This is a genomic window from Actinomadura kijaniata NBRC 14229 (assembly GCF_001552175.1).
GTDB classification, from domain to species: domain Bacteria; phylum Actinomycetota; class Actinomycetes; order Streptosporangiales; family Streptosporangiaceae; genus Spirillospora; species Spirillospora kijaniata.
In genome coordinates this window covers 1-55499 of the sequence record NZ_BCQR01000046.1, presented here as the reverse complement: position 1 = coordinate 55499, position 55499 = coordinate 1, and the positions used below count along the sequence as shown (strand labels likewise).

Sequence of the window (55499 nt, the reverse complement as noted above, 5' to 3'; positions counted from 1 at the left end):
GAGGTCAACAGGTCGCGCATGGCGCGTTCGGCGTCCTCGCGCGACAGGCCGAGGTCGCGCCGCCACAGCTTCCACAGGTAGATGTCGGTGGCGGCGTAGTGCAGGTTCAACGCGTGCTCGCGGGCGGGGCCCGGGGCGGGCAGGCGGTCGGCGAAGACCTGCTCCAGCCACGCCCGGTGCTGGCCGCGCGCGTGAGCGGCCGCCCGGGCGAACGCCGGGACACGGTCGATCTGCGCGGTCCAGAGCACGTTGGCGTCGCCCTGCCGCTCGTAGTCCGCGAAGAGCACGGCCACGATCGCCGCCACGTCACCGGTCGGCGCCTGGCGGGCGACCGCCGTTCGCGACGCCATCCGGTCGGCGACGGCGTCGGCCAGCCCGTCCTTGCCCCCGAAGTGGTTGACGATCGTCTGCACCGACACGTCCGCCTCGTCGGCGACGTGTTGCAGCGTGACGTCGTCGTACCACCGCCGCATCCACAGCGCGGCCGCCGCTTCCAGCACGCGCGTACGCGTGACCTCCACGGCCGCGGCACGGGCGCCCATGCGGTACGGACGCCTGCTCCCACTTTCCATGGAGTATGTCTATATTCAATTGAGTTATGAGTCAAGCGAAACCTGCTCACGGGCCGACGCCCCCTGCCCCACGCATGCGAAACGCGGCTCGGATCCGCCGGAGCGGGAGCCGCGTTCGATGAGCATCGACAGCGCCGGTGCCGCCCGCCAAGGGGGCGGCGGCGCTCATCGATCCTGGATCAGCCCGAGAACGTTGCCGTCGGGATCGGTGACGGTGGCCACGCGACGACCGCCGCCGACGTCGCGCACGGGTTCCTTGACGGTGGCGCCCGCGGCGGTCACCTCGGCGAGCTTCGCCTCGATGTCCGGCACGTGCCAGTAGGCCACCGGCGAGGTCATGCCCTGTGGTCCGCCGCCCGGCACCAGCCCGATGCGCTGGCCCCCGACCACGAATCCGACGTAGTAGGGCGAATCATTCTCCGGCGGGACGCCGAGCAGCGCCGCGTACACCGCCTTGGCCGCCGCCAGGTCCGACACCGGATGCAGCACCGTCCTGATCCCCTGGGCGGGAGAGCCGGTCATGATCACTCCTTGGGTCGTGGGCCTTCACCGGCCCGATCCGCACGGCTTCACAGCCTCCCTCCGGCACGGCCGGTCCACATCCGTGGTGACCACGGACCACACCACGGACCGGGAGCGCGAAGAGGGATACGGCAGAATGCGACCGTGGCGACGACAACGGACGTCTCGGCCCGCGAGGCCGAGGTACTGGAGCTGGTCGGGGAGCATCTCAGCAACGCCGAGATCGCGGCCCGGCTGTTCATCTCGGTGCGGACCGTGGAGAGCCACGTCTCTTCGCTGCTGCGCAAGCTGGAAATGCCGGACCGGCGGGCGCTCGCCCAGCGCGCGTCCGGTCTCGCCCGGGCCGACCGGCCCCACTCGGCACCGGCCCTGCCGGCCCCGCTGACCTCGTTCGTCGGCCGGGTGCGGGAGCGGGCCGACCTGACCGAGATGATCAAGTCGCACCGGCAGGTGACCGCGGTCGGCCCCGGCGGGGTGGGCAAGACCCGGCTCGCGCTGGCGGTGGCCGCGGACGCGGCCGGCGACTTCGCCGACGGGGTGTGGTTCGTCGACCTGACCCCGGTCACCGCCCCGGACATGATCGCCACCGCGGTCGCCGACGCGCTCGGCCTCGGCGAGCTGCCCGGCCGCGGCATGGACGAGTCGGTGGTCGCGGCGCTGACCGACCGCCACACGCTGCTGGTGCTGGACAACTGCGAGCAGGTGCGGGACGGGGTGGCGCTGTTCCTCGAACGGCTGCTCGCGAGCTGCCCCCGGCTGACGGTGCTGGCGACCAGCCGGGCGCGGCTGGTGGTGCCGTTCGAGCGGGTGTACGCGGTCCCGCCGCTCTCGCTGGCCAGCGGCGGCGAGTCGGACGCGGTCATGCTGTTCATGGAACGGGCCGCGGCGGTGGGCTGGCCGCTGGATCCCCCGCTGTTCGACCATGTCGCGTCGATCTGTGAACGGCTGGACGGGATGGCGCTGGCGATCGAGCTGGCCGCCGCCCGGTACCCCACGTTCGGGCTGGACGGCCTCACCGCCGCCCTGTCCCATCCGCTCCGGATGCTCACCGGCGGTTCCCGCGCCGACGACCGGCACCGCTCGGTGCGGGCGGTGCTGGACTGGAGCCACGACCTGCTGGAGCCGGCCGACCAGGCGCTGCTGCGCCAGGTGTCGGTGTTCATGGCGCCGTTCACGGCCCGGGCGGCGGCGGAGGTCGCCGGGGTCGAGGAGATCCTCGTCGCCGACGGGCTGGCCCGGCTCGCCGAGCAGAGCCTGCTGGTGGTGACGGTGTCCCCGGGCGGGACCCGGTACCGGGCGCTGGAGACCATCCGCCAGTACGGGGCCGAGCGGCTCGCCGAGGCCGGTGAGCTGGCCGAGGTCCGCTCCCGGCACCGCCGCTGGTGCCTGGAGCGGGCCGCCGACCTGGCGGTGGTGGGCGCGGACTGGCGGCCCGCGTTCGACGCGGTCGCCGACGATCTCCGCGCCGCCCTGGCGTGGGCGGCGCAGGAGCCGGAGCAGCGCGCGGACGCGTACCGCCTCGCCCGGCACCTGGCGGAGCTGACCTTCACCCGCAACCTGGTCGGCGAGTCCCAGCAGCGGTACGAGCAGGCGGCCGCGTTCGCCGAGGACCCGGGCTCGGCCGCGTCGGCGCTCCGGGACGCCGCGGCCGTCGCCGGCTGCCGGATGCGCGGCGACGACATGCACCACCTTCACCGCGCGGCCGCGGAAGCCGCCCGCCGGGCCGGGGACGCCGCCGGCGCCGCCTGCGACCTGGCGACCATCGCCACCAACGCGTGCCGGTTCGCGAGCAAGTTCGTGCGGAAGCTGTCACCGGAGGAGACGGCCGCGCTCATCGCCCAGGCGCGGGAGCTGGCCGGCGAGGACCCGGCGGCCCAGGCCACGGTGGCGCTGGCCGAGGCCGCGCAGGCGCTCGACGACGCGGTCGGCTCCGTCCGGGGCCGCCCCGGCGACTCCGCGCCGGAGATGATCGCGCGCGCCCTGCGGGCCGTCGAGCTGACCCACCGCACGGGTGACCCGCTCGCCGAGTCCGCCGCGTTCGACGTGCTGGCCGGCACCCAGAGCTGGGCCGGTGACACGTTCGCCGCCGCCGCCACGGCCCGGTTCCGGGTCACGCTGCTGTCGTCCGCGCCGAACACGCCCGCCGCCACCCACGAGCTGGTCGAGGCGCTCGGCGAGGCCGTCGAGTCCAGCCTCGGCACCGGCGACCTGCCGGGGGCCCGCCGGTGGGCACGGCAACTCGCGGACCACCCGCTGCTGGCCGAGGTCGGCCACCGCGCCATGAGCTGGCCGCTGGTCACCGACGCGCTGGCGGGCGACGCCGACCGGATGCTCACCGGCGGCGTCCGGTTCCTCGACGCGTGGCGGCGGGCCGGCAGCCCCACCAGTTCGGCCCTCGGCCCGGCGGTGGCCGCGATGGTGATGATCCACGGCCTCCGCGACGACCACGACGCCCAGGGCGAGTGGGAGGCGGTCCTGGCCCGGTTCGGCACCCCGCCGGAGCACACCTACGGCTACGGGGCGGTCTTCGACGCGATGCTCCTGCTCCACCGGGGACAGGCGCCCGAGGCGCTGGAGCGGATGGCCCCCGAACCCGGCGACGTCTGGAAGTGGGTCACCTGGATCTGGCTCCACTGGTACGTGGCGCTGCGCGCGGAGGCCGCCGTGCTCGCCGGGCGCCCCGACGCCCGCGACCGCCTGGCCGACGCCCGGGCCGCCACGGCCGGGAACCCGGTCGCCGCCGCCATCGTGGAGCGCGCCGAGGCGCTGCTCGACGACGACCGGGAGCGGCTGCTCGCCACGGCGTACGCCTTCGACGCCACCGGTTGCCGGTACCAGTCGGCGCGGACCCTGGTGCTCGCGGGCGGCGAGCACGCCGCCCGCGGCGCCGCCGCGCTCGCCGATCTCGGCCTCGCCCCCATGGCTCCGCTCCGGCGCCCGAGCTGACCCCCGGTCGCGGTCGACGCGGCGTTCGGCCGCGCCACCGCACGTCGGCCCCGCGACCGGCGCCGACACGACCCCGCATCGACGCCGGTCGCGGGGCCGCCCCCACGCGCCGGGGACTACTCGGCGTAAGGCTGGTCCGTTCCCTGGTCGCTGTAGCCGAGGCTCCAGACGTAGCCGTCCGGGTCCGCGAAGGTGCCGCCGTAACCGCCCCACGGCAGGGCGCCGGCGGGCCTGAGGATCGTGGCACCGGCCTTCTCGGCCTCCGCCATGACCTCGTCGACCCGCGCCTCACTCCGGACGACGTAGGTGAGGACGAGCCCGCTGAAGCCGCTGCCCTCCGGGCTCGTGCCCACCTGCTCGGCCAGGCCCTCGCGGCCGTAGAAGCCGACGGGCGAGCCCCCGTCCGGCTCGAAGAACACCGAGATGCCCCAGTCGTTCTTGATCTTCCAGCCGAGCCCCTCGGTGTAGAACTGCTTGGATCGGTCCAGGTCCCGGACTCCGAGGAGGATCGAGCTCACGTGCGCCTTCATGCCTTGTCTCCCTGTGTTTGAGATGCCGCCCGAACAGGCGGCCCGGGCCTCCAGGTCGGGCCCGGATGTCACATCGGCGTGGTTTCGCCGGTCAGTCAGTACGACAGGCCGAAACGAAGGAATGTGACTGATGGCTGAGCAGGACTGGCTGAGCGAGCGGTTCACCGAGCACCAGGGCCGCTTGCAGGCGGTGGCCTACCGGATGCTCGGCTCCCCCGGCGAGGCCGAGGACGCGGTGCAGGAGGCATGGCTGCGGGTCAGCCGCGCCGACACCGACCAGGTGGAGAACCCGGCGGGCTGGCTGACCACGGTCGTCGCCCGGGTCTGCCTGAACATGCTCCAGGCCCGCCGGGCCCGGCGCGAGGAGTCGGCCGGGGCACTGCCGCCCGAGCCGGACGTGAACGTCCACCCCATCGGCCGGGACGGCCCCGAGGACGAGGCCCTGCTGTCCGATTCGGTCGGCGTCGCGCTGATGGTGGTGCTGGACACGCTGACTCCCGCCGAGCGGCTCGCGTTCGTCCTGCACGACGTCTTCGCCGTGCCGTTCGGCGAGATCGGCGCCGTCATCGACCGCTCCCCGGCGGCGGCCCGGCAACTGGCCAGCCGGGCCCGGCGCCGGGTGCAGGGAGCGTCCGACGCGTCCGACGCCGCGCGATCGGCGAAGCGGGAGATCGTCGCCGCCTTCCTCGCCGCCTCCCGGAACGGGGATTTCGCCGCCCTGCTGGAACTGCTCGATCCGGACGCCGTGGTCGGCGAGGTCCGCGGCGGCCAGGCGGTGGCGGCGTTCTTCGCCGGACGAGCCCAGGCCGCCCGGCTCGCCCTGGTCGACGGCGTTCCGGGAGCCGTCTGGACGCACCGCGGCCAGCCGAAGGCGGTCTTCACGTTCACCATCGACGACCGGAAGATCACCCGCATCACCATCGACACCGACCCGGACCGGCTCGGCGACCTCGACGTCGTCTTCCTCCCCGCCAACGGCGAGGAGCGGCGTTGACCGGCCCGGACCTCAAGCTCTCGGCCTGCGCTCTGGCCGTCCACGACGTTGACGAGGCGCTCGGCTTCTACCGTGACGTGCTCGGCTTCGAGGTGCGCGGTGACACCGGATCCGCAGGGGTACGGCGGGTGAGCGTCGGCCCGCCGTCGCAGCCGGACGTGCGGATCCTGCTCCAACCGCCCGGCTCCGGCCCGGGCGTCTCGCCGACCGACCGGCAGACGATCCAGGACCTTCTCTCCAAGGGCCTGCTGGGCCACCTGGTCTTCGTGACCGACAACTGCGACGCCGCCTTCGAGCACATCGAGGCCACAGGCGCGGAAGTGATGCAAGAACCGGTCGACCGGCCCGACGGCACCCGCGACTGCGCCTTCCTCGACCCCTCCGGCAATACGCTGCGATTCACCCAGCCACGGCAGGCAACGCCCTGAAGGCCACACCCTCCCCGCCAGGCCGCCGCACCATTTCGCGGTGGCGCGGAACCAGGGCTGGCGTGTCCCGTGGTCGGACCTGGGCGGCGAGGGACCGTGCGACTCGACGTGGTGCGCGGCTGGAAGGGAGGGGAGACGGTCTCTACGGTGGAGCGGGTGGAGGTCGTGCGTTGTCCGCCGGGGTTGCTGTCAGGCGTACAAGGGGTGCGGTGCTTGGGATACCGCGCGCACTTCGAGCAGCCGCAGGTGCGTCATCTGGCGCCGAGCGGTGGTGTGAAGGTGATCCTTCGGTTCGGTGACCCGGTGCGGTCCGCGGTCGGGACGTCGGGATCGGTGCCCGCGACGGCGTCGGCGCTGGTCGTAGGGCTCAAGGACACACCGGGGCGGACGGCGCACGCCGGTGATGTGCACAGCCTCCAGATCCAGATGCCACCGCTGGACGCGTACAGGGTGCTCGGTGTGCCGATGCGGGAGCTCAGCGGCGCCGCGGTCGATCTCGCCGACGTGTTCGGCCCGTCCGCGGACCTGCTGGTCGAGCGTCTTGCGCTGACCGACGGCTGGGACGCGCGGTTCCGGCTGCTGGGCCGGGTGCTCGCCCAGCGCGTGGCCGACAGTGATCCGCCGGACCCGGCCGTCGCCTGGGCGTGGCAGCGGATACGCCGCTCCGGTGGGGCGGTGGCGATCGGTGAGCTGGCCGCCGAGCTCGGAATGAGCCGCCGGCACCTGAACCGCCGGTTCCATCACCAGCTGGGCCTGCCGCCCAAACGCCTGGCGCGCGTCCTGCGTTTCCGGCGTGCCGCGCGCCTACACGCCACGAGACCGCAGTGGTCATTGGCGCGTATCGCCGCCGAGTGCGGCTACTACGACCACGCCCATCTCAACGCCGACTTCCGCTCGCTGGCCGGCTGCTCCCCCACCGAATGGGCCGCCAGGCCGGACGTTCTCGCCCTGCCGGCCTGACCGGGTGTCCCATTCTTCCAAGTCTCCCGGGAGGACGCGGCCATAGCGTCGCGGCATGCCTTTCACCCTTCGTGCGGCCATGGCCCTCTCCGTTCTGGCCGCCATGCTCCTGACCGCCGCGATGCTGGTCGAGCAGTTCGCCGGGGCGTCGTTGCGGACCGCGTTCTGGCCCGCGTTCTGGGCGGCGGCGCTGCTGTTGTTCGCCGCCATGGCGGACCGGCGGTGGGGACGAACGATGCTGGCGGTGCAGGCCGGGCTCACCGTTGTGCTGTCGCCGGTCCTGGTGTCGGCCGAACCGTCGGAGCTGGATCCCATGCGGCGGCCGGATGCGGCGGTAGGGCTGGCCCTGGCGTGTGCGGCCGTCCAGTTCGTTGCCGTGGTCCTGGCATACCTGCCGCCCTCCACCGCCTATATCCGAACCACCGGCAGGCGCGAGCTGTCCCCCACCATGCGCAAGGGTGTGCTGGTGGTGCACGTGACCAGCTCGGTCGCGTGGCTGGGGATCATCACCGTGCAGGGCTCGCTCGGCATCACCGCGGTGACCACCGACGATGCCGGTCTGGCACGGGCGATGTTCACCGCCATGCTGGTCATCGACGCCACCTTCCTGGGCCCGGCCGCGTTCTGCGCCCTTTTCACCGGGATCATGCTGGCCGCCGGTACCCGCTGGGGCCTGCTGCGCCGGTGGTGGGTGGCGACCAAGTTCGCCACCATGCTCGTGCTGATGGTGCTGCCGATCCTCGCCTGGCAGGACGTCCCGGTCGACGGCCTCGCGCTCGTCGAGGCCGGACGCCCCCTCGCCGAAGTCCGCGCCACGCTCGGCGCCACCCCGTACCTGGCCATGGTTTCCCCGGCACTGGCGCTGTTCGCGGTCATCCTCTCGATCACCAAGCCCTGGGGGCTGACCCCCCTCGGCCGCCGCCACCGGCGACCCCACCATCGGACCACCGCCGTACCCGAACCTCGCCGTTCATCGGCGTGACAGCGACCCCAAACCGCAGGCACCCCAGACCAAGCGCACGAGCTGCCCGGCCTTCGTCCCTACGCGCGCCTTGGGACGGCGCAGTAGGCCGCCAGCACCGCCGCGCCCCACACCGCCTGCGCCGCGAGCAGCGGACCGGTCACCCCGCCGGCGAACGCCACGAGCGCGGGCAGGCACCCGAGCGCGGCGACGTCGGCGCCGGCCAGTGCCCACAGCACCGGACCGAGCGGCACCGAGCCGAAGGGCGTGTCCATGACGGGCATCGCGTGCTCGATGGGACGGCGCCGCGCCATCCGCAGCGCGCCCGCCGCCAGCGCCGGCGCGCACAGCCCCCCGAGCAGCCAGAAGGGTCCGCCGGGGGCCACGATGTCCAGTCCTGCCAGCGCGAGGGTCGACCAGGAGCCGCCGAGCAGGACGGGCAGCACCGCCCTCGCCGCGAGGAGCGCGCGCGGACCGGCGCCGAGCAGGCGCGCCAGCGCCGCGTCCCCGGCGTCCCGGCGCGCCCCCGCGGTGCCCATCGCGGCGACCGTCAACGCGCCCGCCGCAAGCACGATCAGCGCTCCCGCTCCCCCGCCACCCGCCCGCGCGACCAGAGCCGGCAGAACGGTCGTCGCCGCCACCAGCGCGAGGAGTCCCGGCCGCCGCGCCAGCCGCCGCCAGTCCAGCCAGGCGACCGCCGCCGCCCCGCGCAGCCGCGACGGCCAGGCGCGCGACCGCAGGACGCGCGACCGCCAGTGCGCGTCCTCAGCGATCCAGGTCAGCGAACCCGGATCCATGACGACGAACGCGTCCGCCACGAGCCCCGCCCGGGTCGACGCGTCCAGGATGGCGCGGGCCGGGATGCGAGCCACGGCCGCCCAGGCCCGTCCCGCGAGGCCGGCGGCCACTACGGCCGATACGGACGCCGCCGCCATCCACGCCGACAGAGGAGACGACGCGATGCCGGAGAGCACTCCCTGCCCCGGCCCCGCACCCATGACCGCCACGGCCACCGCCACCACCACGAGGGAGGCGAGCACCGCGACCAGCCGACCGTCCCAGGACTGCGACGCCTGCGCCAGCACGGCCGCCGCCATCCCGCCCAGCGTCCACGACATGCCCAGCACCACGGACGCGAGCAGCCGGAGGGCCAACGCGTCGGGGCCGCCGAGCGCGCTCAGCAGCGCCAGGCCGAGGGCCGTACCACCAACAACGCACACCGCGACGAGGACCAGCAGCGTTCGGGCCAGCACACCGCGGCGCGGCAACGGCGAAAGGACCAGCCACGCGGCGTCCGCCGCCGACACCCCCACCGGCCCGGCCACACGCGCGAGGGCCAGCGAGCCCGCCAGCAGCAACGCGATCAGCGCCAGGCCCGCACCCGCCCGCGCCGGATCGACGTCGCGGGGCAGAGCCGACACGGCGCGGCCGACCAGCGGGGCCGCCAGCACCACCAGCAGGCCCAGGCTCAGCAGGGTGACGTACCGGTCGGACCAGGTGCGACGCCTGCGACCCCGGAGCCGCACGAACGACCGGATCTCCGCCAGCCCGCTCACGCGGCGGGCTCCAGGGCGAGGTGCCGGGCGTCTTCGGCGAACCGCGGGTCGTGCGTCACCATCACCACCGTGCCGCCGTCCGCGGCATACTCGGCGAGCAGCCCCGCGAGCCGTTCCCGGAAGGCCGTGTCAAGCCCGCGCTCCGGCTCGTCCAGCAGCAACAACCGGCTCGGCCGTAGGAGCGCCATGGCCAGGGACAGCCGCTGGCGCTGCCCGGTCGACAGCGACGACGGGGCCCGGTCGGCGCAGCCGGCCAGCTCGAACAGCTCCAAGGCCGCCCGCACTTCCAGACGCCCGGAACCATGCACCGCTCGCATCAGCTCCAGGTGCTCCCTCACGGTCAGCCCCGGATACCAGGTGGGCTCGTCACCGGCCAGGGCGACCTCGCGCCAGAAATCCGGCTCGTCGAGGGGCGGGCGCCCCAGCACGTCCACGCTGCCCGAGGCCTGCTGCAAGCCCGCAAGGCAGCGCAGCAAGGTCGTCTTCCCGACACCGTTGGCGCCGAGCACCGCGACCACCTCCCCGGGCACGACCGTGAGGTCGACTCCGCGCAGTACCGGGACGCCGCCCAGCTCCACACCCACGTCACGGGCGATGATGATCGGTTCGGTCACCGGCCCAGCCTAGAACCCGCCCGGTGGATCATGCATGTGCTGACGGTCCGCCCGGAGGATTCATTGGCTGCGCCAACAAGATAGGGTGGTCGTCGTGGAAAAGACCCCCTCGCGCCTGACCGCGAAGCCGAGTTGGCTGCTCGGCCAGGTAGCGGTGCACGCCCACCGGCTGGCGTCCGATGGTTTCGGCGAGGTGGGGGCGCGCGGGTACCACTACCGGATCCTGGCCGCGCTGGATGAGTTCGGGGCGGCCAGCCAGGCCGACCTCGGCCGCCGGTGCAGCATGGACCGCAGCGACGTGGTGGCGGCGCTCAACGAACTGGCCGAGCAGGGCTTCGTCGAGCGGACGCCGGACCCCGACGACCGAAGGCGCAACATCGTGACCCTCACCAAGGCGGGTCAACGACAGCTACAGCGCATGGACCGAGCACTCGACAAGGTGCAGGACGACCTGCTCGAACCGCTCGCGGCCAAGGACCGGCAGACCCTGACCCGCCTGCTCACGCAGCTCCTGGCCCACCACCAGCGAGGGTGAGGAACCCGACCCGGTCCTTCGCCACTGGTCGGCTGGTGGACGCCGTGCACTAGTCGGCCATGCCGCCGGCGAACGGCATCGTCCGCCATTGGTCGATGGCCGGCTCCACGTACTCCACCAGCGGGGGCAGCTGCGGCGCGAGGGTGAGGCAGGCGATGGCCCGCAGCATCCCCACGGCGTTCACGAACCCCAGGACGTCCTTGTCCAGCGGCCTCATGCCGTTGCGCTGCGCACCCCGGTCGTAGGCGGATTCGAGCGCCGGTCCCAAGGCGGCCAGGTCCCATTCGACGGGCCCCAGTGTGACCAGCTCGAAGTCGGCGTAGAGGTCCCTGTCCACCCCGGCGAAGATGTTGGCGGGTGGGGAGTCGCCGTGGATGGGCTGAAGGTCGATCCCCGGGAACCTCTCTTCGAACGCCGTGCGTGAGCGCACGAGAGGTTCCAGGATCTGCCATTCGCGGCGTGCGCGGTCCAGCTCGGCCGGACCGATCAGGTCGGGGTGGCTCTGGAGCAGGGCGAGGCTCTCTGTGACGAACCGCGGTTCGGCCGAGGACAGATACGACAGGCGACCCGGGTACGCGCGCATCGCGGCGTGCAGGTCGGCGACCATTTCGCAGTTCGCCGCGTAGTCGGGTTCTCTGGCGGGGTCTTCCTCGACGAACTGCCAGAACGTCATCGAGAACCCGTCCCGCCGGACGGGTTCCCGCGGCACCAGGGGGCTGGGAGGGATCACGGGGGTCCCCTGGCCCGCCAGCCACCGCGTCACGTCCAGCTCGGCCTGCTGGCGGCGCGCCAGGGAATCGAGGTCCGTGGAGGGCGGCAGAACGGTGGGGACCCGGGCCACGACCGGTGCGGGTGCGAGGTGAACGACGACGGAGAACAGGTCGTGCAGCACCGTGGCGTCGGTGACGCTCAGGCCCAGGTCGCGTCCTGCCCCAACGGCCGCGTCGATCGCGGCACAGGTGCGGTGGGCGAGGTGTCGCGGCGTCGCGAAATCGGTCACGACTTGATCGTTCCACGTCGGGCGGCGGCACAACCACGGCTCACCCACCCGTGCCGTTCACCCGCGCAGGTCTCCGGAGCGGCCCGGGGGCCACGCCCACCAGGACGTGACCCCCGCGGACCACGCGCTCACAGCAGGTCGGCGACCATGGTCGCGAACTCCTCCGGCGTGATGATCCTGACCTCGAGCTTCTCGGCCTTGGCCCTCTTGGATCCGGCCTTCTCCCCCGCCACCACCAGCGAGGTCCTGGCCGACACCGAGGAGGAGGCCTTGCCTCCGGCGCTTTCGATCAGTTCGTTCATCTGGTTGCGGGACAGCTCGGCCAGCGGACCGGTCATCGAGCCGGTCACCACCACCGACATCCCCGCCAGCGGCAGGTCGGCCGCGGCCTGCTCGGCCTGCTGGGCCTGCTCGGCGTCCGGTTCGCCGCCCGGCGAGGGCGGGGTGGCGCCGGGCTCGGTCATGTTCACCCCGGCCGCCACCAGCTTGTCGATCAGCGGGGCGAGCTCGGCCAGCTCGGCGACCAGGATCGTGGCGCGTTCCGGGCCGACCCCGTCGACCTGCTGGAACGCCTCGGCGTCGGCGGCGCGGATGTGGTCCATCGTGGCGAAGTGCCGGGCGATGCGCCGCGACATCGACCGTCCGGTGCCGCGCACGCCCAGCGCGCAGAACACCTTGTTCAGCGGCTTGGACTTGGCGGCCTCGATCGCGCCCAGCAGGTTGTCGGTGCTGGTCTCGCCCATCCGCTCCAGGCCCAGGACCTGTTCGCGGGTCAGGGTGAACAGGTCGGCGAAGTCGGTGACGTGCCCGGCGGCCACCAGCTGGTCGATGATCTTCTCGCCGAGGCCCTCGACGTCGAGCTGGTCGCGGCCCACCGCGTACCGGATCGAGGTCACCGCCATGCAGGCGCGGCCCTGGACGCAGCGCCAGCGCTCCTGGCTCCGGTCGATCTCGCCGCCGCAGTGGGGGCAGGTCTCGGGGATCGCGATCGGGGTCTGGTCGCCGGTGCGCAGCGACACCACCGGGGCCTCCACCCGCGGGATGACGTCCCCGGCGCGGTAGACGGTGACGCTGTCACCGATCATCAGGTCCCGGCGGGCGATGTCGGCCGGGTTGTGCAGCGTGGCGTAGGTGATGACCACCCCGTCGATCTCGACCGGCTCCAGCACCGCCCGCGGCGCGATGATGCCGGTGCGGCCGACGTTCCACTCCACCGCCAGCAGCTTGGTGATCTTCTCCACCGCGGGCAGCTTGTAGGCGATCGCCCAGCGCGGCGCGCGCGAGGAGAATCCGGCGTCGGCCTGGTCGGCGGCCAGATCGGCCTTGACCACGATGCCGTCGATCCCGAACTCCAGCTCGGCCCGCGCCCCGGCGATCTGCTCGACCCGCTGCTGCACCTGCTCGACCGTCTCGGCGGTGCTCCCGGCCACCGGGGTGGCCGAGGTCGTCTGGATCCCCCACTCCTCCACCAGCCCCATGATCTGGCTGTGCGGCAGGGAACGCAGCCGCTCGGCCGGCTCCTCGCCGGTCCCCGCCCCGAACCCGGCGTCGGCGGGCAGCGGCAGCGCGCCGTAGCCGAAGAACGTCATCTCGACCTTGTAGGGCCGGTCCTGGGCTCGCAACGACCCGGCCGCGGCGCTGCGCGGATTGGCGAACGCCGTCCCGCCGGAGGCCACCCGAGCCTCGGTCGCGGCCTCGAACTGCGCGGTCGTCATCAGGATCTCACCGCGGATCTCCACCGTGACCGGCGCCGACAGCCGTCGCGGCAGCCCCAGCACGCTGTCGATGCCGTGCGAGACGTCCTCCCCGGCCGCGCCGTCGCCCCGCGTCACCAACTGCGCCAGGCCGCCGTCGACGTACCGGGCCGAGATCGCCAGGCCGTCCAGCTTGGGCTCCACGCTCCACCGCTCGACCGGCCGCCCGATCCGGCGCTCCAGCCCCGCCGCCCAGGCCGCCAGCTCCTCGGCCCCGAACACGTTGTCCAACGACAACATCGGCACGGTGTGCGGAACGTCGCCCACCACCGCGCCTCCGGCGACCTTCCCGGTCGGCGAGTCGGGCCGCACCTGCTCGGGATGCGCCTGCTCGTAGGCGGCGATCCCCCGCACCAGCCGATCGAACTCGTCGTCGTCCAGCGGGGAGGAGCCGTCGGCGTAGTAGGCGGCCGACGCCTGGACGGCGGTCTGCACGGCCGCGGCGTAGGCGGCCTCATCTTCGATCAACGTGACCGGGGCGGTGTCGCTCATGATCCCATCATCCCGCCTGCCACTGACATTTTCACCGGACGGCGGGGCGAGTGGCGCGCTCTCCCGACCGGACGACCGCACGGACAAGGCGAGAACGCGTTCACCCGTTACCGCCCCGCTCCGGGCACCGGCGGGCGTTCATCCGCGTCGGAACGGCGATATCTCCGTCTGACCGATGCGCCGACACCGTTGCCATTCAGTTGAAGCTCAGGCCCCGGCGCGCCCCGCATAAGCAGGACGGATGGCCTTCGCGGAGGCCTGGCCACTTGCCATCGCCACTCGGGCCGACCAACGATCTCATTGACGCCACAACGGGCTCTCGCCGGTGACACCCGATGGCGGCTGACACACTCGAACCAGCGGTTCACCAGGAGGTTCGTCGCGTCAGAGGCGGAGCATCGCAGCTGTGATCGCACGTCCCGCGCCTCACGGGCAAAAGGATTCAATGGCTTTATTACTCATAGGTCATTTATGATATGTCAACCCCTTAATGAAATTAATTTAGGGGTGCATTAAGGCCATAATGGAGGTATCGTGCTTTGCGTGCTCCGGGGCCAAGTCAAAGTGCGGAAGTTCCAGCCCCGGCAGATGTGACATCGACACCCGGACGGCGCGCGGCCGCCCGCCGGCTGCTCCTGGCAGGTCGCGTTCGGCGTCTTCTTTCGGCTGCCCGGAAACTGTGTGGGAGAAGCAATGGGCGTGCAATCATCCATCGCGATCCAGGCGTCGGGCCTGATCAAGATCTTCGGCGGCGACCGCGCGGTCGACGGCCTGGACCTGACGGTCCCCGCCGGGGTCGTGCACGGGTTCCTCGGCCCCAACGGCGCGGGCAAGACCACCACGATCCGCATGCTCTCCACGCTGCTGCGCCCGGACGGCGGCACGGCCACGGTGTTCGGCCACGACGTGGTGAACGAGGCGGACGCGGTGCGCGGCAGGATCAGTCTGACCGGGCAGTTCGTCTCCACCGACGAGCAGCTCACCGGCGTGGAGAACCTCGTGCTCGTCGCCCGGCTGCTGGGCCACTCCTGGCGCGACGCGCGGGCCCGCGCCACCGAACTGATCGAGGCGTTCGGGCTGGCGGACGCCGCCGACCGCCTGGTCAGGAACTACTCCGGCGGGATGCGGCGGCGGCTGGACATCGCGGCCAGCATCGTCGCCACCCCGGACCTGCTGTTCCTGGACGAGCCGACCGCCGGGCTCGACCCGCACAGCCGCAACCAGGTGTGGGACATCGTGCGGGCGCTGGTGGCCGCCGACACCACGGTGCTGCTCACCACGCAGTACCTGGACGAGGCCGACCAGCTCGCCGACCGGATCACGGTCATCGCCAAGGGCCGGGTCATCGCCGAGGGCACCCCCGGCGAGCTCAAGTCCTCGGTCGGCGTCGGCGCGCTCAACGTCCGGCTGAAGGAGCCCGGGCAGCGGCCGGAGGCCGAACGGCTGCTGGCCCGGGTCCTGGCCGTGCCGATCCACCTGGAGTCCGACCCGGCCGCCCTGTCGGCCCGGATATCCGACCCCGAACGGGTCGCGCACGCGCTGGCGGAGCTGACCCGTTCGGGGGTCCGGCTCGGCGACTTCGCGCTCGGCCAGCCCAGCCTCGACGAGGTGTTCCTGGCGCTGACCGGCCACCGGCAGGACGCCGGGACCGAGGCCGCCGAGGACGGCGCCGGCGCCGATGTCCCCTGACCCGTTCCCGTGAGCCCCTCAGAAAGGAAACATCGAAGTGACCGCACCGACCACTTCGCAGCACCCGCCCGTGACCCTGCACCGGGTGCTGTCGGTCCGTACCCGGCCGAAACGCCCCGGCCCGCTGGCGGCCTCGCTCACGCACTTCTGGCGGGCGATGCGGACCTTCCAGCACTTCCCGGCGCAGCTCATCGACATCGTGGTGTTCCCGTTCATCTTCCTGGTGGTGTTCACCTACCTGTTCGGCGGCGCCATCAGCGGGTCCACCGGCGACTACCTCCAGAACTTCGTGCCGGGCATCCTGGTGCAGACGGTGGTGATGATGTCGGTCTACACCGGCACGTCGCTGAACGGCGACATCACCAAGGGCATCCACGACCGGTTCCGCACCCTGCCGTTCTGGCAGCCCGCCACCCTGGTGGGCAACCTGCTGGGTGACGCGGTGCGCTACACGATCGCCCTGACCATCACCCTGCTGCTGGGCCTGGCGCTGGGCTTCCGGCCCGACGGCGTGCCCGGGGTGCTGGTGGCGTTCCTGCTGATGATGTTCTTCGCCTTCGCGGTCAGCTGGATCTTCACCGCCATGGGCGTGGTGGCGTCGCGGCCGGAGACGGTCTCGACCACCAGCATGATGGTGATGTTCCCGCTGGTCTTCGCCAGCAACATCTTCGTGCCCACGGACAGCCTGCCCGGGTGGATGGAGGCGTTCGTGAAGGTCAACCCGATCAGCCACGTCACCACGGCCTCCCGCGGGCTGATGCACGGCAACGCCGACGCCGGCGACATCGCCCTGACCCTGGCCACCTCCGGCGCCCTCATCGCCGTCTCCGCTCCCCTGGCGGTCTACATGTACGCCAACAAGAACAAGCACTGACGAGGTCTCACCCCGGCACGACGAACCATGTGCGTGAGGAGACGGGCGGGGTCAGGTCGCGTCGTCGACCGAGTCGTCCCAGATGACGGTGACGTGAGAGAAGTCCTCGGCGAACGTCAGGCGCACGGACTGGGAGTGCCAGACCGCGGTGTTGTAGACGTAGGCGGTCGGCAAGGAGAAGTGGATGGAGGCCGTCCGGGAGCGCCAGATCGACGGCTCGCACGGCTCGCCCTCGATCTGGATCCACTCGGCGGGGCGGGCGGCCTGGATCTCCCGGGTGGTCGTCCCCAGGTTGCCCGTGTGCGTACTGGTCCTGGTCACCTCCATGGGCACCGGAACGCCGTCCACCAGCACCCGGTACCAGTCCGCCCCCGGCCTTCTGGGGCTGAGGCACACCTGCCGCCCATCCAGCTCGAAATCCACCATGCGGTTCACACTAGAGACGAACGGCGTGGTCCATGGTGTCGGCTTGGTCACCCGTGTCCATGGCCGACCGGTCGGTCGTCACTCTGATGGCCCGAAGCCCATCCCGTCCCGGCGGCAGGGGCCGGTGGGGTTTATGTCGATTGCCGCCCACACCCCGCTCGGTTACTATAAGTCATTATCTAACTACTAAGAGTTTTGGCGGGGTGCTCATGTCGCGTTTGCTGGCTGCCGGTGGTCTCGTCCTGGCGCTACTGGTTCCCGCCTGGCCGGGATCGCAGGAAGGCGCCGTCAAGGCCACCGCGGAGGTGGTCCCCTGCTGGATATGCCCGCCGTACTGTCCGCCCTGGTGCCTGGTGGACTCCCAGCTTCCCGAACCGGGTCCCGAGGTGATCCCCTGGCCGTCGATCTGACGTCCGCCGTCACTCTTCCACGGGTTCCTCGGCAGGGGCCGGGGCCGCAGGCGCTCTCCGGGGCAGGATGGCGCGCACCACGGTGCCGTCGACGCCGCTGGACAGGCTGAACTTGCCGCCCAGTTCGGCGGCGCGTTCGGCCATCGACTGCAGCCCCGTCCCCTGCCGCCGCCGTGCGGGAACGCCCACCCCGTCGTCGCTCACCTCGATCCGCACGCTGTCGGCGTCGGCCGCCAGCGTCACCCGCGCCTGCCGGGCGCGGGCGTGCCGGACCACGTTGGTGACGGCCTCCGCGGTGATGGTGTACGCGGCGGCCTCGGTGGCGGCGGGCAGCCTCGGCAGGGGGTCGGGGTGGAAGCGGACGGTGAGGCGTGGCGTTCCCCCGCTGATGCTGGCGGCCAGCCGGCGTACCGCGCCACCGAGCCCGATCTCGGCCAGCGCGCCCGGCACCAGGCCCTCGCTGACCCGCCGCACGTCGTCGATCAGCCTCGCCACCTGGGTGGAGATCGCCTCCAGGGACGCGGCGGCGGGCGAGCGGTCCGCGATGGTGGACCGCGTGGTGTCGATGTTCAGCCGCAGCGCCGACAGGGCCGGGCCGATGCCGTCGTGGATGTCGCGGCGTAGCCGGCGGCGCTCCTCCTCCCGCGCCGTGATGATCTGCTCGCGGCTGGCGCGCAGGTCCTCGTACAGCCGCAGGAACGCCACGGCGGGGGCCGCCTGGACGGCCAGCAGCCGCAGGACCTCCCGGTCCTGGCCGTCCAGGGCGGCGTCGCCGTGGCGCGGGTGGACGCGCAGATGCCCGATGACCGTCCCGTCGTAGGTGAGGTCGAAGTTCTCCGGAGCGTGGCGCGCGTCGCCCCGGGCGGCCAGCTCCCGCAGGCCGTCACGGGTCCGCACCAGGAGCGCCGCCGCGGGCAGGCGCAGGCTCGTCACGACCGTGTCGCACAGCAGCGCGGGGGCGTCCTGGGGGCGCACCATCTGGCCCAGCCGCCGGGTGAGGTCCCGGACGACCTGGTAGGGCTGCGCGCGCCCGCCGTAGTAGAGGCGGTCGACGACGCGGGCGCACCATCGCGCGGTGGGGCGCAGCGCCACGCCGACGACGAAGGTCAGGCACGCCAGCAGGACGGTCTGAGGGCTGTGCGCGCCGGGCGCGGCCGCCGACACCGCGGCGATCGCGATGCCGTACCCGGTCAGCAGGCCCGTGGTGAGCAGGAAACCCGTCAGCAGGCGGCGCGCCGACCGGTCGATCGCCCACAGGCGGTCGCGGGTGAACATGTGGCCGACGGCGGCCGTCCACAGCACCGCGCCGCCGCCCAGCAGCAGGGCCCGCGGCCACCCCCGCAGGTGCAGCCAGTAGGCGACCTGCAACGCCACGACCCATACCGCGAACGGGACGATGAAGGCGGCCGCGTGCCGCCGCGACCGCTCCGGTGCCCGCCGCCAGTGCGGCAGCATCAACGCCAGCGCGATCACGACCAGGGTGATCGCGCTGGCCTCGATGGGGACCCGGAGCGTCCGGTACAGCAGGTCGGCGGCCTGGGCGAGCGGGCCGTGACGCAGCGGGTTGGCCACGCCGAACTGCGCGGGCTCGCGCGCGACCGGCAGGTAGGCCTGCACCAGCGCCCAGACGACCAGCGCCGCGACGTACCAGCGCAGACGGCGGTGGGGCAGCCGGCCGGAGGGGAACAGCAACGGCAGGACGCCGATCATGACCGTGTGCGGGGCGGTGCCGAGCACCCAGACCAGCAGCACCGCCGTCACCACGCCCACGCCCGCGTTCTCGGGGTGCGCGATCACGGCGCCGACCGCCGTCCGGGCCATGATGGTCCCCAGCGCGGTGCCGAGCAGCAGCCAGCCGATGACCTGCCCGCGGCGGTGCGCGACGATGAACAGTCCCGCCGTGGCCAGGGTGACGCCCACCAGAACGGGCGCGGCGTCGTCGAGCACGACGGCCGCCGGCTCCGGGCCGCGGGCCAGCCGTTCCAGCGTCAGCGCGCCCCAGGACACCAGGCACGCCAGCGCGACGACGCACATCGTCGTGGCCAACCCCAGGTCCAGCCGGGACATCGTGGCGCGGCCGCGCCACCGGGTTCGGGCGGGCTTGCTGGTCATGAGCGAGGTCCCTTCGTCGCCAGCGGGGTTGCGACTCCCTCAACGATCACCCGCCCGGCGTCCCGGGCACCTGGGTACGGTGCCTCACACCGGCCCGGCGGGCGACGCCGACCCCACGAGATCGCCACCGAGGGTAATGGAGCGGATCCACTTAGTATTGACGCATGGACCAGTCCGCCGTACGCGTCCTGATCGTGGACGATCACCCGCTCTTCCGTGAGGGACTGCGCGGCGCCCTCGACAGCGCCCCCGACATCCGCGTGGTGGGCGAGGCGGGCACCGCCGCCGAGGTGCCCGACGCGGTGGAGCGCCACCGCCCCGACGTGGTGCTGATGGACATCGCCCTGCCCGACCGGTCGGGCATCGAGGTGACCCGATCCCTGGCCGAAGGCGCCCCCGACCTGCCGGTGCTGATGCTGACGATGAGCGCCGACGACGACAGCCTGCTGACCGCCCTGCGCGCGGGGGCCCGCGGCTACCTGGTCAAGGGCGCCGGCCGGGACGAGGTCCTGAACGCCGTCCGCACGGTCGCCGCGGGCGGCGCGGTGTTCGGCCCGGAGATCACGGGACGGATCACCGCGCTGCTGGACGGCGCCCGCCGTTCGGCCGTCGCGCCGCCGCTGCCGGTGCTGACCTCCCGCGAGCGCGAGGTGCTCGACCTGGTCGCCCGCGGCCTCAGCAACCACCGCATCGCCCAGGAGCTGGTGCTGTCCGAGAAGACCGTGCGCAACCACCTCGGGCACATCTTCGACAAGCTCCAGGTCACCTCCCGGGCCGAGGCCGTCGCCCGCGCCCGGGACGCCGGACTCGGGACCGACTGAGACGACGCCGGGCCGTGTCGTGGCGGGCGCACCATGTGCCCGGGACGGCGGGCGGCCCATCGTTGGGCACCTGACCGGGCCCCAAGGGGCCGGATGTTCGGGGAGGTGCCACCGATGGCGAACGTTCGGAATCTCGATCCGGCGGTCCTGGATCCCGCGACCGTCACCGACGCGTCGTACGGGTCCGCCGGGGAGCGGCCGGTCCAGTGGGGGGTGCGGCACGCCGCCTCACCGGACCAGGTGTCGCACATCGATCCGCGCGCCGACCGGGCCGACGCGATCCACTGGCGCGACAGCCTGCGCTGGTGCGGCAACCGGGACGCCGAGCTGGTGTTCCGTCACGGCGACGGCTCCTGGCGGGGGGACGACGCGCGGCCCGCGGCCGACGGCTCGCCGCGCCGGGGGGACCGATGAACGCCCGGCGCCCGACCCTGCTGGTCACCGGTGGCAGCGGCGTGCTCGGACGGCATCTGGTACGCCGCGCCACCGAGCACGGGTACCGGGTGGTCGCGCTGGACGTCCGCCCGCCCGCGTCGCGGTCCGACCTGGTCGCGGCGCAGGTGGGCGACGTCCGCGACGAGGGGCTGGCGGACCGGCTGACGCGGGGCGCGACCGCGGTGGTGCACTGCGCCGCGGCGCTGCCCAGCCACCGCCCGGAGGAGATCTGGTCGGTGGACGTGGACGGGACGCGCACGCTGCTGGCGGCCGCCGCCCGCAACGGCGTCGAACGCTTCGTCCACGTCTCCTCCACCGCGGTCTACGGCCTGCCGCGCCTGCGGCCGACGCCCGAGGACCATCCCCTGGAGGCGGTGGACCCCTACAACCGCGCGAAGATCGCGGCCGAGGAGGTCTGCGCGCGGTTCCGGGAGCGCGGGATGTGCGTCCCGGTGCTGCGCCCCAAGACCTTCCTCGGACCCGAACGCCTGGGCATCTTCGCGATGCTGTTCGAGTGGGCGGGCGAGGGGCGCGACTTCCCGCTGCCCGGCGGCGGGCGCGTCCGGTGCCAGATGCTCGACGTCGACGACCTGTGTGACGTCGTGCTGCGGGTGCTCGGCCTGCCCGCCGCGGAGGTCGACGACGTCTTCAACGTCGCGGCCGCGAGTTTCGGCACGCTCCGCCAGGATTTCCAGGCCGTTCTGGACGCCGCCGGGAAAGGCGGCCGGGTGGTGTCGGTACCGGCCAGGCCCGCCGAGGCGGTGCTGCGCGTCCTGGCGCGGATGAAGGTCTCGCCCGTCTACGAGCGGCTCGCGCGGAAACTGCTGGAGGACTCCTACGTCTCCATCGAAAAGGCGCAGGACAGGCTCGGTTTCCGTCCCAGGTACTCCAACACCGAGTCGCTGCTGCGCACCTACGAGTGGTACCGGGCCGACGTCCGGCCGGGCTCCGGCCACCGAACGGGCCGGACCCACGACCAGCCCTGGCGGCAAGGGGCGCTGCGGCTGGCCAAGGCGATCTTCTGAAGGGGGCACGGCATGACGACCGTGGCGAATGACGAACAGGTGGCGGCAAGCCCCTCCAACCGTGACCGCGCGCGCACGCTGCTGTCGCTGCTGCGGCCGGCGCAGTGGTTCAAGAACCTCGTGGTCGCCGTCCCGCTGGTGCTGGTGGGCGACGGATGGGAATGGTCGCGGCTCGCCGCGGTCCTGTTCGGCGTGTTCCTGTTCACCTGCGCGGCATCGGCCACCTACGTGGTGAACGACATCGCCGACCACAGGCGCGACCGCTCCCATCCGGTGAAGCGGGGGCGCCCGATCGCCAGCGGCGCGGTCGGCGTGCGCCGCGCGGTCGCGGTGGCCGCGCTGGTCTACGCGGTGACCGCCGCCGCCATCGCCGTCCGGCCGATGGCCCTGGCGGTGCCGGTGGTGCTCTACATCGCGCTCAACCTGCTGTACAGCACGGTGCTCAAGCACGTGGCGCTGGTGGACGTGTTCATGCTGGCGTCCGGGTTCGCGCTGCGGGTGGCGTGCGGGTCCCTGGCGGTCGGCGACCGGCCCTCGCCCTGGCTGCTGATCTGCGTCCTGTCCGCCTCGCTGCTGCTCGGGCTGGGCAAGCGCCGCCGGGAGATGGGCGACGGGGCCGTGGCCGACCTCGGGGCGCTGCTGCACCGGCCCGCGCTGAGCGGCTACTCCCGGCAGCTCATCGACTCGCTGGTGGCGGTGACCGGCGCCGTCGCCGTGGTCGGCTACGTGGCCTACCTCAGCGTCGAGGTGACCGGCCGCCCGGTGGGGTGGTTCACCGTCATGGCCTCCACGCCGCTGGTGATGTTCGGGCTGGCCCGGTACCTCCAGGTGCTGATCGTGGGCGAGGGGGGCGGCGACCCGGCGCGCACGCTGGTCACCGACCGCCCGCTGCTGGTCGTGGGCGCCCTGTGGTCGCTGTGCTTCGTGCTCCCCCCGCTCGTCGCCTGAGCGACGGGCCCGTTCCCCGACAAGACGAACAGACGAGGTGGACACCGATGAGTCCGACGGTCTCCGTGATCATCCCGAACTACAACTACGAGAAGACGCTGGGCCTCTGCCTGAGCGCCGTGTACGACCAGACCCACCGGCCCGCCGAGGTCATCGTCGTGGACGACGGCTCCACCGACGACAGCCTCACGATCGCCGCGCGCTTCCCCTGCACCGTCCTGACGTCCGGGAGCAACCGCGGGGTGGCCGCCGCGCGCAACCTCGGCGCGGCGAGGGCGACCGGGGACGTGCTGTTCTTCCTCGACTCCGACGTGGTCCTGCGCGACGACGCCATCGCCCAGGCGGTGCGGCTGCTGGAGGAGGACCCGTCGCTGGGCTCGGTGTGCGGGATCTACACACCGGCCCCGCTCATCCGCGACTCGCTCGTCGAGGAGTACCGGTCGCTCCAGGCGCACTACTGGCGCAAGAGCTCGGTGGGCCTGGTCAACGTCGGGTTCTTCTCGCTCGGCGCCGTCCGGCGGACGGTGTTCGAGGAGATCGGGCCGTTCAACGAGCGGCTCTGGCAGACCGAGGAGGTCGACTACGGCCAGCGGCTGAGCCGGCGTTACGGGCTGCTGCTGACCGACAAGGTCGTCGGCCGCCACGATGACGACGACGCCCTGTGGCCCCTGATGCGCAAGCTGGCCCGCCGCGCGCGGCTGCGCGTACCGCTCTACCTGCGGCGGCGACGGTTCATGACCGGGTTCGAGACCCGGGAACGGGCGCTGGGAGTGCTCGCCGCCGGCGTCTCGGCGGCGGCGCTGCTCGCCTCGCCCGCCGCGCCGTCACCGGTGGTGCCGGGAGCCGTCGCGCTGGCCGGGCTGGCCGCGTTCGCCGCGTCCGACCGCCACATGTACCGCTTCGTGCGACGCGAGCGGGGCCGGGCGTTCCTCGCGTACTTCCTGGCCGTGCACTACCTGGTGGCGCTGTCGATCGCGTCCGGTGTGGCCGCCGGGCTGTTCCGGTACGCCGTCAGCGCCGAGTTCCGGGGCCTGTACGACACCGCGCCCGTCACCGTTGGAGGAGCCGGTGAGCGATGACCGCGCCGCGACGACCACGCGGCGATCCCGTGTCCGGAAGGTCCTGGTGGTCGTGTGGGGACTGTGGCTGCTGTACGCGCTGCTCAACGCGGCACTGGCGGGCCTCTGGTGGGTGTGGCTGGTGCCCTCCTCCGTCCCGCCGGTGCTGTTCCTCGCCGCCCCGGCCCTCGCCGCCGCGGTGGCGGCCGGCCTGCGCACCCGATCGACGGCGATGTGGCTGTCGATCGCGGCCGGGCTCGTGCTCGGAGCGCCGCAGAGCGACCTGACCGTCACGCCGTCCTCGCCTTCGGCGTCCCAGGGAGGCGTCCGCCTGATGTCATGGAACACCGAATACTGGGACCAGGACGAGGACCCCCGGTCCTTCTACGGCTTCATCCGCGGGCAGAACGCCGACATCTACCTGTTGCAGGAGTACGTCCACTGGAACGGCCACACCACCACGCCCCTCGACCGGCGCGCCGACCTGCGCGAGTGGTTCCCCGGCTATCACGTGGCCGTTCAGGGCGAGCTGGTCACGCTGTCGCGCGACCCCATCGTGGCCGGTGTCCGCGTATCACCGAACGTCCTGCGGACCGACATCCAGCGGGGCACCACCCGGATCGCCGTCTACAACGTTCACCTTCCGGTGCACCTGGACCTGGCGCGCAGTCCCCTGAGCGGCGGGTTCTGGTCGACCGTGCGGGAGCGTCACGCCCGGCGCCAAGCCGAACTGTCGGCACTGCGGGCCAGCCTGCGGCAGGAGCGGGGCCCCCGCCTGGTGGCGGGCGACTTCAACTCCTCCTCGGCCACCGGGGACATCGACTGGCTCCGGCAGAGCATGCGGGACGCCGCGGGCACCGGCTACCCGCGTTCGTGGCCGCAGGGCGGCGGCCTTCCCCCGCTGTGGCGCCTGGACTGGTGCTTCGTCGCCGGAGGGCTGTCGGCCGACCGCTACGAACTCCGGACGGCCCCCTCCTCCGACCACCGCCCGCAGATCGTCGACCTCTCGGGCGGCCGCCATGGCTGACCGCCTGCGCCGCGTCCCCTGGCGGGCGCTCGTCGCCTTGGTCACGATCCTCACCGGATGCGGCTACCTGTGGGCGCACCGGGCCCAGGTCACCGGGCTGGCCCTGCGCGAGGGGGCCGGCGTGCCGGTCGGCCTCCTGACCGCGTTCGCCGGAACGGTCACCGGCGGGCTGGCCTGGCGCGAGGTGCTGGCCGCGCTGGGAACGCCGCTGGGACGCCTGCCCGCGCTGGCGTCCTACCACAGCAGCCAGATCGGCAAGTACCTGCCCGGCGGCGTGGGCCCGGTGGCCGTCCAGATCACCTGGAGCCGGTCGATCGGCGCGACACCGGCCCTGGTCATGCGCAGCTACCTGCTGTCACTCATGCTGTCGTCGGCGTCGGGACTGGCCGTCGGCGGGCTGATGATGGCGCCGCGCTGGCCGCTGGGCGGGGGCCTCCTCGCGTCCGCCGGGACGGCGGGGTCCGTACTCCTGCTGTCGCGTCGCGGAGCCGCCGCGCTCGGCGCCGTCCTCAGCCGGTTGCCGAAGGCGCCGATCCCGGCGATACCGGTCGGCGCCCGGTGGGGCCGCGCGTACGCGCTGATGGTGGCCGGCTGGCTGCTCCTGGGCCTCCACGTCGGCGTCCTGCTCGACGGGTCGCCCACCGGCAGCGCCGCCGCGGTGGGGGCCGCGATCTGCGCGACCGTGACGGGGGCGGTCGCCGTGGTGCTGCCCGGAGGGCTCGGCGCCCGCGAGGGAGCGCTCTACTGGTTCCTGACGCGCACGGCGACGGCCGGACCGGCCGGGGTGACGGTGGCGCTCTCAAGCCGGATGATCACCCTCGTCACCGACATCGTCCTCGGACTGGTCGCCACCGCCGTCCTCCTGCACCTGCGCAGGAAGGCCGGCACCGGTCCCGTTCCCCGTCCCGACCCGCCGACGCCTCCAACATCGACAGAAGGCCCTGATCCCCACCGCGAACGGTGTCCATCAGGCCGTAACGAGCGCGATGAACGGCACGGCGAACAAGGCTTCGCCCCCGCGACACCCAAGCGGCAATGACATGGCCTTCCAGTCTTGGACCGGGTCCGGGGGGCGAAGACGACGTCGGCTCAGAGCGATGCGGGCCCTCACATGGCTCGGTGGCGGCCAGGGTCGTGTGCTCCGCCCACCCGAGGAGCCCGCGTTCGTGACACACTCGCTGGACAAGACGAGCTGATTGAGTGGGGCCGCTGACCTGCCGAACCGGGCTGTCGACGCCGGCACCAGCGTTGTGACCGAAGTTCTCCACCCTGAGGGGCCGCTTCCCCGAAGGCCGGGTGTTCATCGAAGGAAGCGACATCGTGAGCAGCAACCTGCAGGTCGCCGTGGTCGAACGGCGCGACACCGTGGTGGTCCTGGCGGTCACCGGCGAGCTCGACATGCGCACCAGCGCCCGGTTCCTCGACGCGGCCCGGGGCAACGCCGACCCCGGTCACCCCGACGTGATCCTGGACCTGGTCGGCGTGCCGTTCTGCGACTCCAGCGGGCTGAACGCCCTGGTCCTGCTGTACCGGCGGCTGCATGCCGCAGGTGGCTCGCTCACCCTGGCGCAGGTGCCCGACCGCCTGGCCCGGCTGCTGTCGCTCACCGGTGTCGACCGGCTGATCCCCAGCCACCTCACCACCAAGGCGGCCCTGGCCGCCCACTCCACCACGCGGAACAGCCACCCCGCGTCCTGAGTGCGGTCATCCCGCGAGGAAACGCAGGAGCTCCGCGGTGACGAACCGGGGGTTCTCCTCGACGAGCCAGTGTCCTGCCTTCGGCACGTCCACCGCGCGCACGATGTTGGTCATGCGTGGGGCCACCGTGGCCCGGATCGCGTCGAGCTGGCCTTGGGCGGTCATGAGCAGAGCCGGGACACGTGTCGGTGCCGCCGCCACGGTGTCGCGGACGTCCTTGTCGAGGGCGCGGTAGAGCTCGAAGCCTCCCGACAGGACCTCGGGCCGGCGGTAGGTCCGTGCGTACTCGTTGACCTCGGCGTCGGTGAACGGGGATCGCCGCGAGGTGCCACCGAACGCCGTGCCCCCGAACGAGACCTGGGGATAGAACAGCGCCAGGTACTCGCGGACATCGTCGCCGACGACCGCCTCGGGGACCCGCCGCTGGGAGTGGAAGGCGATGTGCCAGCTCAGCGAACGGTACGTGGACGCGTTGATCGCGGGTCCGGGGAGTGGCAGGTCGAAGTAGCCGAGACGTGCGGTGTCGCCGGGGAACTGGCTGGCGTACTGGAACGCCACCGCGGCACCGAAGTCGTGCCCGACGACGCGGGCGTCGCGTACCCCGAGACGATCGGCGATCAGCCTGTGCACGTACCGCGCCAGAGTGGCTTTGTCGTAGCCGGTAGGTGAGCCGGTGCTGTCCCCCAGGCCGGGAAGGTCGACGGCGTAGACGGTGTGCTTCTCGGCGAGCGCGGGCATGATCGGCCACCAGCCGTACCAGGTCTGGGGCCAACCATGGATCAGCACGACCGGCGTGCCGCTGCCACCGGTCACATAGTGCATGCGCACGCCGTCGACGTCGGCGAACCCGTGCCGGAAGGCGCTCTGGAACGCCGGGTCGCGCTGGACGGCGACGGCGTGGGGAGCGACGTTCCCGGCCGGCGACGTGGAGCAGGCTGCGGTGCCGGCCGGGAGCACGAGGGTGAGCGCGAGGGCCGCCGCGGTACGCGCGGATCGGAGGAGACGGCGCGTCAGCGACCGGGGTGCGGTGATCATGTGTTCCTGTCCTGGGGAGGGTGGCGGGGTCAGCGCCCGGTCGTACCGTCGATGAGTTCGCGGAGGATGTCCGCGTGGCCCGCGTGGCGGCCGGTCTCCTCGATCATGTGGGTGAGCGCCCAGCGGATGCTGGGAACGGGACGGCCCGGCCGCGCTCGGGGAACCGGCGCGCCGGGATCGGCGCACCGGTCGAGGACGGCGTTCGCGCGCTCGACCGTCTCTCGGTAGCGGGCGACGACATCGGCCACGCTGTCGGCCGGTGCGGCCTGGAACGTCGCCTGCCAGTCGGTGACGTCGTCTCCGAGGAAGGTCGAGCGTTCGACGAAGGCCAGGTGGTCGAGCAGGCCGAGCAGGTTCGTGCCCGACGGCACCGCGGCTGTTCGCACCTGCGGTTCGGGGGCACCATCGACCTTCGCGACGATCGATGCCCGGAGGTAGTCGAGGAATCCGCGCAGGACCTCGGTCTCGCTGCTTCCGGTCCGGGGCGGCGGGGTGTCGCCGCGGCGCGTGGTGGCGGGCACGGTGGTCTCCTTGCTCTGTCGGGAGCGGTGCTGGTCGCCGTGTCAGGCGGTGCGGCGGATGAGGAGGACATGGTCGGTGACCTCGGCGGTGCGCCCGCCCGGCCCAGTCGCGGTCCGGCGGGGCGCGTCGGCCCGCTCGACCGTCCACGTCGCCGCGTCCAGACCGATGCTCGCGGCGACCTCGCGCGGGCTCGGGTACGTGACGTCGGGATCCTGGTTCCACGACCACGGCGCGGTCGAACCATGGTCGACGACCAGCAGCCGTCCGTCCGGGCGCAGCGCGCACGCGGCCGAACGCAGGACGGTGGCTCGGTCCAGGTCCAGGGGCGTGTGCAGGTAGTGGGCGCAGACCAGGTCGAATCCACCCTGCGGGAAGGACTCGTGCAGGTCGTGCCGCTCGGCGATCACGCGGCCGCCCAGGCCGTGTGATCGGGCAAGGGCGGCGAGCCGCTCGACCGCCACGGCCGAGACGTCGACGGCGGTGACGTGCCACCCCTGGCGGGCGAGCCACAGCGCGTCGCCGCCGTCGCCGCATCCCAGGTCCAGCGCGTCGCCGGGCGGCAGGCCCGTGACCGTCTCGGTGAGGAGGGCGTTCGGCCGCGGGTCGACGGCCGCCGTTCGGGCCGCGTGAACGCTGTCCCAGAACGTGACCGCATCGGTGGTGCTCATCGAGACTCCTTCTGTCGGCACGCGCCCAGTTTTGCCAGGCGCCCCACGATCTGGCACGCAATCTTGCGGTTCCGGCAAGATGGCCTCGTGGACCGCACAACGGAAGACGTTCTCGAAGCGGTGGGACCTCGGTTGCGGGCGCTGCGTCGCGACCGCGGCATCACCCTCGCCGACCTCGCGGCGGCGACCGGGGTGTCGGAGAGCACCCTGTCCCGGCTGGAGAGCGGACAGCGCCGGGCGACCCTGGAGTTGCTGCTACCGCTGGCCCGTCTCTACGACGTTCCGCTGGACGACCTCGTCGGCGCCCCGCGCACGGGCGACCCCCGGATCCACCTCAAGCCGGTCCGCCGGTTCGGGATGGTCTTCGTGCCGCTGTCCCGGCGGCCGGGCGGCGTGCACGCGTTCAAGATGGTCATCCCCGCCCGGCCGTCCCCGCTCGAACCGACCCCGCAGACCCACGAGGGCTTCGAGTGGCTGTACGTGCTCAGCGGGCGCCTGCGGCTGGTGGTCGGCGAGCGCGACCTGACGTTGCCGCCCGGTGAGGCGGCCGAGTTCGACACGTCGCTGCCGCACTGGCTGGGCAGCGCCGACGGCGGCGCGGTCGAGCTTCTCATCCTGTTCGGCCTGCAAGGGGTGCGTGCACACGTACGCGCCGATGCTCACCGGTCGTCTCCCGACGGGAGCCAGGGGTAGCCCTCGTCCCCTCACGTCCACCTCCGGCGGATCGGGCCGCTTCCGCGGTCTGCGGCCACCGTCCGCCGGGCGTTGATTCACTACTCAGTGGTACTCTATAGTGGTACTCGGTACTACAAAGTACCTGCAGACCGAAGAGGGCCCGCGATGGACGACCTGACGGAGATGCTCAAGGGCACGCTGGAGGGCTGCGTGCTCCAAATCATCAGCGACGAGGAGACCTACGGGTACGCCATCACGCGTCGGCTGAACGACCTCGGCTTCGCCGACGTCGTCGAGGGGACCGTGTACACGATCTTGCTGCGGCTGGAGAGGAACGGGCTCGTCCAGGTGACGAAGCGGCCGTCCGAACTGGGCCCGCCGCGCAAGTTCTACGCGCTCAACGACGCCGGACGTGAGCACCTGGCGAAGTTCTGGGCGAAATGGCAGTACGTCTCATCACGCATCGACAGCCTCAAGGAGGGCGGGAGATGAACTTCTGGGAGACCATCACAGGCAGCGACCTCACCCGGGAATGGAAGGCGTTCGACGCCCGGGCCCAGGCCCTGCCGGAGGACTACCGGGCGGCGTGGGCACAGATCAAGAACCACCTGCTTCCCCACGCGGACTTCACCGGCCGCAACCTGATGCCGATCCTCGACGCCGCCCTGGGGCTGCTGGAGGAGACCGCGGCGGACGGGCAGAGCGTCCGCGAGGTGCTCGGCGAGGACATCGCGGGCTTCTGCGCGGCGCTGGCCGGTGGGCAGGGGGCTCGAACCTACCGCGACCGGTGGCGTGAGCAGTTGAACAGGAACGTCGCAAGGAAACTGAGCCGGCTGGGAGGCTGACGTGGGTATCCAGGACATCATCGAGGGCAAGAAGCAGTGGCGGGCGCACATGGCGCGCGTCAAGGCGCTCCCGGCGGACTACCAGATCGTCTACAAGGAGATGCAGCGGTACCTGTTCAAGGTCGGGCCGGTCGACCTGCCTGACGGGCCCCTGCTCCCGGGGATCGTCGACTTCTTCGAGGAGGGCGCCGCCGCGGGCAAGGGGGTCTTGGAACTCACCGGCAACGACGTCGCCGCCTTCTGCGACGACCTGATCAAGGACTCCCCCACCTACGCGGACCTCTACCAGGACTCCAAGCGCGAGGGGTCCGGCACGGTCGAGAGGTAACACCCCTCAACCGGAGCCGATGGAGCCCTTCGACGGGTGAGCCGACGGACAGCCTCGGTTCCCTGACCAGCGACAGCCTGCGCGTCGCCGTGCGTGCCGAGTCGCGCCGATCCCTTCCCCAGGCCATCGTCATGGCCGCTCGTGCCGCTCGTGCCGCTCGGTCGGCCGACGCCGGGGCCCCGGCACGGCGAGTCGGCGACTGCCGCGCGGCCCGGTGAGTGCGGCCGCCTGAACACCCCCACCGAGCAGCCCACCACGGACGACCACCGATCGCCGAAGCCGTGCACGGCACGCTCCTGCCGGCCCGGCGGCATCACCGCGCGCGGCCCTTGATCCCCTGTCCCCCTGTCCTCTGCGAGGAGTACCCCCATGACGAACCTGGCCATCGCGGCCAGCGGACTGCGCAAGTCCTACCGCGGCAAGAACGGCGACAAGGTCGTGCTCGACGGCATCGACCTGGCCGTCCCCGAAGGAACGATCTTCTCCCTGCTCGGCCCCAACGGCGCCGGCAAGACCACCACCGTCCAGATCCTGTCCACCCTGATCCCGGCCGACGGCGGCGACATCCGGGTGGCGGGTCACGACCTGGCCAAGGACCCCCAGGCGGTGCGCGCGTCCATCGGTGTCACCGGCCAGTACTCGGCCGTGGACAAGCTGCTGACCGGCGAGGAGAACCTCAACCTCATGGCCGACCTGCACCATCTGCCGCGCCGCGCGGGCCGGCAGCTCACCGCGCGGTTGCTGGAGCGGTTCGACCTGGTCGAGGCCGCCGGGAAACCCGTCTCCACCTACTCCGGCGGCATGCAGCGCCGCCTGGACCTGGCCATGACCCTGGTCGGAAACCCGCGCGTCATCTTCCTGGACGAGCCCACCACCGGCCTGGACCCGCGCAGCCGCCGCTCCATGTGGCAGATCATCCGGGAGCTGGTCGCCGACGGCGTCACCATCTTCCTCACCACGCAGTACCTGGAGGAGGCCGACCAGCTCGCCGACCGCGTCGCGATGCTCGACCACGGCACGCTGATCGCCCAGGGCACCCCCGAAGAGCTCAAGCGGCTCATCCCCGGCGGGCACGTCAGCCTGCGCTTCGCCGACCAGCACCACGTCGACTCCGCCCTGCGCGCCCTGGGCACCGGCTTCCTCGACGGCGACGCCCTCACCCTGCAGATCCCCAGCGACGGCAGCGTCGGCTCCCTGCGCCGGATGCTCGCCCGCCTGGACGACCACTCCATCGACGTCGAGGAACTGTCGGTCCACACCCCCGACCTCGACGACGTCTTCCTCACCCTCACCGGCAACCCCAAGGACGCAGTTCGATGAGCACCGCCGTTCGCACCCATCCCCTGGCCGACTCGGCGACGATGATCCGCCGGCGCCTGAAGCACATGCTCCGCTATCCGGCGATGACGGTGCAGATCATCGGCATGCCGGTCGTCTTCCTGCTGCTGTTCGTCTACGTCTTCGGCGGCACGCTCGGCAACGGGCTCGACGGCGGAGGAGGCCGCCAGGCGTACATCGACTACGTGACCCCCGGCATCATCCTGATGACCACGGTCGGCGCCGCCACCAGCACCGCCATCTCGGTGTCCATGGACATGGCCGAGGGGATCGTCGCCCGGTTCCGGACTATGGCCATCTCCCGGTCGTCGATCCTCACCGGGCACGTCGTCGGCACCCTGGTCTCCATCGCGATCAGCATCGTGGTCGTCACCGTCGTCGCCCTGGCGATCGGCTTCCGGCCCAACGCCAACCCCGCCGAGTGGGTCGCCGCCGCGGGCCTGCTGACGCTGTTCGTCTTCTCGCTCACCTGGCTGGCCGTCGCGCTCGGCCTGGTGGCCAAGAACCCCGAGAGCGCCAGCAACGCGCCCCTGCTGCTGATGCTCCTGCCGTTCTTCGGCAGCGGCTTCGTGCCCACCGACTCGATGCCGACCGCCCTGCGCTGGTTCGCCGAGTACCAGCCGTTCACGCCCGCCATCGAGACCCTGCGCGGCCTGCTGATGGGCGACGCCATCGGCACCAGCGCCTACCAGACCATCGCCTGGTCCGTGGGCATCACCCTGGTCGGTTTCCTCTGGTCGGTGAAGCTGTTCAGCCGCGGCCCCAGCCGCTGACCGAATCCACCGTCGGCGAACCGGCCCGACAGGGCCGTCAGACCTACGGGTCCGACGGCCCTGAACCTTTCGACACCGAAACCGCCGCTCAGGTCGGCACGGCGTGTCGGAGCTCCTCGTTTCTACGAACCACACGAGCTACATCCGGGTCCGCGCGTACGCATGCAGCGCGTCGCGGACGAACCTCGCCCCCGCGGCGTCGTCGTACATGCCCGCGAAGCGGGGGTCGTCGACGTACATGTCCCCCAGGCCTTTCACCATCTCGACCGAACGTTCCCGGTCGCCCTCGGCCGTGGGGGTGCCCGGGATCTGGCTCAGCCACCGGACGTGCCGGGCGGCCAGCGACTGAGCGTGCTCCGATGTCGGCGCGACCCCGGCCTTCGCCGCGGCGACCCATGCGGCGACGAGGTCTTCGGCGTCCTGCTTCCAGGCCCGCTGCTGGGCCAGGGTCTTGCCGTGCCACCAGTCGTTGCTCACCTGGAACGCGTGCTCGCCCCAGCGTGAGATCACCTCGTCCTTGTAGTGGTCGTTGAACCCCGCCAACATGACGTCCATCCGCGGTTCCGCCCCCGCCTCCAGGGCTTCGAGCGTGTGACGCACCGACCGGATCTGCCGTTCGATGCGGTCCCGTTCCTCTTCCAGTGCGGCGATGTGGGCGCGCAGCCCGTCGCACGCGTCCACCTCGTCGGCCAGGACCTTGGCGATGGCCGGCAAACCCATGCCCAGCCGGCGCATGAGCAGGATCCGCTGGAGGCGGGCGACCGCGGTGGAGTCGTAGTAGCGGTACCCGTTCGCGCCGATCCGGGACGGGGCCAAGAGCCCGAAGCTGTCGTAGTGACGCAGGGTGCGGCTGGTGATGCCGGCCCTTACCGCGAGTTCCTGGATCGTCCACTCCATCGTTCCAGTGTCACCCGCGATGGACCGTGGCGGCGATGATCTCCGAGCTGTCGGCGTGCAGGGCCTGCGCCGCCGTCTGCCCGGTCGCCGCCAGGTAGGCGTCGACCAGCCGGTTGCCCGCGGCGTACCCGGCGCCCATCGGCAGTCCCACCGGGGTGAGGCCGAAGCGTTCGGCGCTGGGGTCGCCGTGCACCCAGGCGGTGAAGTTCTGCATGCCTGTCACGTCGAGTCCGGTGAGCACCTTGCGGAAGACCTCGTCGTCGTGCAGGTGCGGCACGCCGATGCGGGTGGGGCCGAGCTCGTCGCCGTAGAGCTGCCGGGCGAAGGCGTCCGCCAGGCCCTCGGAGACGATGTGATCGCCGACCGTGACGGTCATCGGGTTCCACACGACCCCGCCCGGTCCGAACCGCAGGTTGTGGTGGAGTTCGTGCACGGCGGTGGCCTCCAGCCGCTCCACGTTCTCGGGGAACGGCCAGAGCGTGATCACGATGTGGCCCGAGATGCCGCCGAACCCGGTCACTCCCCGGCAGGGCCCCATGAAGTGCTCGTCACCCGGATCACCGAGCACGAACAGCACGGTGATGTCCGGGACCTCCAGCCTCGGCGTCGCCTCCAGCAGGACGGCGAGGGCATCGTCGAGGGCGCGTCGCATCCGTTCCCAGGCCCCGGCCGCCGCCAGGGTTTCGAGCGCGTCGAGGCAACGCCGCTCGTCGCGGTCGATGGGGAACCCGGACGCTTCGAGGTGCATGGCCACCAGGTCGATCTCGCCGGGGTGGTAGCGGTACATGTCCCTGGTGGGCTCCAGCATCGAACGCAGCAGGCCGACGCGGTCCGCGACCGGGGCCAGCAGGATCCGCCGCATGGCGGAGTAGGTGTCAAGAACAGTGATCGACATGGCCGCGATGCTAGAAGTTGACGCAACGTCAGGGTCAAGCCGGCGGTGCCGATCCGATCCGAGTCCCCGAAGCGCTGCTCCCCTAGGCCCCGACATAGCGTTCACTTGCAATCCAATGCAACGACCTGTAGGGCGGCGTTGCATTATCTTGCAAGATCGATGCAACGATTGCTCTGCATCTACCTGCATAAACTTGCTTTAGTCGCAACGATCTTCTTGCGGATTCCGTCAAGGCAACGTAGCTTTTCCAATGTCAGAAACGACGAGCGTAGGAGCCCACGATGCAGACGTTCTCCACCCCCGCCCCGATCACCGTCGCCCTGGACATCCCCGCCGGGCGCGTGCAGTTCATCGCCGCCGACCGGACCGACACCACCGTCCAGGTCCGCCCCGCCGACCCCTCGCACGGCCGCGACGTCAAGATGGCCGAACAGACCACGGTCGACTACCGCGACGGTGTCCTGCGGATCATGGCCTCGGCCAAGAACCAGATCCTCGGCCCGTCCGGGTCCATCGAGGTGACCGTCCAGCTGCCCGCCGGTTCCGGGGTCGAGGCGAAGGCGGCCAGCGCCGAGGTGCGGGCCGCGGGACGGCTCGGCGAGGTCACCTTCAAGGGGTCCCACGGCCCGGTCGAGATCGAAGAGGCCGCCGGCCTCCACCTCACCACCGACGCCGGTGACGTCAAGGTCGGCCGCCTGGACGGCCCCGCGGACATCAGCACCGGCAAGGGCGACATCGACATCACCGAGGCCGTGCGCGGCACGGTCACGCTGCGCACCCAGGCCGGTGCCATCTCGGTCGGCGCCGCCCCCGGCGTCTCGGCCGCCCTGGACGCTCACACCTCCTACGGGCGCGTCCACAACAGCCTCAAGAACGATGGCACCGCCGAGCTGAACATCCGCGCCACCACCGACTACGGCGACATCACCGCCCGCAGCCTCTGACCCGTGGCCGTTGAGGTCGTGCCCGAAGGAATCGGCCCGAACGGCACGGGCACGACCACCGCCGTCTGGCCCCCGTACCCCTGCGCCCCCGGCCCACCAGGCCCGGTTCACCGAGGCCATGAGCACCACGCCGGGGCGCATCCCGTAGATCGAACGCTTCTAAGTAAGGAGATTGGTGATGGAGAACGGTAACAACGGCTTGTCCGCTGCGGGGCTGCGCAGGCTGCGTGGTGTGTTGGAGCGGCATGTGGAGTCGGGCAAGATCCCCGGGCTGGTGGCGCTGGTCGGCCGGGACGGGCACACCCACCTGGAGGCGCTGGGCACCCTGCACCATGGCGGGGGTGCGCCGATGCGCGGTGACACCCTGTTTCGGATGGCCTCCACCTCCAAACCGGTGGCGATCGCGGCGGCGATGGTGCTGGTCGATGAGTGCCGGTTGCGGCTGGATGACCCCATCGACCCCTGGCTGCCCGAGCTGGCCGACCGCCAGGTCCTCAAGCGCGTGGATGGCCCGCTGGAGGACACCGTGCGGGCGCGGCGCCCGATCACGGTGCGGGATCTGTTGTCCTCCACCTTCGGGCTGGGGATGGACATGACCTCGCTGGGCACCCCGATCATGAACGCGATCTTCGCCCAGGGGCTGACCCCCAACCTGCCCGAGCCCATGCCCGCCCCCGATGAGTGGCTGCGCCGGCTGGGGGAGTTGCCGTTGATGTACCAGCCCGGTGAGCGCTGGCAGTACCACATCAGCCACGATGTGCTGGGGGTGCTGGTGGCCCGGGTCACCGGCCAGCCGCTGGAAACCTTCCTGCACGAGCGCCTCTTCGAACCGCTGGGCATGGTCGACACCGGCTTCCATGTGCCCCCGGGCAAGATCGACCGATTGCCCACGCTGTATGCCCCCGACCCCCAGACCGGGCAGATGGTGGTGTGGGACGCCCCCCAGGGCGGCCGCTGGAGCCAGCCCCCGGCCTTCCCCAGCAGTGGGGGCGGGCTGGTCTCCACCGCCGGTGACTACCACGCCTACTTCCAGATGCTGCTGGACGGCGGCATCCACCGCGGGCGGCGGATCTTGTCCCGGCCGGCCGTTGAGCTGATGACCACCAACCAGCTCACCGCCGTGCAGCAGGCCGCCCGGCACGCCCTGGCGGTGGACAACGTGCACCTCTCCCACGGCCAAGGGCAGCAGGGTGGCTGGGGGTTTGGCATGGCGGTGCGCACCTACCGCGGGGACTATGCGCCGGTGGGGCAGTTCGGCTGGGACGGCGGGGCCGGGACCGCCACCTACGCCGACCCGGTCAACCGGCTGGTGGGCATCCTGCTCACCCAGGTCGGCGCCTCCACCCCCGACTCCATGCGCCTGATCCACGACTTCTGGACCACCCTGTACCAGGCCATCGACGACTGACACCGAGCCCGCACCCAACGCCGCCGCCACCAGCGGCAACGCCGCACACACAACGAAGTGCGACTGCAATGCCGAGTCGCTTGTGGACGACAGCGCTGACCAGCACATGAAAAGGGGCCCCGGCGACCGTGCCGGGGCCCCTCTGCCGTACCTGCTCAGCCAGCCTGAGGCAGCCACCGAACCGCCAAGGCGGACCGGCGGACCTCTGCGCCTTCCGCCACTCCCCCACCGGCGGCGCCCTCAGCCCCCGTCCGCGGGGGCGCCGACGCCGCCCACCATCGTCCATGGCGTTCCCGCAGCCGCGCCCGGATGCCGTGCGGGTCGTCGTCCGGGCAGATGAAGTGCGGGATCGCCACCAGCAGGACGGCCTGGTGCACGTTCCGCCGGGTGGGCGGCCCGGCCCCGATGTCGAGGAACCGCCGGATGCCGCGCTCGGCGGTCGGATACCGCACCGCGTCCGAGGAAGGTCCGGTTGGCGCGGGCGGTCACCGACGCCATCGGGTTGGCCGTGATCATCACAGGCACGCCGCGCCGTTGGACCGAAACGCGGTCTTCGTCCCGGTCCTGGACGTGCGACACCTCACGTCAAGTTGAATGATTCGCGTTTAGGAACGTAGGTTGGGCGCCATGACCGCATCCCAGCCCCCGACCACCGCAGAGGAGCTGCGCGGTGCCGGCCTGCGGGTGACGGCCGCCCGCGTCGCGCTGCTCGAGACCGTCCGGAACGGCGACCACCTCGACGTCGAGACCATCGCCTCGGGGGTGCGTGACCGCGTGGGTCACATCTCCCTCCAGGCCGTGTACGAGGCCCTTCACGCGCTCACCGCGGTGGGGCTCGTGCGCCGCATCGAGCCCGCCGGCAGCCCGGCCCGGTTCGAGGGACGCGTCGGCGACAACCACCACCACCTGGTGTGCCGCAACTGCGGGGCGGTCAAGGACGTCGACTGCGTCGTGGGGCACCCGCCCTGCCTGACCCCGGTGGACGACGCCGGCTACCTGATCGACGAGGCCGACGTCACGTTCTGGGGGCTGTGCCCCCGGTGCCGCTCCGGGTCCGGCTGACCGCGCCCCTCCCGGCGCCGCGCCGGAGGCGGACGACGCCGGAAGGAACGCCGGTCGGACCGCAGACGTTCGGGCCGGCCCGCGCGGACCGACCCGAACGCCCGGATCAGGCGAGGTCGAACCGGTCGAGGTTCATGACCTTGTCCCACGCCGCGACGAAGTCGCGCACGAACTTCTCCTTCGCGTCGTCGCCGGCGTAGACCTCGGCGAGCGCGCGCAGCTCCGAGTTCGAGCCGAACAGCAGGTCGACGCGGCTGCCGGTCCACCTGACCTCGCCGGTGACGGCGTCGCGGCCCTCGAACGCCTCGGCGTCCTCCGACGTCGGCCGCCACGTCGTGCCCATGTCGAGCAGGTTGACGAAGAAGTCGTTGGTCAGGACCCCGGGGTTCTCGGTGAGGACGCCCAGCGGCGACCGCTGGTGGTTGGCGCCCAGCACCCGCAGCCCGCCGACCAGGACCGTCATCTCGGGCGCGCTCAGCGTGAGCAGGTTCGCCCGGTCGATGAGCAGGTACTCGGCCGGCAGCCGGTTGCCCTTGCCGAGGTAGTTGCGGAACCCGTCGGCGGACAGCTCCATCGCGGCGAAGGACTCCACGTCGGTCTGCTCCTGCGACGCGTCCACGCGTCCCGGCGTGAAGGGCACCTCGACGTCGTACCCGGCGTCCCTGGCGGCCTTCTCGACGGCGGCGCACCCGGCGAGCACGATCAGGTCGGCGAGCGAGATCCGCTTGTCACCGGTCTGGGCGGCGTTGAACGACTCCTGGATCCCCTCCAGGGCGCGCAGCACCACCGCCAGCTCGTCGGGGTCGTTGGCCTCCCACCCGTTCTGCGGCTCCAGGCGGATGCGCGCGCCGTTGGCGCCGCCGCGCTTGTCGCTGCCGCGGAACGACGAGGCCGACGCCCACGCGGCGAAGACCAGCTGGGAGACCGTCAGCCCCGAGGACAGGACCTGCTCCTTCAGGGCGGCGACGTCCTCGGGCCCGACCAGCTCGTGGGTGAGCGGCGGGAGCGGGTCCTGCCACAGCAGCGTCTCGGCCGGGACCTCCGGTCCCAGGTAGCGCGCGACGGGACCCATGTCGCGGTGGGTCAGCTTGAACCACGCGCGGGCGAACGCGTCGGCGAACTCGTCGGGGTTCTCCAGGAAACGCCGCGAGATCTGCTCGTAGATCGGGTCGAACCGGAGCGACAGGTCGGTCGTCAGCATCGTCGGGGCGTGCCGCTTCGACGGGTCGTGCGGGTCGGGGACGAGCCCGTTGCCGGCGCCGTCCTTGGGCTTCCACTGGTGGGCGCCGGCGGGGCTCTTGGTGAGCTCCCACTCGTAGGCGAACAGGGTCTCGAAGAAGCTGTTGTCCCACGCGGTCGGGGTGGGGGTCCAGATGCCCTCCAGCCCGCTGGTGATCGCGTCCCCGCCCTTGCCGGTGCCGTAGGTGCTCGTCCAGCCGAGGCCCTGCTCCTCGAGCGGGGCGCCCTCGGGCTCGGGGCCGACGTGGTCCGCCGGGCCCGCGCCGTGCGTCTTGCCGAAGGTGTGCCCGCCGGCGATGAGGGCGACCGTCTCCTCGTCGTTCATCGCCATGCGGCGGAACGTCTCGCGGATGTCCCGGGCCGCGGCGATCGGGTCCGGGTTGCCGTTGGGGCCCTCCGGGTTGACGTAGATGAGGCCCATCTGGACGGCGGCCAGGGGGTTCTCGAGCTCCCGGTCGCCGCTGTAGCGCTCGTCGCCGAGCCAGGTGCTCTCGGGGCCCCAGTAGACGTCCTCGTCGGGCTCCCACACGTCCTCGCGGCCACCGGCGAAGCCGAACGTCTTGAAGCCCATCGACTCCAGGGCGACGTTGCCGGCGAGGACCATCAGGTCGGCCCACGAGATCTGCTGGCCGTACTTCTTCTTGACCGGCCACAGCAGCCGGCGGGCCTTGTCGAGGTTGGCGTTGTCCGGCCAGCTGTTGAGGGGCGCGAAACGCTGCTGGCCGGCTCCGGCGCCGCCGCGGCCGTCGCTGATGCGGTAGGTGCCCGCGCTGTGCCACGCCATCCGGATGATGAACGGGCCGTAGTGCCCGAAGTCGGCCGGCCACCAGTCCTGCGAGGTGGTGAGCGCCTCCGCGATGTCCCGCTTCACGGCGGGCAGGTCGAGGCCCTTGAACGCCTCGGCGTAGTCGAACTCCTCACCGAGGGGGTTGGCCACGGCGGGGTTCTTGGCGAGGATCCGCAGGTTGAGCCGGTTCGGCCACCAGCCGCGGTTGCCGCCGCCCTGGGTGGGGTGCGGGGCGCGCTCGTGTGCGACCGGACAGCGGCCCGCGCTCTCGGTGTTCGTGTCGTAGACGACCGGCTCTTGGGTTTCCGACATGAGGGAGGATCCTTCCGGGCTGGGCAGCGGTGAATCAGGAACTCTGGGTGGTGGAACAGTCGGGGCACAGGCCCCAGTAGATGACCTCGGCCTCGTCGATGGAGAAGCCGCGGTCGTCGGAGGCGGTCAGGCAGGGGGCCTCACCGACGGCGCAGTCGGCGTCGGCGATGGTCCCGCACGACCGGCACACGATGTGGTGGTGGTTGTCCCCGACCCGCGACTCGTAGCGCGCCACGGAGCCGGACGGCTGGATGCGCCGCACCAGACCCGCCGCCGTCAGCGTGTGCAGCGAGTCGTACACGGCCTGGTGGGACACCTTCGGGAGATCCCGGCGCACGGCACCGATGATCGAGTCTGTGTCGGCGTGCGGATGCGCGTGCACGGCGCCCAGCACCGCGACCCGCGGACGGGTCACACGCAGTCCGGCCCCGCGCAACATCCGTTGGAAGTCCAAGGGCGTGGCCACGCGCCACAGACTGCTCCACTTTCTGGAATGGGTCAAGATACTGAATGAATTAAGTATGTAGACCCAGGTCAGAGGCGGTCCACCGGCTACGGCGCGAGAGCAGGCAGCGTCGGACCCTGATCAACCGGGTCGAGGCACCTACTCTCGCCCAACTCCGCCCGGAGCGGAAGACTCTCCCGCATCCGGATCGCCCCTCCCTCGGATCGAGCTGTCCAAGGTGCCGGCGCTCGGAGATCCACGGTCGCGTCCCGAGACACCACCAGCCCCCCGCTGGGACAGCGGCGGCGCTGGTCGGCGCGTGGGACGGGAGGCGCTCTCGTACGCGAGCAGTGATCTGCCTCACGTGTGTCACAAAGGCCAGGTACGCGGTGTCTAGTGAGCGATTCCCGGACAGAGAAGGAGAGGCCATGGCTGCGAACACCGAGGTGGTCGTGATCGGCGGCGGATACGCCGGCGTCATGGCGGCCAACCGCCTGACCCAGCGCGACGACGTGACGGTGACGCTGGTCAACCCGCGTCCGACCTTCGTCGAGCGGATCCGCCTGCACCAGCTGGTGGGCGGGTCCCACGGCACGGTCGTCGACTACCGGAAGGTCCTGGCCGACGGTGTCCGGCTGGTGGTCGACACCGTGACCAGGATCGACGCGGCCGAGCGCGGGGTGACGCTGGCGACCGGCGGCACGGTCGGCTACGACTACCTGATCTACGCGGTGGGCAGCGGCAGCGCCGACCCGCGGGTGCCGGGGGCGGGCGAGTTCGCCTACCCGATCGCCACGCTGGAGGAGTCGCAGAGGTTGCGGTCGGTCCTGGACGCCGCGCCCGCGACGGCCGCGGTGACCGTGGTCGGAGCCGGTCCGGCCGGCATCGAGACCGCCGCCGAGCTGGCCGAGCTGGGCCGGACGGTGACCCTGGTGTGCGGCGGGGCGCTCGGCCCGTACCTGCACCCGCGAGGCCGACGCGCGATCGCCAGGCGGCTGGCCGGGCTCGGGGTGACCGTGCTCGACGGCCCCGGCACGCAGGTGACGGCCGTGACGCGCGACGCCGTGCGGCTCAGCGACGGCCGCCGGGTGCCGAGCGAGGTGACCATCTGGACCGCCGGGTTCGGCGTGCCTGACCTGGCCGCGCGCAGCGGACTGAGCACCGACGCCCTGGGGCGCCTGCTCACCGACGAGACCCTGACCAGCGTGGACGACGTCCGCATCGTCGCGGCCGGGGACTCGGCGGCGCCGTCGGACCTGCCGTTCCGGATGGGCTGCCAGTCCGCGGTCCAGCTCGGGCCCCAGGCCGCCGAGACGGTGCTCAGCCGGATCGCGGGCGAGCGGCCCGCCTCCATCGACGTGGGCTTCCTCGGCCAGTGCATCAGCCTGGGGCGCCACGTCGGCGTCTTCCAGTTCTCGCGCAGGAACGACACCGCGATCAGGCTCTACGTGGGGGGCCGCCCGGGCGCGAAGCTCAAGGAACTCGTGTGCAGGAGCACCGTCTGGCAGCTGGGATACGAGGCGCGCAGGCCCGGTGCGCGCACCTGGTGGGCCAAGGACGCCAGGCGCCGGCAACTGCTCCAGGCCAACCGCGAGGCACCGGCCCCCGCCGTTGAACGGGCCACCTGACCAGGCACTCGCGTGCGACCCGGTCTGCCCGCAACGGAGCCGGAGCGCACCGGACGGCCGCCCACGAAAAAGGATCTTGCTGTGGAAACACGATCGGATGCCGTCGACGACCATCGAGGGGAAGGCGGCGGGCGATGAGCGATCACGCGACCAACGTGGCGACCGAGATCTTTCTCGCCCACCGCAACCTGCTGTTCACCGTCGCCTACGAGATGCTCGGCTCGGCGGCCGACGCCGAGGACGTCCTCCAGGAGACGTGGCTGCGGTGGGTCAGGGCCGACCTGGGGCAGGTCCGCGACCAGCGCGCCTACCTGGTCCGGATCACCACCCGGCAGGCGCTCAACCGGCTGCGCGTCCTGAAGCGCCGCAAGGAGTCCTACGTCGGTCCCTGGTTGCCCGAGCCGCTGCTCACCACGCCGGACGTGGCCGAGGACGTCGAACTCGCCGAGAGCGTGTCCATGGCGCTCATGCTCGTCCTGGAAACGCTCTCGCCGACCGAACGTGCCGTCTTCGTCCTGCGCGAGGTCTTCGACTTCGGCTACGACGAGATCGCGGCCGCCGTCGGCAAGAACCCCGCGGCCGTCCGGCAGATCGCCCACCGTGCCCGCCGGCACGTCGAGGCCCGCCGCCCCCGCGAGACGGTCTCCTCCGACCAGACCCAGGCGGTCCTGGAGTCGTTCCGGCGCGCGTTCGAAACCGGGGACCTGCAGCTCATGCTCGACGTCCTCGCCCCCGACGTCGTCCTGGTGAGCGACGGCGGCGGCGTCAAGCAGGCCGCGCTGCGTCCGATCGCCGGCGCCGAGAAGGTGGTCCGCGCGTTCTCCGGCGGTCTGCGGAAGGCCGAAGGCACGCTCACCGGTGAACTGACCGTGGTCAACGGCAACCCGGCGCTCCTCGTTCACCTCAACGGCGAGCTCGACGGCGTCCTGGCGATCCGTTTCGAGGACGCCCGCATCACCGGCCTCTACTACGTCCGCAACCCGGAGAAGCTGACCCACATCGCAGCCGAGACCTCGCTCACCCTGCGCTGAACGGCCGTCGGGACCAGCCGCTCAGGAGCTTGACCGAAGGGCGGCGCATGGAATGCGCGGATTCTGGTGGCGCCACTCCAGACGCGCAGCGAGCAAGGCGTGCCCGCCCGCCGTCCGCTCGACCGCACCGTTCTTCGAGTGGACCGGGACTTCGCGGTTCTACCGGACCTTCTGCACGTGGGTGGTGTCGGCGTCGAGGAGGGCGCCGTCGGTGCTGGTCGGCACGATTTCCGGCACAGGGGTGCCGTGCTGGTCGACGAGGGTGGAGTGCACCTCGCCGGGGGCGAAGGCGTGGCGTTCTCCCCACTGTCGCAGGGTGAGGATGACGGGGAAGAGGTCCCGGCCGGCGTCGGTGAGCACGTACTCCTGGCGTCGGCCCGACGGCGCGGTGCGCTGGGCGAGAAGTCCGTGAGCGGTGAGCTTGCGGAGGCGGTCGGTGAGGATGTTGCGGGCGATGCCGGTGCGCCGCTGGAACTCGGTGAACGAGCGCGCCCCGTCCATCGCGTCACGGATGACGAGAAGGCTCCACCTGTCGCCGACGAGGTCGAGCGTGCGGGCGACGGGGCAGTGGGCGTCGGTCCAGCCGGGGTCCGGGGCGCGCATGGCGGTGCGCGGCATGACACCTCCCGATCAGTTGCGGATTGAAACCATCATGCCCTACGGTCAAATTGGTTGCAATCTGCTACTGATTTGGATGGAGGCACGATGGACGTGTGGCGGCGGTCGCTGCTCGCCGTGGTGTGCGGTGTCGCTGTGGCGAGCATCTATGCCGCGCAGCCGGTGCTGGAGCCGATGGGACGCGATCTCGGTGTGTCGGCGGAACTCGCCGGGTGGATCGTCGCGACCGGCCAGTTCGGCTATCTGGCCGGGCTGGTGCTGCTGGTCCCGCTCGGCGACGTGGTCGACAGGCGCCGCCTCATCGCCGTGCACCTGGCGCTCACCGCGGCGGGCATGATCCTGACGGCCTCGGCGGCGGCCGCGTGGATGGCGTTCGTGGGACTCGCGGCGGCCGGGGTGTTCGCGGTCGTGGTGCAGACCACGGTGGCCTACGCCGCGTCCGTCTCGCCACCTGCCGAACGCGGACGGAACATCGGCGTCGTGACCTCGGGCGTCGTGGTCGGCATCCTCGGCGCGCGGGTCGTCACCGGCACGCTCGCCGAAGTGTGGGGCTGGCGGAGCGTCTACGCCGTGCTCGCGGTGCTGTCGCTCGGGCTCGCGGCCCTCGTCCTCGCCGCGCTGCCGCCGGAGGAGCGCCCCCACCGGCCTGCGGGGTACGGACGGGCCGTCGTCTCGCTCGGCGGACTGTTCGGGCAACGCGTCTTCCTGACGCGCGGGCTCATCGCGTTCTTCCTGTTCGCCTCGTTCGGGACCCTGTGGAGCGGCCTGTCCCTGCCGCTGGCGGACGCGCCGTGGCGGCTGAACGAGAGCCAGATCGGACTGTTCGGCATCGCCGGACTCGCCGGCGCGCTCGGCGCGGTACGCGCGGGACGGTGGGCGGACGCGGGACGGGCGGCCCCGGTCACCGGTCTCGCGCTCATCCTGCTCATCCTCTCGTGGGCGGCGATCGCGCGGCTGCCATGGTCGCTGTGGCTCCTCGCCGCCGGGATCGTGCTCCTCGACTTCGCGGTCCAGGTCGTGCATGTGAGCAACCAGCAGTCGCTCACCGCCGCGCATCCGGATCGCACCAGCGGCGTCATCGGCGGCTACATGCTGTTCTACTCGCTCGGCTCCGCCCTCGGCGCGGCCGCGACCACCGCCGTCTTCACCATCCACGGCTGGACGGGCTCCAGCCTCCTCGGCGCCGGGTTCGCGGCCTGCGCGCTGACCGTCTGGGCGATCGACAGGCGACTGCCTCGCGATAACGCGACTCCCCGGCCCGAAAAAGTAGACACCCCGCGATGCCCGGCTACCAGCCCATGACCTTCAACATCGACTCGGGCGGTTCCGCCGGCGACGGCGTGGTCGCGGGTCCCCTCTCAGGGCCGCCCGTTCGACGAGACCGGAGCTATCGCTGACGTTGTCCCTCAAGGCGGATGAGGAGGTCATCGAGGGCCTTGCCGAGGGCGTCGGAGTTGGCCGGGGTGAACCACGTGGTGCGGATGCGTTCGTTGCTTCCGTTCGGGGTTTCGTGGTCGGCCGCGAGCTGGTGCAGGGAGCGGGTCCGGTCGCTCAGCGCGCGGCCGACGCCCTGGAAGAGACCGCGAACGTAGCGGTCCGCGTCGTCGGCGGCGATGCCGTGGCCGACAGCCCACGACGTGAGCGTGGCGAGGTAGGCCAGGTGGGTGGTCAACGTTCCCGTCAGTGCGGAGAAGACGTTGAAGACCGACTCGTCCGCGACCGGAAGCACACCACCCAGGCTCTCGAAGAGGGAGTCCACCGTCGGATGGGAGGGATACGTCACCGTGACGGAGCGGCGTTCGCGTACGGCGGGCAGGGGGATGGCGCGGACCAGCGGGGCGTCGGTGGCCAGCGTCCGGCGCAGGTCGTCGACGCTGACGCCGGCCATCACGTTGACCACCGGCCTGCCGCCGTCCACCCTCACACCGGCGAGTGCTTCGTGCCGGTCCTGGCCGCGGACAGCGATGATCACCAACTCGGAGCGGTCCACCACCTCCTGGTTGTCGGCGCACACCCGTATGCTCTCGAATCGCTGCGCCAGCTCCGCGGCCGTACCCGCTCCCCGAGGGGAGAGGAACACCTCCGGTGGCTCGTCGCGCCCCTCGCACAGGCCCGTTACGATGGCGCGGCCGATCTCGCCCACTCCGATGATGCCGATGCGGTTCACTGCGTCTACCTCCATGGTGCGTGGCGGTGGGATGTCCGGGTTCGACGCTGGGTCGGGAAGGCGGTCCTGGCTGGTTCCGCGCGAAAGACCTCGGTAGGGCGTATTCGATGTTGCTGGCCGGCACATCGGTGCGGCCGACGGTCTCAAGCGCGGCGGACCACGGTCGCTTCGGCTCCTCCCGGAGGCGTCCGGACGGATGGACGAGGAAGCGGTGCCCATCCCCGTCACCTCTTCGGTGATCAGTCGTCTTCCCGCAGAGCCGGTGCGTTCCGGGCGGACCGTGCCAGCCGGGCCGCCAGCTCCTGGACCTGTTCGGGACGCGGGTTGGCGCCGGTCAGCACCGTTGCCAATCGCTCGCCGGGGACCGCGCCCTCGGCGATCGCCGCCAGGCCCGCCGCCCCCGCCGGTTCCAGGAGGATCCCGAGCGTGCGGGCCGCCAGCTCCATGGCGGCGGCGATGGCCTCGTCGGCCACCAGGACGATCTCGTCCACCAGGGCGCGGGCCCGTCGCACCGAGTCCTCCAACGGGGTGCGCACCGCGATGCCGTCGGCGAAGGTGTGGGTGCGTTCGAGGCTGACCGCGCGGCCGGCGCGCAGGCTGTTCCGCATCGAGGGGGCGCCTTCGGCGTTGACCCCCACGATCCGGGTGCCGGGAGCGTGCTCCTTCACCCAGCGCGCGACGCCGTTGATCAGCGCGCCGTCGCCGACCGGGAGCACCACCGCGTCGAAGCCCCGACCGCCCGCGCTGCGGATCAGTTCGACTCCGATCGTTCCGGCGCCTTCGGCGATCGCCGCCTGGAGACCGTCCTGCAGGTAGACGCGGTCCGGGTGGCGTTCAGCGTGAGCGGCGGCGGCCTTCCGCGCCGACGAGCCGTCCGGACCGGCCGTGATGACGCGGGCGCCGAAGGTCTCCATCCGCTCGCGCTTGCCGGGATTGACCGTCTCGGGCACGAACACCTCGACCGGCATCCCGCGGGACCGTCCCGCGTAGGCGACGGCCTGCCCGAAGTTGCCCGAGCTGGCGCACACCACCGGAGTGCCGGGGGCGAGCGTGCTCAGCATCAGATCGGCGCCCCGACCCTTGAAGCTGCGTACCGGGTTGGCCGTCTCCAGCTTCACCGTCACCGCGCGGCCGCCCAGCGCCTCGCACAGCTGCTCGTCGCGGTACTGGGGGGTGTTGAGGAACACCGGATCGATCACCTGCACGGCCTTCTCGATCCGTGCCACGTCCAGGTCCATGCGTATCGCCTCTCGTCGGGGGCTGCGGAACCCGACCGACGCTAATCGAACACCCGATCGAAGCGATTGAGAATATTCGCGCCGGCACGCAATAATCTTGCGTGCCCGAACCACCGTCACCCCGCCTGGACGAGATCGACGCCCGGCTCCTGGACCTGCTCCAGCACGACGCCGGACGCACCCTGCACGACCTCGGTGAACAGGTGGGACTCTCCCCGAGCGCCGTCCAGCGACGGATCGCCCGCTACCGCAAGGACGGCCTCATCTCCAGGCAGGTCGCCGTTCTCGACCCGCACCGCCTCGGCCCCACCGTCCTGGCCACGGTCCTGGTGACCCTGAAGGAGGAATCGTTCGAGCACCATCGCGCCTTCGCCGAACGGATGCGCTCGGACCCGCAGGTCCAGCAGTGCTACCAGGTCGCGGGGCCGTGGGACTACGTGGTCGTCCTGGCCGCACGGAGCATGCGCGACTGCAGCCGCCTCGGCGACCGCCTGTTCAAGGCGGACGACAACATCAGGCGTTACGAGACCCTGCTCGTCTTCGACACCATCAAGACCGGCCTGGCCCTCCCGCTTCCGGCACCGCAGTCCCCCCAACCGCAAGACGAGCGGCCATCAACAGGAAGTCCGGATTGACGGGCGTCCAGGCCCAGCGCAAAATGCCCACCTCCTGAAAGACGGCGTTGAACGCGGCGGACGACATCGGCGCGATCCCGCACGAGATCAACCTCAGCCAGAACCGCCGTCCCTGGGCTCCCCCGCCTCGGCGGATGCTGGAGCGGCGGACTGCGCGCTGAGCGAGGCCTCGGCTGCCGCGGCTCGTTCTCGTTGGGCGGCGGCCTCGGCGCGGACGGCGGTCAGTTCCTCCTCCAGCCGCGTGCGCAGGGCTTGCTGTGCGGCCAGGGCCGCCGCGTGCTCGGACCGATCACGGTCGGCCGCCGCCCGTAGCGCCGATATCTCCGCCGCCAACTTCTCGGCCCGGACGCTGGCGGCCTGGTGCTCGCGGCGGAGTTGCTCCAGTTCCCGCTCGGCGGTCTCGACGCGGGCGCGTTCGGTACGGGTCTCCCCCTGTGCGGTGGCCAGCGCCTCACGGGTGGCCGCCAGTGTGGCGACCGTTCGGTCCAGCTCGGTGCGGCCCTGCTCCAGTTGCGCGGCCTGCCGATCGATCACGTTCTGGAGCCGGGAGAGTTCCTGCTCGTGGGCGTCGCGGGCCGCGCGCAGTTCGGCGGTCTTGGCGTCTCGGGCGGCCTCGGCGTGCGCCTGGGCCTGGCGGGCCGCGTCGCGAACCTGCTGATGGGCCTCCACCAGGGCGGCGCAGTCGACGCGGGTCTGTTCGGCGTCCGCCACGGCTTGCTCAGCCGTGGCCTGGGCCTGCTGCTGCGCGGCGGCCGCTGCCCGGGCGGCCTGCTCGGCCTGATGCCGCGCGCGTTCGGCGTCTTCGGCGCGCGCCTCGGCGTCGGCGGCGGCCTGGCGGGCGGCGACGGTCTCGGCCTCGGCCCGCTCCACCCTGCTCAGCGCACCCTGCTGAGCCTGACCGAGGAACTCCAACGCCTGGCCGAGCCGCTCCTGCAACGCGGTGATCGCGGCAGGAAGGTCCCGGGCCAGAGCCTCGGCGCGGGCGAGGGGCTCGTCAACGGCCGCCGCATCGACCGCCCGCCGGTCACGGCTGGCCTGGTCAGCGTGGGCCTTACTGCAGTACTTGGCCGGACGCCCCCGCCGTGACGACGGCACCTCCAACTCACAGCCATCCAACGCACACACCCGGCGTTCCGAGGTTGAGCCACCGGCGTCAGCGGCGGATCGCGCCTCACTCAAGAGGTCCTGGGTGTCGTTCGAGCCGGTCACATCGCTACTCACCTCGCCGAGACTAGCAAACTTACGCTTCTACACACGCGAAAACATTTTCGCGCATCGAAAAAAGCGAAAAGATCAAACCAGGGAGGCTCCGTGATAATGACGCTTATCCCGGTGACCGCCTCTCGGCCCGGCTCTCCGCTCCCGAACGTGTCCTCAGCCGCCAGGTAGCTGGCTGAGAGATCACGATTGCGGTTCGTGATCGTTGCGAGTGGGTGACTGCGACGGGTTGGTTGGGGTTCCTGCTCGATCGTTTTCGCGTCGGAGACGGTCGGGTGGAGGGCGGGTTGGTGTGCGTCGGGAGTGGGAGCCGGAGGAGCTGATCGCGGCGTGGACGCTGCTGGACGGCGACTGGGATCTGGTGGGGAACAAGACGGGGGCGACGCGTCTGGGCTTCGGTCTGTTGCTGAAGTTCTTCGAGCAGGAGGGCCGGTTCCCCCGGCATGTGGGTGAGTTGCCCAAGGCCGCTGTCGACTACGTGGCGGGGCAGGTGAAGGTCGATGCGGCGCTGCTGGCGGAGTACGACTGGTCGGGCCGGTCGATCGAGCGGCACCGGGCGCAGGTGCGCCAGGCGCTGGGGTTCCGGGAGCGACCCGGGCGGATGAGGACGCGCTGGCCGAGTGGCTGGCGGACAACATCTGCCCGATGGTGTTCACCGACGAGGGGCTGCGGTCGGCGCTGCTGGCCCGCTGCCGGACGTTGAAGATCGAGCCTCCGGGCCGGGTGGACCGGATCGTGGGGGCGGGCCGGGCGCGGTTCGAGCGGGAGTTCTGCCTGCATGTGCTGAACGGCCTGTCCGCGGACTCGGCGCGGTCGCTGTGGGAGCTGGCCACTGGTGAGGACGGGTTCTTGGCCGAGCTGAAGTCCGACCCCGGGCGGTTGGGCCTGGAGACGCTGCTGGAGGAGATCGTCAAGCTCCGGCGTGCCAAAGCGCTCGGGCTTGCGGCGGATCTGTTCGGCGGGTACTCGGATCGGCTGGTGGCCTCGTGGCGGGCGCGGGCGATGGCTTCACATCCGTCGGACTTGGCGGCGAACCAGCCGCCGGTCCGGTTGACGCTGGTGGCCGCGCTGGCGTGGTCGCGGACGACGGAGATCACCGACGCGCTGGTCGATCTGTTCATCGGCTTGGTAAGCAAGATCAACACCCGGGCGGAGCGGAAGGTCGAGCGGGCGATCGAGGCCGAGGCCAAGAAGGTGCACCGCAAGACCGAGAAGCTGTTCTCGATCGCCGAGGCGTCGCTGCGGGCCCCGGAGGGCACGGTCCGGCAGGTGGTGTTCCCCGCGGTGCCGGGCGGGGAAGCGACGCTGCAGGCGCTGGTGGCCGAGGCGGCCCCAAGCACCCCACCTACAAGGCCATCGAGGAACTCGGCAAAGCGGTCAAGAGCGTGTTCGTCGCCGAGTACATCGCCTCCCAACAGTTGCGCCGGGAGATCCACGAGGGCCTGCAGGTCGTGGAGAACTGGAACTCCGCCAACACCGACCTGTTCTACGGCAGCGCCGGCACCATCCCCGGCAGCGACAAGGAGCACCAGGAAGTCTCCATGCTCAGCCTGCACCTGCTCCAGTCCGCGCTGGTGTTCATCAACACCCTGCTCGTCCAGTCCGTCCTGAAGGATCCCGCCTGGCAACAGCGTCTGACGGAGGCCGACAAGCGAGGCCTGTCCCCGCTGTTCTGGTCCAACGCGAACCTGTACGGGTCGATCGACATCGACATGGAGCGCCGCCTCGACATCGGCCTCGCGGCCTGACCACCGCCCCTCTGATCATCCTGATCGAGGGGGCGGGATCGGCCTGTCGGGCAGCAGGCCGGCCAGCGCGGTCCGGACGGCGGCCCGGCTCACCCTATGGGCTCGGGCCAGAGCTGCGATCGAGGCGCCCTGGTCGGTGAACGCCGACCGCACCTCCTCCAGCCGGGCGCCGGACAGCGCGGGCGGCCGGCCGCGGTAGCGGCCTTCGGCTTCCGCCGCGGCGATCCCTTCGGCGGTCAGTTCGTTCTGCAGATCGCGCTGGAACTGCCCGACGGCGGTGATCACATTGATGATCAAAGCGGTGGTGGCGTCGTTGGCCGCCAGGTCGTGGAAGTTGGACAGCGGCCCGGACAGGACCCGCAGCACGACGCCGCGGGCCTGGCACCAGTCACGGACGGCGTGGATGTCGACCAGGTCGCGGCAGAGCCGAAACAACTCCGACACCGTGAGGGTGTCGCCGGGGTGCGCTGCAGCGGCGACCCTGGCGAACGCGGGCCGCTCCAGCGCGGGAATCTTGGAGGTCGTCGCCGGGTCCTCGAACAGCAGCACCCCCTCGGCCGGGTGAAACCCCTCGGCCACACCCTCGGCCCGAACCAGCAGCCCGGCCTCGGTGAGGATGTGCCGCTGCCGCAGCAGGGACTGGGCCGCAGTGGACGAACGGGAGTAGACGATCCGCACTGCGCTCCTCGGGGAGGACGAAGCCCCGTTCTACCTGTCGGAAAATACTGTCGTCAATCAGCACCCGAAACAGGCCGCCCGACGTGGCGTTTCATCCCCCGCCGTCCGATTTTCCAATTCCCCTGGACTGCCTGTCGGGAAACCACCTAATTCCGACACCGCGAGAAGGTGCCATAGCGCGATCAAGCCCACGTTGGGGAGCAGAGGGCCGCCCAGGACGGGTGCCCATGCGCGTGGCAGCCGCATCGTGTAGGCATGCTGTTCAGCGAAGGTCGGGGATGCGTTCGCTGCCCCTCGCAGGGCGCTGGGTCGGCGACGAAGTCGGCCACGCAACGGCGTCGACCGCGAGCCACGGCGCGGCGGCCAAGGCCGTGGGCGTGAGCCCGGCAAACGTCGTGACCTCGCGGTGGAGGTGGGACTGGTCGACGTAACCGCTCTCGGTGGCAACGCGGGCGGCGGCGTGACCCGCCGCGAGAAGGTGGGCGGCGTGGTCGAAGCGCACCAGCCGGGCTGCGCGTTTGGGGGTGATGCCGAGTTGGGACCGGAAGCGGGACCACAGGCGCTTGCGGCTCCAGCCGATCTCGTCCGCCAGGCCGTCGACCCGCACCCGCCCCCGGCTGGTGAGCGTCCGCCGCCAGGCGTAGGCGACCTGCGGATCGACCGGTGGGTAGGCGCCCAGCCGCCGGCCCAGAATGTCCGCCGCAATCGTGAACCGTTCGTCCCACGACGCGGCGGCGCGCAGCCTGTCCTCGGCCTGCCCGGCGTCGCGGCCCCAGACGTCCTCAAGGGCTGCCACCGCCCCGCTGAGCTCGGTCGATGCGCCGAACATCGCAGCCGCCGCGACCGGCTCCAGCCGGATCTGGAGCAGCTCGCCGACTCCCCGGCCAGTCGTCCGGAAGTCGCCGGGCAGGAGCCCGACGACGACACTGCCGTGCTCGTGCCGGCCATGGGTTTCGTAGGCGACGCCGGCTCCCTCGCTCAGATCGACGAGCAGGGTGACGGACGGATAGGCGACCATGGAGATGTCCACCGAGGCCGGGGCATGGTGGCGGAACCCGGCCATGCTGACTCCCGGCAGCCCAACCGACGGCCGCGGGATCGCGACGTCCACCCATGCCCGGTCAGGTGACGTCCCGGTCGGCAACACATGGCCAGTCTAGGCATCAGGCATCACGGGTGGTCGACGGCCCCGTTGCCGTGAAGCTCAGCAGCAGTTCGCCGACCGTCTCGGGCGCTTCCAGCATGGGCAGGTGCCCGACGCCTGGCAGCAACTCGACCCGGGCGTTCGGCACCGCGTCGTACCGGTGCGCCGAGGACGGCTCCCAGCGGGGGTCCGCAGCACCGAAGATCACCTGTACGGGGACCCCGAGGGCGGCCAGGCGCTCGGGCACGCTCCGTTCGGCGATGTAGGCGGTGTTCTGGCGCAGCACCGTCCTCATCACGCGGTAGGTGATGCCCCGTACGTCGGCGACCACGTCGTCCGGGAGGTCCACCGGGCGAACGGCCGTCGCGCTGATGCCCTTGCGGATCATCGCATCCGAACGCCTCGGCCAAATGAGCGGGCCCAACGGCGGGGCCAGCAGCACCCGAAGAATGAACGGCTGCCGGAGGAGCGCATCCGGACTCGGGCCGCTACTGATCAACGAAAGCGAACCCACGAGGTCGGGACGTTGCTCGGCGAGCGCAGTGGCGACGTAGCCGCCGCTGGAGTGCCCGGCCACGGCGACATGACGAAGCCCATGGTCGTCCAGCAGCGCCGCCACCTGACCCGCCTGCGCGGGCACGTCATACGACGGCGCGGGCGGGGACTGGCCGCAACCCGGCAGGTCGACCCGGATGACGTGATGGTGGCCGGCCAGCGCCGGGACCACTGGACCCCAGAAACCGCCCGAGGCCCCCGACCCGTGGATGAGCAGCAACGGCGGCGCCTGCCGCGGGCCGTCGTGGACCACGTGCATCCCATGCGAGTGCTCAATGCCGTATTCACTCATAGGGAGACTGTGCACGGGCGGCCGGCCGCCAGTCTTGGACAAATGTTCCCGCAGAGTTGAAGACCGACGGCCCCGCCACCATCGTCGTAGTCCCCGGAGGGCGGCGCTGTCATCGGCAGATGAGGACGACATCGCCCTTCCAGCACGGGGCACGATCGATCAGCCAGCACTGCATGCCCGCAGACAGGCGACGCATGATGCCGAACACCTCGTCGTACTCACGACCGTGTCGCCTATCTCTCACTCCGCTACCTGGCGGCTAATCGCATGTTGTGAGCGGGTACCGGGCCTCAGAGCCTGACTTGGCGAGGGCACCAGATGCCTGTCCCCAGACCGGTCCGCCGGTGCCCGCTCGCTCAGCTCGCCGGTCGTCGTGACCGGTGGATGCCGGGCTGATGAGCCTGACTTTGGGTGGACCTTCGAAGGTCTCGCCCCAGACCGGCCCTCCCGGCATTCTCCCGTCACGGCGGTGGCGGTTGGTGAAGCGTGGTGCCCGTGGTTCGAGCCCGTGCGCAGGGCCGATCTCCCAGACGTGGCCGAGCCGGTGAGCTCTTGCGGCAGAAGGAGATCCCTGCGGATCGCTGGAGCCGCGAACGGCTGATCGGATGTCGGACCGGCGAGTCCTTCGATTAGCAGGCCGCGCGTCTCCGCTGCGGCTGTGAGCTGCACCAATGAACCGCCTATCTGCTGCTTGGAGGAGCGCTGGCCAGACTGTTCTGCGGGATCGACTGGGCCGAACACCACCACGACATCGCCATCGTCGACGACACCGGCGCCCGCATCGCCAAGGCCCGTATCACCAACGATGCCGCGGGCCTGCGGGCCTTGCTGACTCTGCCGGCCGAGGCCGGCGACTGCCCAGACGCCCCCATCCCGATCGCGATCGAAAAGCCGCACGGACTGCTGGTGGCCAGCCTGCGCGCCACCGGCCGCCAGGTGTTCGCCATCAATCCCTATGCGGTCGCGCGCTATCGCGGCCGCCACAGTGCCTCGGGCAAGAAGTCCGACGAGCAGGACGCGCTGACCCTGGCAGGCATCTTGCGCACCGACATGGCCGCGCACCGGCCACTGCCCGCCGACTCCGATCTGGCCCGCGCGATCACCGTGCTGGCCCGCGCCCAGCAGGACGCGGTCTGGGACCGCCTCCAACTCGGCCAGCGCATCCGCGCCCTGCTGCACGACTACTACGCCGCCGCCCTGGAGGCATTCGCCCACCTGCCAGGCGGCGGCATCACCAAGGCCGAGGCCCGCGTCATCCTCACCCTGGCACCCACCCCGACGCGCGCCGCCGCCCTCACCCGCGGCCAGATCCGCGCCGCCCTCAAACGCGCTGGCCGCGCCCGCCAGGTTGAGCAGGACGTCGAACGGCTGCACCAGATCTTCCGCGCCGACCACATGCGCCTGCCCGACCTGATCGAGCAGGCCATGGGCCGCCAGCTCACCGCGCTGCTGGGCCAGCTCCAAGCCGTCTGCGCCGCCGAGCAGGACCTGGCCACCGCAGTCGAGGACGCCTTCGCCCAGCACCCCGACGCCGAAATCATCACCAGCTTCCCCGGCGTCGGCCCGCTGGTCGGAGCGCGCCTCCTGGCCGAGCTCGGCGACGACCGCACCCGGTTCGCCGACGCCCGCGGCCTGAAGGCCTACGCCGGATCGGCGCCGGTCATCCGGGCCAGCGGCCGCTCCCAACACGTCATGAACCGCAAGGTGAAGAACGACCGCCTGGCCGCCGCCGGCTACGTCTGGGCCTTCGCCTGCCTGCGCCCCTCACCAGGAGCCCGCGCCCACTACGACCGCCGCCGCACCACCGGCGACGCCCACACCGCCGCCCTGCGCCACCTGTTCAACCGGCTGATCGGCTGCCTGTTCCACTGCCTCCAAGTCCGCCGAACCTACGACGAGACCATCGCGTTCCCACCCCGCATGCTCGCTGCCGCTTGACACCACAACGTGCTCGGATGTCTGGGGACATCTTCGGGAGCGGAATGCC

57 protein-coding genes (1 of these 57 running past the window's edge) are annotated in these 55499 nt (G+C 71.7%); 33 read left to right on the top strand and 24 right to left on the bottom strand.

Translation table 11 applies throughout. The annotated features are described in order from the left end of the window. Positions 1-542 carry the 5' portion of a TetR/AcrR family transcriptional regulator gene (locus AKI01S_RS16635; RefSeq protein WP_169813969.1) on the bottom strand. Its footprint begins 31 nt before the window's first position, so only the first 542 of its 573 coding nucleotides appear in the window; it begins with the start codon at positions 540-542; its stop codon lies beyond the left edge, outside the window. A gap of 195 nt (positions 543-737) precedes the next feature. Further along, positions 738-1094, bottom strand: a complete 357-nt coding sequence (locus tag AKI01S_RS16630; RefSeq protein WP_067817785.1) for a VOC family protein — start codon at positions 1092-1094, stop codon at positions 738-740. Between the two features lie 144 nt (positions 1095-1238). On the opposite strand from AKI01S_RS16630, the gene AKI01S_RS16625 reads away from it, so the two are divergent. Further along, the gene (locus AKI01S_RS16625) at positions 1239-4040 is read left to right on the top strand and encodes an ATP-binding protein (RefSeq protein ID WP_067817782.1); all 2802 of its coding nucleotides are present in this window, start codon (positions 1239-1241) and stop codon (positions 4038-4040) included. 116 nt (positions 4041-4156) lie between these two features. On the opposite strand, the gene AKI01S_RS16620 is transcribed toward AKI01S_RS16625, so the two are convergent. Then, positions 4157-4570, bottom strand: coding sequence for a VOC family protein (locus tag AKI01S_RS16620; protein ID WP_067817780.1), 414 nt, complete (start codon positions 4568-4570; stop codon positions 4157-4159). Positions 4571-4700: 130 nt separating this feature from the next. Here AKI01S_RS16620 and AKI01S_RS16615 point away from each other — a divergent pair, with 130 nt between their 5' ends. The 4 genes from AKI01S_RS16615 (at position 4701) to AKI01S_RS16600 (ending at position 7934) form a co-directional block, all read left to right on the top strand. After that, a complete protein-coding gene (locus AKI01S_RS16615) occupies positions 4701-5564 on the top strand; it encodes a sigma-70 family RNA polymerase sigma factor (protein ID WP_067817777.1) in 864 nt (287 codons plus the stop codon). Then, a complete protein-coding gene (locus tag AKI01S_RS16610) occupies positions 5561-5992 on the top strand; it encodes a VOC family protein (protein WP_067817774.1) in 432 nt (143 codons plus the stop codon). The genes AKI01S_RS16615 and AKI01S_RS16610 overlap by 4 nt, the downstream gene beginning before the upstream one ends. A 96-nt stretch (positions 5993-6088) precedes the next feature. Then, positions 6089-6952 carry an AraC family transcriptional regulator gene (locus AKI01S_RS16605; RefSeq protein ID WP_157419881.1) on the top strand — a complete coding sequence of 288 codons (864 nt, stop codon included), beginning with the start codon at positions 6089-6091 and terminating at the stop codon, positions 6950-6952. A 55-nt stretch (positions 6953-7007) separates the two neighbouring features. After that, a complete protein-coding gene (locus tag AKI01S_RS16600; protein WP_157419880.1) occupies positions 7008-7934 on the top strand; it encodes a hypothetical protein in 927 nt (308 codons plus the stop codon). Positions 7935-7993: 59 nt separating this feature from the next. Here the strand turns inward: AKI01S_RS16600 and AKI01S_RS16595 are convergent, their stop codons facing one another. Both AKI01S_RS16595 and ccmA read right to left on the bottom strand, forming a co-directional pair. After that, on the bottom strand, positions 7994-9469 hold the full coding sequence (locus AKI01S_RS16595) for a DUF6297 family protein (protein WP_245681650.1): 1476 nt from the start codon (positions 9467-9469) through the stop codon (positions 7994-7996). Beyond that, positions 9466-10083 carry a heme ABC exporter ATP-binding protein CcmA gene (gene ccmA / locus AKI01S_RS16590; protein ID WP_067817765.1) on the bottom strand — a complete coding sequence of 206 codons (618 nt, stop codon included), beginning with the start codon at positions 10081-10083 and terminating at the stop codon, positions 9466-9468. The genes AKI01S_RS16595 and ccmA overlap by 4 nt, the downstream gene beginning before the upstream one ends. Positions 10084-10177: 94 nt before the next feature. Between ccmA and AKI01S_RS16585 the strand changes: the two genes are divergently transcribed. Then, positions 10178-10618: a MarR family winged helix-turn-helix transcriptional regulator gene (locus AKI01S_RS16585; RefSeq protein WP_067817849.1), complete on the top strand. Its 441-nt coding sequence runs from the start codon at positions 10178-10180 to the stop codon at positions 10616-10618. A 49-nt stretch (positions 10619-10667) separates the two neighbouring features. On the opposite strand, the gene AKI01S_RS16580 is transcribed toward AKI01S_RS16585, so the two are convergent. Both AKI01S_RS16580 and ligA read right to left on the bottom strand, forming a co-directional pair. Further along, positions 10668-11618, bottom strand: a complete 951-nt coding sequence (locus AKI01S_RS16580) for a phosphotransferase (protein WP_067817762.1) — start codon at positions 11616-11618, stop codon at positions 10668-10670. 128 nt (positions 11619-11746) lie between these two features. After that, entirely contained in the window at positions 11747-13864 is a 2118-nt protein-coding gene (ligA, locus tag AKI01S_RS16575) for an NAD-dependent DNA ligase LigA (RefSeq protein WP_067817759.1), read from the bottom strand. Positions 13865-14557: 693 nt separating this feature from the next. Here ligA and AKI01S_RS16570 point away from each other — a divergent pair. Both AKI01S_RS16570 and AKI01S_RS16565 read left to right on the top strand, forming a co-directional pair. Then, positions 14558-15553 carry an ATP-binding cassette domain-containing protein gene (locus tag AKI01S_RS16570; RefSeq protein ID WP_067817756.1) on the top strand — a complete coding sequence of 332 codons (996 nt, stop codon included), beginning with the start codon at positions 14558-14560 and terminating at the stop codon, positions 15551-15553. Positions 15554-15590: 37 nt separating this feature from the next. Continuing rightward, positions 15591-16427: an ABC transporter permease gene (locus AKI01S_RS16565; RefSeq protein WP_245681649.1), complete on the top strand. Its 837-nt coding sequence runs from the start codon at positions 15591-15593 to the stop codon at positions 16425-16427. Between the two features lie 51 nt (positions 16428-16478). On the opposite strand, the gene AKI01S_RS16560 is transcribed toward AKI01S_RS16565, so the two are convergent. Both AKI01S_RS16560 and AKI01S_RS16555 read right to left on the bottom strand, forming a co-directional pair. Continuing rightward, positions 16479-16853 (bottom strand): hypothetical protein, encoded by a 375-nt coding sequence (locus AKI01S_RS16560; RefSeq protein ID WP_067817750.1) that lies wholly within the window; start codon positions 16851-16853, stop codon positions 16479-16481. A gap of 419 nt (positions 16854-17272) precedes the next feature. Beyond that, positions 17273-19375, bottom strand: coding sequence for a sensor histidine kinase (locus AKI01S_RS16555; RefSeq protein ID WP_067817747.1), 2103 nt, complete (start codon positions 19373-19375; stop codon positions 17273-17275). 164 nt (positions 19376-19539) lie between these two features. Here AKI01S_RS16555 and AKI01S_RS16550 point away from each other — a divergent pair, with 164 nt between their 5' ends. The 8 genes from AKI01S_RS16550 to AKI01S_RS16515 all read left to right on the top strand — a co-directional run bounded on the left by AKI01S_RS16550 (position 19540) and on the right by AKI01S_RS16515 (position 26387). Further along, a complete protein-coding gene (locus AKI01S_RS16550) occupies positions 19540-20196 on the top strand; it encodes a response regulator (protein WP_067817744.1) in 657 nt (218 codons plus the stop codon). Between the two features lie 114 nt (positions 20197-20310). After that, positions 20311-20610, top strand: coding sequence for a hypothetical protein (locus AKI01S_RS16545; RefSeq protein WP_067817741.1), 300 nt, complete (start codon positions 20311-20313; stop codon positions 20608-20610). Further along, positions 20607-21656: an NAD-dependent epimerase/dehydratase family protein gene (locus AKI01S_RS16540; protein ID WP_067817738.1), complete on the top strand. Its 1050-nt coding sequence runs from the start codon at positions 20607-20609 to the stop codon at positions 21654-21656. The genes AKI01S_RS16545 and AKI01S_RS16540 overlap by 4 nt, the downstream gene beginning before the upstream one ends. Positions 21657-21668: 12 nt before the next feature. Beyond that, entirely contained in the window at positions 21669-22604 is a 936-nt protein-coding gene (locus tag AKI01S_RS16535) for a UbiA prenyltransferase family protein (protein WP_067817735.1), read from the top strand. Positions 22605-22651: 47 nt separating this feature from the next. After that, positions 22652-23683, top strand: a complete 1032-nt coding sequence (locus AKI01S_RS16530; RefSeq protein ID WP_067817732.1) for a glycosyltransferase family 2 protein — start codon at positions 22652-22654, stop codon at positions 23681-23683. Further along, on the top strand, positions 23673-24689 hold the full coding sequence (locus AKI01S_RS16525) for an endonuclease/exonuclease/phosphatase family protein (RefSeq protein WP_067817728.1): 1017 nt from the start codon (positions 23673-23675) through the stop codon (positions 24687-24689). The genes AKI01S_RS16530 and AKI01S_RS16525 overlap by 11 nt, the downstream gene beginning before the upstream one ends. Beyond that, positions 24682-25728, top strand: a complete 1047-nt coding sequence (locus AKI01S_RS16520) for a lysylphosphatidylglycerol synthase domain-containing protein (protein ID WP_067817726.1) — start codon at positions 24682-24684, stop codon at positions 25726-25728. Before AKI01S_RS16525 ends, AKI01S_RS16520 begins: the two co-directional genes overlap by 8 nt. A gap of 281 nt (positions 25729-26009) precedes the next feature. Next, on the top strand, positions 26010-26387 hold the full coding sequence (locus AKI01S_RS16515; protein ID WP_067817846.1) for an STAS domain-containing protein: 378 nt from the start codon (positions 26010-26012) through the stop codon (positions 26385-26387). Positions 26388-26393: 6 nt separating this feature from the next. Here AKI01S_RS16515 and AKI01S_RS16510 read toward each other — a convergent pair whose 3' ends face one another. The 3 genes from AKI01S_RS16510 to AKI01S_RS16500 are packed head-to-tail and all read right to left on the bottom strand — an operon-like array spanning position 26394 to position 28612. After that, positions 26394-27422: an alpha/beta fold hydrolase gene (locus tag AKI01S_RS16510; RefSeq protein WP_067817723.1), complete on the bottom strand. Its 1029-nt coding sequence runs from the start codon at positions 27420-27422 to the stop codon at positions 26394-26396. A 29-nt stretch (positions 27423-27451) separates the two neighbouring features. After that, positions 27452-27943 carry a DinB family protein gene (locus AKI01S_RS16505; RefSeq protein ID WP_067817720.1) on the bottom strand — a complete coding sequence of 164 codons (492 nt, stop codon included), beginning with the start codon at positions 27941-27943 and terminating at the stop codon, positions 27452-27454. Between the two features lie 42 nt (positions 27944-27985). Next, the gene (locus AKI01S_RS16500; protein ID WP_067817717.1) at positions 27986-28612 is read right to left on the bottom strand and encodes an SAM-dependent methyltransferase; all 627 of its coding nucleotides are present in this window, start codon (positions 28610-28612) and stop codon (positions 27986-27988) included. Between the two features lie 87 nt (positions 28613-28699). Here AKI01S_RS16500 and AKI01S_RS16495 point away from each other — a divergent pair, with 87 nt between their 5' ends. From AKI01S_RS16495 to AKI01S_RS16470, 6 genes are all read left to right on the top strand, one after another. Beyond that, complete coding sequence (locus AKI01S_RS16495; RefSeq protein WP_067817714.1) at positions 28700-29305, top strand: helix-turn-helix domain-containing protein; 606 nt, start codon at positions 28700-28702, stop codon at positions 29303-29305. A gap of 147 nt (positions 29306-29452) precedes the next feature. Continuing rightward, positions 29453-29779, top strand: a complete 327-nt coding sequence (locus tag AKI01S_RS16490; RefSeq protein WP_067817711.1) for a PadR family transcriptional regulator — start codon at positions 29453-29455, stop codon at positions 29777-29779. Continuing rightward, positions 29776-30132 carry a DUF1048 domain-containing protein gene (locus AKI01S_RS16485; protein ID WP_067817708.1) on the top strand — a complete coding sequence of 119 codons (357 nt, stop codon included), beginning with the start codon at positions 29776-29778 and terminating at the stop codon, positions 30130-30132. The genes AKI01S_RS16490 and AKI01S_RS16485 overlap by 4 nt, the downstream gene beginning before the upstream one ends. 1 nt (position 30133) lies before the next feature. Further along, the gene (locus tag AKI01S_RS16480) at positions 30134-30460 is read left to right on the top strand and encodes a DUF1048 domain-containing protein (RefSeq protein WP_067817705.1); all 327 of its coding nucleotides are present in this window, start codon (positions 30134-30136) and stop codon (positions 30458-30460) included. Positions 30461-30829: 369 nt separating this feature from the next. Further along, positions 30830-31780 (top strand): ATP-binding cassette domain-containing protein, encoded by a 951-nt coding sequence (locus tag AKI01S_RS16475; protein WP_067817702.1) that lies wholly within the window; start codon positions 30830-30832, stop codon positions 31778-31780. Then, entirely contained in the window at positions 31777-32571 is a 795-nt protein-coding gene (locus AKI01S_RS16470) for an ABC transporter permease (protein ID WP_067817699.1), read from the top strand. The genes AKI01S_RS16475 and AKI01S_RS16470 overlap by 4 nt, the downstream gene beginning before the upstream one ends. Positions 32572-32709: 138 nt before the next feature. Here AKI01S_RS16470 and AKI01S_RS16465 read toward each other — a convergent pair whose 3' ends face one another. Together AKI01S_RS16465 and AKI01S_RS16460 are read right to left on the bottom strand one after the other, a co-directional pair. Then, positions 32710-33468, bottom strand: a complete 759-nt coding sequence (locus AKI01S_RS16465; protein WP_067817696.1) for a MerR family transcriptional regulator — start codon at positions 33466-33468, stop codon at positions 32710-32712. 10 nt (positions 33469-33478) lie between these two features. Beyond that, positions 33479-34363, bottom strand: a complete 885-nt coding sequence (locus AKI01S_RS16460) for a DUF2268 domain-containing putative Zn-dependent protease (protein ID WP_067817694.1) — start codon at positions 34361-34363, stop codon at positions 33479-33481. Between the two features lie 281 nt (positions 34364-34644). Between AKI01S_RS16460 and AKI01S_RS16455 the strand changes: the two genes are divergently transcribed. Together AKI01S_RS16455 and AKI01S_RS16450 are read left to right on the top strand one after the other, a co-directional pair. Continuing rightward, positions 34645-35307: a DUF4097 family beta strand repeat-containing protein gene (locus AKI01S_RS16455; RefSeq protein ID WP_067817691.1), complete on the top strand. Its 663-nt coding sequence runs from the start codon at positions 34645-34647 to the stop codon at positions 35305-35307. 178 nt (positions 35308-35485) lie between these two features. Next, a complete protein-coding gene (locus AKI01S_RS16450; RefSeq protein ID WP_067817688.1) occupies positions 35486-36715 on the top strand; it encodes a serine hydrolase domain-containing protein in 1230 nt (409 codons plus the stop codon). A 155-nt stretch (positions 36716-36870) separates the two neighbouring features. On the opposite strand, the gene AKI01S_RS54670 is transcribed toward AKI01S_RS16450, so the two are convergent. After that, positions 36871-37167, bottom strand: coding sequence for a class I SAM-dependent methyltransferase (locus AKI01S_RS54670; protein WP_067817685.1), 297 nt, complete (start codon positions 37165-37167; stop codon positions 36871-36873). Positions 37168-37342: 175 nt separating this feature from the next. On the opposite strand from AKI01S_RS54670, the gene AKI01S_RS16440 reads away from it, so the two are divergent. Continuing rightward, positions 37343-37777, top strand: a complete 435-nt coding sequence (locus tag AKI01S_RS16440; RefSeq protein ID WP_067817683.1) for a Fur family transcriptional regulator — start codon at positions 37343-37345, stop codon at positions 37775-37777. Positions 37778-37883: 106 nt separating this feature from the next. Here the strand turns inward: AKI01S_RS16440 and katG are convergent, their stop codons facing one another. Continuing rightward, complete coding sequence (gene katG, locus AKI01S_RS16435; RefSeq protein WP_067817680.1) at positions 37884-40115, bottom strand: catalase/peroxidase HPI; 2232 nt, start codon at positions 40113-40115, stop codon at positions 37884-37886. A gap of 34 nt (positions 40116-40149) precedes the next feature. Then, on the bottom strand, positions 40150-40554 hold the full coding sequence (locus AKI01S_RS16430) for a Fur family transcriptional regulator (RefSeq protein WP_067817843.1): 405 nt from the start codon (positions 40552-40554) through the stop codon (positions 40150-40152). Positions 40555-40988: 434 nt separating this feature from the next. Between AKI01S_RS16430 and AKI01S_RS16425 the strand changes: the two genes are divergently transcribed. Both AKI01S_RS16425 and AKI01S_RS16420 read left to right on the top strand, forming a co-directional pair. Further along, entirely contained in the window at positions 40989-42188 is a 1200-nt protein-coding gene (locus AKI01S_RS16425) for an NAD(P)/FAD-dependent oxidoreductase (protein WP_067817677.1), read from the top strand. 134 nt (positions 42189-42322) lie between these two features. Continuing rightward, the gene (locus tag AKI01S_RS16420) at positions 42323-43219 is read left to right on the top strand and encodes an RNA polymerase sigma-70 factor (protein WP_067817674.1); all 897 of its coding nucleotides are present in this window, start codon (positions 42323-42325) and stop codon (positions 43217-43219) included. A gap of 159 nt (positions 43220-43378) precedes the next feature. On the opposite strand, the gene AKI01S_RS16415 is transcribed toward AKI01S_RS16420, so the two are convergent. Continuing rightward, the gene (locus AKI01S_RS16415) at positions 43379-43837 is read right to left on the bottom strand and encodes a winged helix-turn-helix transcriptional regulator (protein WP_067817671.1); all 459 of its coding nucleotides are present in this window, start codon (positions 43835-43837) and stop codon (positions 43379-43381) included. 87 nt (positions 43838-43924) lie between these two features. Between AKI01S_RS16415 and AKI01S_RS16410 the strand changes: the two genes are divergently transcribed. Further along, entirely contained in the window at positions 43925-45139 is a 1215-nt protein-coding gene (locus AKI01S_RS16410; RefSeq protein WP_157419879.1) for an MFS transporter, read from the top strand. 85 nt (positions 45140-45224) lie between these two features. On the opposite strand, the gene AKI01S_RS16405 is transcribed toward AKI01S_RS16410, so the two are convergent. Together AKI01S_RS16405 and AKI01S_RS16400 are read right to left on the bottom strand one after the other, a co-directional pair. Continuing rightward, positions 45225-46004, bottom strand: coding sequence for an NAD(P)-binding domain-containing protein (locus AKI01S_RS16405; protein WP_245681648.1), 780 nt, complete (start codon positions 46002-46004; stop codon positions 45225-45227). A gap of 239 nt (positions 46005-46243) precedes the next feature. Further along, entirely contained in the window at positions 46244-47242 is a 999-nt protein-coding gene (locus AKI01S_RS16400) for a threonine ammonia-lyase (RefSeq protein ID WP_067817665.1), read from the bottom strand. A 101-nt stretch (positions 47243-47343) separates the two neighbouring features. Here AKI01S_RS16400 and AKI01S_RS16395 point away from each other — a divergent pair, with 101 nt between their 5' ends. Next, positions 47344-47877 carry an Lrp/AsnC family transcriptional regulator gene (locus AKI01S_RS16395; RefSeq protein ID WP_067817663.1) on the top strand — a complete coding sequence of 178 codons (534 nt, stop codon included), beginning with the start codon at positions 47344-47346 and terminating at the stop codon, positions 47875-47877. A gap of 93 nt (positions 47878-47970) precedes the next feature. On the opposite strand, the gene AKI01S_RS50580 is transcribed toward AKI01S_RS16395, so the two are convergent. After that, positions 47971-48588, bottom strand: a complete 618-nt coding sequence (locus AKI01S_RS50580; protein WP_157419878.1) for a hypothetical protein — start codon at positions 48586-48588, stop codon at positions 47971-47973. Positions 48589-48591: 3 nt separating this feature from the next. On the opposite strand from AKI01S_RS50580, the gene AKI01S_RS50575 reads away from it, so the two are divergent. From AKI01S_RS50575 to AKI01S_RS54845, 3 genes are all read left to right on the top strand, one after another. Then, positions 48592-48963, top strand: a complete 372-nt coding sequence (locus tag AKI01S_RS50575) for a hypothetical protein (RefSeq protein ID WP_157419877.1) — start codon at positions 48592-48594, stop codon at positions 48961-48963. A gap of 424 nt (positions 48964-49387) precedes the next feature. Then, on the top strand, positions 49388-49798 hold the full coding sequence (locus AKI01S_RS53480) for a DUF4158 domain-containing protein (RefSeq protein WP_067817657.1): 411 nt from the start codon (positions 49388-49390) through the stop codon (positions 49796-49798). A gap of 283 nt (positions 49799-50081) precedes the next feature. Further along, on the top strand, positions 50082-50843 hold the full coding sequence (locus AKI01S_RS54845; protein ID WP_439951671.1) for a Tn3 family transposase: 762 nt from the start codon (positions 50082-50084) through the stop codon (positions 50841-50843). A 15-nt stretch (positions 50844-50858) separates the two neighbouring features. On the opposite strand, the gene AKI01S_RS49230 is transcribed toward AKI01S_RS54845, so the two are convergent. The 3 genes from AKI01S_RS49230 to AKI01S_RS16365 all read right to left on the bottom strand — a co-directional run bounded on the left by AKI01S_RS49230 (position 50859) and on the right by AKI01S_RS16365 (position 53512). Beyond that, positions 50859-51521 carry a recombinase family protein gene (locus tag AKI01S_RS49230; RefSeq protein ID WP_157419876.1) on the bottom strand — a complete coding sequence of 221 codons (663 nt, stop codon included), beginning with the start codon at positions 51519-51521 and terminating at the stop codon, positions 50859-50861. Positions 51522-51783: 262 nt separating this feature from the next. Beyond that, positions 51784-52632: a helix-turn-helix domain-containing protein gene (locus AKI01S_RS16370; RefSeq protein WP_245681646.1), complete on the bottom strand. Its 849-nt coding sequence runs from the start codon at positions 52630-52632 to the stop codon at positions 51784-51786. A gap of 52 nt (positions 52633-52684) precedes the next feature. Next, positions 52685-53512 (bottom strand): alpha/beta fold hydrolase, encoded by an 828-nt coding sequence (locus AKI01S_RS16365; RefSeq protein ID WP_169813968.1) that lies wholly within the window; start codon positions 53510-53512, stop codon positions 52685-52687. Between the two features lie 702 nt (positions 53513-54214). Here AKI01S_RS16365 and AKI01S_RS16360 point away from each other — a divergent pair. After that, positions 54215-55450: an IS110 family RNA-guided transposase gene (locus AKI01S_RS16360; RefSeq protein WP_157419875.1), complete on the top strand. Its 1236-nt coding sequence runs from the start codon at positions 54215-54217 to the stop codon at positions 55448-55450. The last annotated feature ends 49 nt before the right edge of the window (positions 55451-55499 follow it).

What these genes read in the sequence shown, in the direction of transcription:
- AKI01S_RS16630 (WP_067817785.1), bottom strand. Translation starts at nt 1,094, where the DNA reads ATGACCGGCTCTCCCGCCCAGGGGATCAGGACGGTGCTGCATCCGGTG.
- AKI01S_RS16620 (WP_067817780.1), bottom strand. Translation starts at nt 4,570, where the DNA reads ATGAAGGCGCACGTGAGCTCGATCCTCCTCGGAGTCCGGGACCTGGAC.
- AKI01S_RS16615 (WP_067817777.1), top strand. Translation starts at nt 4,701, where the DNA reads ATGGCTGAGCAGGACTGGCTGAGCGAGCGGTTCACCGAGCACCAGGGC.
- AKI01S_RS16600 (WP_157419880.1), top strand. Translation starts at nt 7,008, where the DNA reads ATGCCTTTCACCCTTCGTGCGGCCATGGCCCTCTCCGTTCTGGCCGCC.
- ligA (WP_067817759.1), bottom strand. Translation starts at nt 13,864, where the DNA reads ATGAGCGACACCGCCCCGGTCACGTTGATCGAAGATGAGGCCGCCTAC.
- AKI01S_RS16570 (WP_067817756.1), top strand. Translation starts at nt 14,558, where the DNA reads ATGGGCGTGCAATCATCCATCGCGATCCAGGCGTCGGGCCTGATCAAG.
- AKI01S_RS16560 (WP_067817750.1), bottom strand. Translation starts at nt 16,853, where the DNA reads ATGGTGGATTTCGAGCTGGATGGGCGGCAGGTGTGCCTCAGCCCCAGA.
- AKI01S_RS16555 (WP_067817747.1), bottom strand. Translation starts at nt 19,375, where the DNA reads ATGACCAGCAAGCCCGCCCGAACCCGGTGGCGCGGCCGCGCCACGATG.
- AKI01S_RS16550 (WP_067817744.1), top strand. Translation starts at nt 19,540, where the DNA reads ATGGACCAGTCCGCCGTACGCGTCCTGATCGTGGACGATCACCCGCTC.
- AKI01S_RS16545 (WP_067817741.1), top strand. Translation starts at nt 20,311, where the DNA reads ATGGCGAACGTTCGGAATCTCGATCCGGCGGTCCTGGATCCCGCGACC.
- AKI01S_RS16540 (WP_067817738.1), top strand. Translation starts at nt 20,607, where the DNA reads ATGAACGCCCGGCGCCCGACCCTGCTGGTCACCGGTGGCAGCGGCGTG.
- AKI01S_RS16535 (WP_067817735.1), top strand. Translation starts at nt 21,669, where the DNA reads ATGACGACCGTGGCGAATGACGAACAGGTGGCGGCAAGCCCCTCCAAC.
- AKI01S_RS16530 (WP_067817732.1), top strand. Translation starts at nt 22,652, where the DNA reads ATGAGTCCGACGGTCTCCGTGATCATCCCGAACTACAACTACGAGAAG.
- AKI01S_RS16520 (WP_067817726.1), top strand. Translation starts at nt 24,682, where the DNA reads ATGGCTGACCGCCTGCGCCGCGTCCCCTGGCGGGCGCTCGTCGCCTTG.
- AKI01S_RS16510 (WP_067817723.1), bottom strand. Translation starts at nt 27,422, where the DNA reads ATGATCACCGCACCCCGGTCGCTGACGCGCCGTCTCCTCCGATCCGCG.
- AKI01S_RS16500 (WP_067817717.1), bottom strand. Translation starts at nt 28,612, where the DNA reads ATGAGCACCACCGATGCGGTCACGTTCTGGGACAGCGTTCACGCGGCC.
- AKI01S_RS16490 (WP_067817711.1), top strand. Translation starts at nt 29,453, where the DNA reads ATGGACGACCTGACGGAGATGCTCAAGGGCACGCTGGAGGGCTGCGTG.
- AKI01S_RS16485 (WP_067817708.1), top strand. Translation starts at nt 29,776, where the DNA reads ATGAACTTCTGGGAGACCATCACAGGCAGCGACCTCACCCGGGAATGG.
- AKI01S_RS16475 (WP_067817702.1), top strand. Translation starts at nt 30,830, where the DNA reads ATGACGAACCTGGCCATCGCGGCCAGCGGACTGCGCAAGTCCTACCGC.
- AKI01S_RS16470 (WP_067817699.1), top strand. Translation starts at nt 31,777, where the DNA reads ATGAGCACCGCCGTTCGCACCCATCCCCTGGCCGACTCGGCGACGATG.
- AKI01S_RS16465 (WP_067817696.1), bottom strand. Translation starts at nt 33,468, where the DNA reads ATGGAGTGGACGATCCAGGAACTCGCGGTAAGGGCCGGCATCACCAGC.
- AKI01S_RS16460 (WP_067817694.1), bottom strand. Translation starts at nt 34,363, where the DNA reads ATGTCGATCACTGTTCTTGACACCTACTCCGCCATGCGGCGGATCCTG.
- AKI01S_RS16455 (WP_067817691.1), top strand. Translation starts at nt 34,645, where the DNA reads ATGCAGACGTTCTCCACCCCCGCCCCGATCACCGTCGCCCTGGACATC.
- AKI01S_RS16450 (WP_067817688.1), top strand. Translation starts at nt 35,486, where the DNA reads ATGGAGAACGGTAACAACGGCTTGTCCGCTGCGGGGCTGCGCAGGCTG.
- AKI01S_RS16440 (WP_067817683.1), top strand. Translation starts at nt 37,343, where the DNA reads ATGACCGCATCCCAGCCCCCGACCACCGCAGAGGAGCTGCGCGGTGCC.
- katG (WP_067817680.1), bottom strand. Translation starts at nt 40,115, where the DNA reads ATGTCGGAAACCCAAGAGCCGGTCGTCTACGACACGAACACCGAGAGC.
- AKI01S_RS16430 (WP_067817843.1), bottom strand. Translation starts at nt 40,554, where the DNA reads ATGTTGCGCGGGGCCGGACTGCGTGTGACCCGTCCGCGGGTCGCGGTG.
- AKI01S_RS16425 (WP_067817677.1), top strand. Translation starts at nt 40,989, where the DNA reads ATGGCTGCGAACACCGAGGTGGTCGTGATCGGCGGCGGATACGCCGGC.
- AKI01S_RS16420 (WP_067817674.1), top strand. Translation starts at nt 42,323, where the DNA reads ATGAGCGATCACGCGACCAACGTGGCGACCGAGATCTTTCTCGCCCAC.
- AKI01S_RS16415 (WP_067817671.1), bottom strand. Translation starts at nt 43,837, where the DNA reads ATGCCGCGCACCGCCATGCGCGCCCCGGACCCCGGCTGGACCGACGCC.
- AKI01S_RS16410 (WP_157419879.1), top strand. Translation starts at nt 43,925, where the DNA reads ATGGACGTGTGGCGGCGGTCGCTGCTCGCCGTGGTGTGCGGTGTCGCT.
- AKI01S_RS16400 (WP_067817665.1), bottom strand. Translation starts at nt 47,242, where the DNA reads ATGGACCTGGACGTGGCACGGATCGAGAAGGCCGTGCAGGTGATCGAT.
- AKI01S_RS16365 (WP_169813968.1), bottom strand. Translation starts at nt 53,512, where the DNA reads ATGAGTGAATACGGCATTGAGCACTCGCATGGGATGCACGTGGTCCAC.